This is a genomic window from Streptomyces sp. A3M-1-3, from assembly GCF_024213665.1.
GTDB lineage: Bacteria > Actinomycetota > Actinomycetes > Streptomycetales > Streptomycetaceae > Streptomyces.
In genome coordinates, this window is the sequence record NZ_JANAVP010000004.1 from 171,132 (window position 1) to 228,802 (window position 57,671).

Genomic DNA, 57,671 nt, shown 5'->3' on the forward strand with positions numbered 1-57,671 from the left:
CCGCCTCGGTGTAGAACTTCGGGAGGGCGTCGTTGACGGCCTCCTCCAGCACAGCACCACGGCCGAACCGCTGGTCGATGACTCGGGCCGGGATCTTGCCCTTACGGAAGCCCTTCACCGTGACCTGCTGGTTGATCTTCTTGTACGCCGCGTCGAGGCTGTCCTTGAGCTCCTCGAAGGGCACCTCGACAGTGAGCCGAACCCGAGTCGGGTTCAGGGTCTCCACGGCGCTCTTCACGGTTCGGTCTCCTTGGTGGCTGACTTCTTGGGCTTCTTGGGGTTCTGCTGATGCTGCGATTCAGCGGTTCAGCGGATCGGGCCCGGTACATCAGACACACGGGCACGCAGCTTGCATAGTAACCGCAAGCAGCAGGAGGCCCACAACGCGATCTTGCTGGTGGTCGGGGTGGCCGGATTCGAACCGACGACCTTCCGCTCCCAAAGCGGACGCGCTACCAAGCTGCGCCACACCCCGTCGGTGCGACACGTAGGGTACATGCCCGCACGCGGTGCGGCTCGCGCTTTGCTGCCGCGCGAGCCGACGAGAGGAAGCGGTGTGCGCCCGGCCACTCCGACCCGCTACGATGCTCTTCGTGCCGCAGTCACACCACCTGTGGCGCGACGTGTGCGGGCGTAGCTCAATGGTAGAGCCCCAGTCTTCCAAACTGGCTACGCGGGTTCGATTCCCGTCGCCCGCTCTGTACAGAAGATCCCCTGCCGGGAGTGACAGCAGGGGATCTTCTTTTTGGCTAGAAATTGATCTGGTTGATCGTGTCCGCTATCGAGTTCAGGAAGCGGTTGACCGACGGCGCCATGTCGGTGGACGCGAGGAAGAAGCCGAAGAGCACCGCCACCAGGGCGGGCCCGGCCTTCAGGGAGCCTCCGCGGATCAACACCACCAGGATGATCGCCAACAGCAGCACCACAGACAGTGAAATGGCCACAACTGATCACACCCTCGGTCGGTCCGCCTTGCCGGCCGGGGAGCATGCGGCCCCGCACACCCCCACATGCACCATCGTGCCACCAACAGGCCGGTGGTATCCGCCGCGTGACGAATCGTCGGCAATCAGTTCACGCCATCGGGGCGTCCGGCGCGCGGCCCTCGCGCGTTCCTGGGGTCGTCTCTGCTCGACGGAGTTGACGGCGGAGGCCGGCGTCGGGGGCCGGGTTTACCCGTCCGCGGAGCACCACTAGGGTGCCCTGGATGTTCCACAGCCCCACACTGTCACGGACCGTAGTTCCTCCACAACCGGCCGCCCCACCGGCCGAACTCACCGACAAACGGCGCGACCCGTACTTCGACAACGCCAAATACCTGGCCATCGTGCTGGTGGCCATGGGCCATGCCTGGGAGCCGCTGCTGGATGGCAGCCGGGCCGCCGAGGCGCTCTACATGGTCGTGTACGCGTTCCATATGCCCGCTTTCATCGTCATCTCCGGTTATTTCTCCCGCGGGTTCGAGATGCGGCCCGCCCAGCTCCGGCGGCTGGTCGGCACCGTGGTGGTGCCCTTCGTCGTGTTCGAGGTCGCCTACTCGCTGTTCTACCGCTGGGCCGGAGACGCGCCCAGCCAGCAGATCAGCCTGCTCGACCCCCAATATCTGACCTGGTTCCTGGCCGCGCTGTTCGTATGGCGGCTGACCACGCCGCTATGGCGGTCGGTACACCGGCCGCTGCTCATCGCAGTCGCCATCGCCGTTTTGGCGTCGGTGACGCACATCGGGAAGGACCTCGACCTGCAGCGCATCCTGCAGTTCCTGCCGTTCTTCGTGGCTGGGCTGTATCTGCGTCCCGAGCACTTCGAGGCGGTACGGCGGCGCGCGGTCAGGCTGCTGGCGCTGCCCGTCTTCGCTGGTGCGCTCGTGGCCGCGTACTGGGCCGCCCCCCGGTCCACCACCCGCTGGCTGTACCACACCAGCAGCGCCCAGGAGCTGGGACAGCCGTGGTGGACCGGGGCAGGGATGACGCTCGTCCTGCTGGCCGGCTCGGCGCTGCTGAGCGTCTGCTTCCTCGCCTGGGTGCCGCGCCGGAAGATGTGGTTCACCGCGCTGGGGGCGGGCACCCTGAGCGGCTACCTCCTGCACGGCTTCCTGGTGAAGGGCTCGGGTTTCCTCGGCTGGTACGAGACTCCCTGGCTCGGCCGACCGCTCGGCCTGGTCGCTCTCACCGCGGTCGCCGCGGTGCTGGTGACGGCGATGTGTACGCCGCCGGTGCGGCGGGCCCTGCGGTGCGTGCTGGAGCCGCGACTGGAGTGGGCGTTCAAGGGCGCCGGCCGCCAGGATTCGGGGAGGGAGCGGTCAGGGGTGCCGGTCGCCCGTCAGTCCTGATCCGTTGGTCGTGGTGTGTTAGTCCTGATCCGTTAGTCCTGATCCGTCAGGCCGAGCAGCCGGCGCATGTGCGCGTACTTTTCGGTCAGGCGGTTCCGGGTCGGCTCGTCGAGTCTGGCGAGCCGGTCCGGGTCGGCGTTGTGCGCGAGATCCGCCTCCTTCACCAGGAGCGCCCCAGGCGTCGCCAGGATGCGACCGGTGTACGCCTCCACGGACTCCCCCGGCCGCTTGGTGACAGCGAGGACCATGTCCTTGGTGGCCTGCGGGAGCGCGGCGCCGTCCAGCCAGTCCTGTGAGAGCGCGTCGTCCTCGATGGAGTCGTGCAGCCAGGCGGCGGCGATCTGCTCCGCCGATCCGCCGCGGGCCCGCACACCCTCGACGACCGCCTGCACATGCTCGGTGTACGGACGTCCGTCCTTGTCGGTCTGCGTGGCGTGGGCGGCGCGGGCGATCGCCTCGACCTCGGCCAGGCTCAGATCGGGCACAGGACTCCCTCGCTCTCTGTTCGCTTGTTGACCGCTATTGGACGCGCGGTCTGACGGAAACACTCCACCACTAACGGGCTCGTCAGGGACGGGTGACCGCGGTGAGTTCGTAGTGCAGGGTCCGCCAGTGCTTCCTGCGGTGCATGAACGGTACGAGAACGCCGTGCAGGAAGCGGTACTTGCGCGCCAGCGCCCGGGCGGCGCGCTCGGCCTCGGCACCGGTGAGGAGGGTGGCCCGGGCATGGAGGGCGGGCCCGGTGGGCTTGCCCGTGGAGGTGGACGGTGCGATCTCGACCTCGGGGTTGTTCCGCATCCGCTTGGCCTTCCACGCGGCGTCGTAGGTCCGTACGAAGGCGCGTCCGCCGTCGACCGCGATGCTCACGGCGGTGCCGACCGCGGTGCCGTCCCGCTTGTAGGTGGTGAGCAGGATCGTCTTCTGCCGGGCGTACGGGGCGAACGGTGAGGAGGTGGGGGTGGGGGTGGCCGGGGGCGTGGGGGTGGTGGACATGGTTGCCGGCTCCTGGTCTCGGTCTCGGTCTGGCTGTTGGCCTCTTACTGCTGAGACGTGGAGCGGGCTGCGGTTGTGACATCCCGGGGCGCTCCGGGCGGTGTGAGGATCACCAGATGGAGACCGTGCGCCGACTGGGCCTGATACTCGTGGCAGCCGCCGTCCTGACCAGCGCGTGCGACACCCAGCCGCCGCCGAAGTCGGCCCCCGGCCCGAGCAGGTCCTTCCCGCCCCTCCCCGGGGCCGCCCGACGTACATCCGCAGTAGCGGGACGCGGCTCGCTGTCAAGGGGGGAGCGAAGCGGAATCGCGCAGCGACGCGACCGGAGGGAGTGCCCTTTACAGGGAGACGGGGCCCGCCAGACTCCCAAACCGGGCGGCCCCGGGTTACCCCGAACCACGCACCCCCGGCCACCGCTCAGCACCCTCAGTCGCGGCGGATCAGTAGCAGTGCCCTGTCGTCGTTTACGTCCTTCGCCACCGCTTCGATCAGGTGCCATGCCGCGCCCTCGAAGCCGGGGGCCACGTAGCGTTCCGCCTCGCCCGTCAGTCGGTCGATGCCCTCGCTGAGGTCGCGGTCCGCCGTCTCCACCAGGCCGTCCGTGAACAGCATCAGCACGTCACCCGGGCGCAGCGAGCCCTTGACCGGGTCGAACTGCGCCCCGTCGTACACCCCTAGCAGCGGGCCCTCCGCGGCCTTCTCCTCCCAGCGGCCCGTTCCCGCCGACAGCTGGAGTGCCGGGAGGTGACCGGCCGACAGGAGTTCGTAGTCGCCCGAGTCCAGGTCCAGTACGAGGTGGATCGAGGTGGCGAAGCCCTCGTCCCAGTCCTGGCGGAGCAGATAGCCGTTGGCTGCGTGCAGGAAGCCGTGCGGCGGGAGCGAGCCGAGCAGGCCGCCGAAGGCGCCGGACAGCAGCAGCGCGCGCGAGCCCGCGTCCATGCCCTTGCCGGAGACGTCGGTGAGGACGACCTCCAGGGTGCGCCCGCCGTTCGTCCGGGCCGCCACCACGAAGTCGCCCGAGAAGGACTGGCCGCCCGCCGGCCTCAGGGCCATCTCGCGGTGCCAGCCCTTGGGCAGGGCAGGCAGTTTGCTCTGCACCCGGATGCGTTCGCGCAAGTCGAAGAGCATCGTCCCGCCGCGCCGCCACGGCACGCCGACCCGGCTGCGGAACTGTGCGATCAGCAGCCCGAAGAACCCGCAGGCCGCGACCACCAGGACCGTGCCGGGGGTGACCCGCGCCGCCCCCTCGGTGTACGGGCCGAGCTGCACGGACTCGACGATCAGCGCCAGGGCCGCCGCCGCGTACAGGCCCAGCAGGCTGGCCGGCCGCAGCAGCAGGCCGCCGGCCACGATGGGCAGCACCAGCGCGGCGGGGGCGCACCAGACCGGCATCGCGATGGTGCCCCACGCGATCGCCGGAATGGTGAGCAGCAGCCCGGCCAGGGCGATCCAGTCGGAGCCGTCGCCGCGGAAGTAGTCGACGCCGGATTTGCGCAGCGCGGTGCGGACCCGGTGCGCCGACTTGCGCATCCGGGCCGTGAACGAGTCCGCTCCCACGCCACCGGCCATTGCACCGGGACCCTATCCACCCGGCGCGACGTGGCGCAGGGGGACCCCCAGACATTGCGTTCGAAATCGGCTCGCCCGGACAGGAGCGCCCTGATAGGGATGGCATATGACGACAGAGCTGCGGGAGCTGCGCCCGGCCGAATGGGACTACTGGTACGGCAGGTTGGAGCTCGCCTTCGGCGGCGTCGCGGAGCCTCCCGAGGAGCGTGAGCTGTACCGCGACCTGACCGAGTACGCACGCTCGATCGGGGTCTGGGACGGCGAGGAGTGCGTCGGCACCACCGGGGCGTTCAGCTTCCGGCTCTCCGTGCCGGGGGGCGCGCTGGTGCCGACGGCCGGCGTGACGATGGTCAGTGTGGCGGCGACCCACCGCAGGCGCGGCGTCCTCAGCGCGATGATGCGGCACCAGCTCGACGACGTACGCGGGCGCGGCGAGCCGCTCGCCGCGCTCACGGCCTCGGAACCGGACATCTACGGTCGTTTCGGATACGGCATGGCCACCCAGCAGTTGTCCGCCGAGATCGACACCGCCCGCGTCCGGCTCGCGGTGCCGGAGGGGACGGACGCGGTACGCCTGCGTTTCGCCGAGCCGGCGGCCGTACGGGACGTCTGTGAGGCCGTGTACGCCCAGAAGGTCGCCGGGCGGCCCGGGATGCTCGCCCGCCGGACCGGTTGGGAGCGGCTGCCCGTGATGGACCCGGAGAGCGGGCGGGACGGCGGATCGCCGCTGCAGTGCGTGCTCGCCGAGCGGGACGGCGAGGTCGTCGGTTACGCGCGTTTCCACAACATGCCGGAGTGGGACGCGGCCGGCCCCAGGGGCACCATCGTGCTGCGGGACACCGAAGCCCTGGACCCGGCCGCCTCCGCGGCGCTTTGGCGCTTCCTCTTCGACATCGACCTGACGTCGACGCTCCGGGTGCGCAACCGGCCGGTGGACGACGGCTGGCAGCACCTGGTCTCCGACATACGCCGGTGCGGGCTGCGGTTGAAGGACTCGCTGTACCTGCGGCCGGTGGACGTGGGCCCCGCGCTCGAAGCCCGTACGTACGCCGCGCCCGTCGAGGTCGTGTTCGAGGTCGAGGACCCCTTCTGCCCCTGGAACGAGGGGCGCTGGCGGCTCACCGGCGACAGTACGGGCGCGTCCTGCAAGCGGACCGACGACGACGCCGATCTGGCGCTTTCCGTACGGGAGTTGGGCGCGGCCTACCTGGGCGGCGTCTCATTCGCCTCGCTGGGAGCGGCGGGCCGGGTGCGGGAGCTGCGGCAGGGCGCGCTGGCGGAGGTGTCCCTGGCGTTCTCCTCCGCGGTCGCGCCCTGGCTGCCGCACGGCTTCTAGCCCGCACGGCTTCCAGGCCGCACGGCTTCCGGGAGCGGCTCAGGTCTGCTGGCAGGCCGGGCACCAGAAGAGATTGCGGGCGGCGAGACCGGCGGTGCGGATCTCGCCGCCACAGATGTGGCAGGGCATGGCGGCCCTGCGGTACACGTACACCTCGCCGCCGTGGTCGTCCACGCGCGGCGGGCGCCCCATCGCCTCCGGGGTGTGCTCGGGGCGGACCGTGTCGATGCGGTTGTTCCGTACGCCCTCGCGCATCAGGGCGGCGAGGTCGGCCCAGACTGCGTGCCACTCGGCCTCGGTGAGGTCCTTGCCCGCGCGGTACGGGTCGATGCGGTGCCGGAAGAGCACCTCGGCGCGGTAGACGTTGCCGACGCCCGCGACGACCTTCTGGTCCATCAGGAGCGCGGCGATGGTGGTGCGGCTGCGGGAGATCCGGCGCCAGGCTCTGCCCGGGTCGTCGGCGCGGCGCAGCGGGTCGGGGCCGAGGCGGTCGTGTATCGCCCGCTTCTCGGCGCCGGTGATCAGGGCGCAGGTGGTGGGGCCGCGCAGATCGGCGTAGTGCTCGTCGTTCCGCACGCGCAGCCGGACGGTGTCGGAGGGCGGCGGGGCCTGTCCCTCGCCGAAGCCGAGCTTGCCGAAGAGGCCGAGATGGATGTGGACCCAGTCGGCGCCCTCGAAGCCGAGGAAGAGGTGCTTGCCGTGCGCGTCGACCCCGTCCAGGACCCGGCCGTCCAGGAGCGCCGCGCTCTCCGCGAACCTGCCCTGCGGGCTGCTGACCCGCACGGGCCACCCCGCGAAACGGGTGAGGTGGTCCTCGGCGAGGCGGTGGATCGTATGCCCCTCGGGCACGGCGGCTGCTCCTCGTTTCCGGTCCGGTCCGGTCTGGTCCTGTCCGGTTCGTCGCATGCCTGTGCCGCCGGGGGCGCCCGGCGGCACAGGGGTGGAACGGGGTGGGTCAGCCCTGCTGCGGGTGGTGGGCCGGGATCGGCGGGAGGGCACCGGTCGTCTCGTACGCCGACAGCATCTCGATGCGGCGGGTGTGGCGCTCCTCACCCGAGTACGGCGTGGTCAGGAAGATCTCGACGAACTTCGTCGCGTCGTCCTGGCTGTGCATCCGGCCGCCGATGGAGATCACGTTGGCGTTGTTGTGCTCGCGGCCGAGCGCCGCGGTCTCCCGGCTCCAGGCCAGCGCCGCCCGTACGCCCTTGACCTTGTTCGCGGCGATCTGCTCGCCGTTGCCGGAGCCGCCGATGACGATGCCCAGGCCCTCCGGGTCGGCGGCCGCCCTCTCGGCGGCACGCAGGCAGAACGGGGGGTAGTCGTCCTGGGCGTCGTAGATGTGGGGGCCGCAGTCGACGGCCTCGTGGCCGTTGGCCTTCAGCCACTCCACAAGGTGGTTCTTGAGTTCAAAACCGGCATGGTCGGATCCGAGGTACACGCGCATGTTCCGAGTGTGGCATGCGGGATGCCGGGTAGGCGCCGCCGGGTCACGATCCGGAGTCAGGGTCTTCCGTCCGGGCGAATGTCAGGTTTGAATGCACGGGCTCGTAACCCGAGAACCTAAGGATTACGCATGACCACGCAGTCGACCCTTACGAAGGCAGGCGAAAACCCCGGAAACACCGGGGAAACGCAGCCTTCCGATGGTCTGAAAGCCGGCCTCAAGAACCGTCATCTGTCCATGATCGCCATCGGCGGTGTGATCGGCGCGGGCCTCTTCGTGGGCTCCTCCGGCGGCATCGCCAAGGCCGGCCCCGCCATCCTGGTGTCCTACGCGCTGGTCGGCGCGCTGGTCGTGTTCGTGATGCGGATGCTGGGCGAGATGGCCGCCGCCAGCCCCAACTCGGGGTCCTTCTCCGCCTACGCCGACCGTGCGCTGGGCCGCTGGGCGGGCTTCTCGATCGGCTGGCTGTACTGGTTCTTCTGGGTGGTGGTACTCGCCGTCGAGGCGACCGCCGGCGCGGTGATCCTCGAGGGCTGGATCCCTGCCGTGCCGCAGTGGGCCTGGGCGTTGATCGTGATGGTCGTACTGACGGCCACCAACCTCGCCTCGGTCTCCTCCTACGGTGAGTTCGAGTTCTGGTTCGCGGGTATCAAGGTCGTCGCGATCGGCGCCTTCGTGGTGATCGGTCTGCTCGCCGTCTTCGGCGTGCTGCCGGGCTCCGACAACCCGGGCGCGGGCTTCGCCCACCTCACCGACGCGGGCGGGTTCCTGCCCAACGGGGCAGGCGCCATCCTCACCGGTGTGCTGATGGTCGTCTTCTCCTTCATGGGCAGCGAGATCGTCACGCTGGCCGCCGGTGAGTCCGAGGACCCGCGGCGCGCGGTCACCAAGGCCACCAACAGCGTCATCTGGCGGATCGGCGTCTTCTACCTGGGCTCGATCTTCGTGGTCCTGACCCTGCTGCCGTGGAACCACAAGTCGATCGTCGAGAAGGGCTCCTACGTCGCGGCCCTGGACTCGATCGGCATCGCGCACGCCGGCCAGATCATGAACGTGATCGTGCTGACCGCGGTGCTCTCCTGCCTGAACTCGGGCCTCTACACCGCCTCCCGCATGGCCTTCTCGCTGGGCGAGCGCGGCGACGCGCCGAAGGCGTTCGCCAAGGTCAACGCCAAGGGCGTGCCGACCGTCGCCATCCTGGCCTCCGTGGTCTTCGGCTTCGCCGCCGTCTACTTCAACTACGCCTTCAAGGACACGGTCTTCCTCTTCCTGCTGAACTCCTCGGGCGCGGTGGCCCTGTTCGTCTGGCTGGTGATCTGTTTCACCCAGCTGCGGATGCGCGGGATCCTGCTGCGTGAGGCTCCGGAGAAGCTGACCGTGCGGATGTGGCTCTTCCCGTATCTGACCTGGGCGACCGCCGCGATGATCACCTTCGTGCTGGTCTACATGCTCTTCGACGACGCCAACCGCGAGGTGGTGCTGCTGTCGCTGCTGGTGGCAGCGGCCGTGGTGGCCGTCGGTGTGGTCCGCCAGCGCCTGAACAAGGCCGTGGCGAGCAAGGCCTAGCCGTACGTACGAAGGGGCCCGCACACCGGTGACGGTGTGCGGGCCCCTTCGTACGCAGGCATACGGAGCGTACGTAGTCGTACGTACGGACGAACTCAGCCGCGGCGGCCGAGGAGCTTCCAGGCTGCGGGCAGCGCGCCCATGGCGAGCGCGGCCTTGACCGCGTCGCCGATCAGGAACGGCGTCAGGCCGGCCGCGACGGCGGCGCCGAAGGAGAGGTCCGCGGCGGCCATCAGGTACGGGACACCGACCGCGTAGATCACCGCGGAGCCGATCGCCATCGCACCGGCGGTACGGAGCACCGAGCGGTCCGCGCCGCGGCGGGCGAGCGCACCGACGACGGTCGCGGCGAGCACCATGCCCAGGACGTAGCCGAAGGAGGCACCGCCGGCGCCCGAGGTGCCGTTCGCGAACCACGGCATACCCGCCATGCCCACCAGCGCGTACAGCGCGAGGGCGAGGAAGCCTCGGCGGGCGCCGAGCGAGGTGCCGACGAGCAGGGCCGCGAAGGTCTGGCCGGTGACCGGGACCGGCGAGCCGGGAACCGGCACGGCGATCTGGGCGGCGATACCGGTGAGCGCGGCCCCGCCGAGCACGAGCGCGAGGTCCCTGACCCGGGCGCGCGAGGCGGTGGAGGCGGGCAGCAGGTCGGCGAGGACCGCTCCGGGACGCGAGGTGAGGGAAGCAGCGCTCATCGGAACTCCTGGGGTGAGGCAGTCGGGGACACCGTGACGCTAACCCGGGTGTCAGCGCTCGATCACCGTCAGCCAACGACAAAGCCCGCAGCGTGTCGTTGGTGGGGATCACACAAAGGTCATCCGCCATGCGCGAGTTGACGTGACACTCGTCACTGAAGGTGGGAGCGGAGGCGGTCCGTTTTGCACCAACGGGCCCCGCTCGGAGAGACTGTGGGATCCCACCAAACCGCTGAGCCCCTTGCGAGTACGAGCGCCATGCACGACGCACTGCCTGCCGAACCCCTCTCCCATGGGCTCAAGCAGCGCCACCTGACCATGCTCGGCCTCGGCGGGGTGATCGGTGCCGGACTGTTCGTCGGCTCCGGTGCCGGGATCGCGGTCGCCGGCCCCGGGATCGTCGTCTCGTATCTGATCGCGGGCACGCTCGCGATGCTGGTGATGCGGATGCTCGGCGAGATGTCCGCAGCGATGCCCGCTTCCGGCTCCTTCTCCGTGCACGCGGAGCGGGCGATGGGGCGCTGGGCCGGGTTCTCGGTGGGATGGCTGTACTGGTTCCTGCTGGTCGTCGTCCTCGCCGTGGAGGCGACGGGCGCGGCGCGGATCGCGAACGGGTGGGTGCCTGGGGTGCCGCAGTGGGCCTGGGTGCTGATCTTCATGGTGGTGTTCACCGCCGCGAACCTCGCCGCCGTGAAGAACTTCGGGGAGTTCGAGTTCTGGTTCGCGGGCCTGAAGGTCCTCGCGATCGTGCTGTTCCTCGGGCTGGGCCTGCTGGCGATCCTCGGCGTACTGCCGACGGCGTCCAATCCCTCTGGGGAGCCCGTGGGGATGACCAACCTGACCGGACAGGGCGGCTTCCTGCCGAACGGCTGGGAAGGCGTGGTCTCGGGTGTGCTGGCCGTCGTCTTCGCCTTCGGCGGCCTGGAGGTCGTCACCATCGCCGCCGCGGAGTCCGACGATCCGGCGCGCGCGGTCAGCCGGGCGGTGCGCAGCGCGGTGTGGCGGATCCTCTTCTTCTACGTCGGTTCGATGCTTGTCATCGTCACGCTGCTGCCGTGGACCGCGATGAACCCCGGGCAGAGCCCGTATGTCGCGGTGCTCGACTCGATCGGTGTGCGGTCCGCCGGCCAGATCATGAACATCGTGGTGTTCGTGGCCCTGCTGTCGGCGCTGAACGCCAATCTGTACGGGTCCTCCCGGATGGTGTTCTCGCTGGCCGAGCGCGGCGAAGCACCGAAGGGGCTGCTGAGGATCTCGGGCGGCGGGGTGCCGCGCCGGGCGGTGCTCGCCTCGGTCGCCTTCGGATTCGTCTCCGTACTGCTCAATCTGAAGTGGCCCGACTCCGTCTTTCAGTACATGCTCAACGCGGTCGGCGCGGTGCTGCTGTTCGTCTGGGCCCTGATCGCGGTCTCGCAGCTGCGGCTGCGCCGCCGGATCGAGCGGGAAGCCCCCGAGACGCTGACCCTGCGGATGTGGGGCTTCCCCTGGCTGACCTGGACGGTACTGGCCGCGATGGCCGCCGTACTGGTCCTGATGCTGACGGACGACGTGGCCCGGCCGCAGGTGCTGTGGTCGGCGGCGGCGGCCGCCGCGGTCCTGCTGGCGGCGGGGGTACGGGAGTTGATCGCGCGCCGCGGGTGATCTCGCGGTGGGCCGTCACCATCGTCGTTCCGGCCGTTCCGGCCTGATCGGCGGTCTGCGCACGGCCTACCTCGCGCCAACCGACGCCTCACGCACTTCCACCAGCTTCTGCTGTTAAAGTGCACTTGCAAGTCTTTTGCAATAAGAGTTGTCGAAGGGCGTTGTCGATCATGGCCATCTACACACTTCCGGAACTTCCGTACGACTACGCGGCGCTTGAGCCCGTCATCAGCCCGCAGATCATCGAGCTGCACCACGACAAGCACCACGCGGCATACGTGAAGGGCGCGAACGACACCCTCGAGCAGTTGGAGGAGGCGCGCGACAAGGAGGCGTGGGGGGCCATCAACGGCCTGGAGAAGAACCTCGCGTTTCATCTCTCCGGGCACATCCTGCACTCGATCTACTGGCACAACATGACCGGTGACGGCGGCGGCGAGCCGCTGGAGAAGGACGGGGTGGGCGAGCTGGCCGACGCCATCGCCGAATCCTTCGGCTCCTTCGCCAAGTTCAGGACCCAGCTCTCCAAGGCGTCCGCCACCACCCAGGGTTCGGGCTGGGGAGTCCTCGCGTACGAGCCGGTCAGCGGCCGCCTCATCGTCGAGCAGGTCTATGACCACCAGGGCAATGTCGGCCAGGGATCGGTACCGATCCTGGTCTTCGACGCCTGGGAGCACGCCTTCTATCTGCAGTACAAGAACCAGAAGGTGGACTTCATCGAGGCCATGTGGCAGGTCGTCAACTGGCAGGACGTGGCGAAGCGTTACACGTCCGCCAAGGAGCGTGCCCACAGCCTGCTGCTCGCCCCGTGATGATCTAGCCACCAGAGCGTCCTGCTCGTGATCGTCTTCTCAACCTTCACGTGCGGGCGGATGGAAACGGAAGGCTCCCGCGAGGACGTGACTCGCGGGGGCCTTTCGCATGCGGTGCAGCTCAGTCGAAGATCGGACCTTCGGTCCGGGTGCGCTTGATCTCGTAGAAGCCCGGCGTCGACGCCACCAGCAGCGTGCCGTCCCACAGCTTCGCCGCCGCCTCGCCCTTCGGCGCCGGGGTGACCACCGGGCCGAAGAAGGCGATCTGCTCGCCGTCCGCGCCCGGGACCGCGATCACCGGGGTGCCGACGTCCTGGCCGACCTTCTCGATGCCCTCCTGGTGGGAGGCCCGCAGCTCGGTGTCGTACGTGTTCGAACCGGCGTACTCGATCAGCTCGGCCGGCAGCCCGACCTCCTCCAGCGCGCCGGCAACGGCCTCGAGCGTCGGACCCTCGCCCCGGTTGTGGAAACGGGTACCGAGCGCCGTGTAGAGCGGGCCGGTGATCTGCTCGCCGAACTTCTGCTGGGCGGCGATGACGACGCGGACCGGGCCCCAGGCCTGGGTCGCGAGCATCTCGCGGTACTCCTCGGGCAGCTCGTCGACACGGTTCTCGTTGAGCACCGCGAGGCTCATGACGTGCCAGCGGACCTCGACGTCGCGGACCTTCTCGACCTCCAGCATCCAGCGGGACGTCATCCACGCCCACGGACAGAGCGGGTCGAACCAGAAGTCGACGGGGGTCTTGCCGGTCGGAGTGTCGGACATGTCTCTCCTCGAGAAGAACGTCGGTCGCGCGCGTCGTACGTGGAACGTCGTACCGCGCAACACCGCCGGTGACCGGTGTCATTCCCGGGTGCCCGGCCACGAGCGCCCGTGGGAGGATTCGAACGCTGTAATCGCTGTAGGTGAACACGCACGAACACGCACGAAGGAGTGCCTGTGCCCGGTGAGAATCTGACCCGCGACGAGGCCCATGAGCGGGCCGCACTACTGTCCGTCGACGGGTACGAAGTGTCGCTCGACCTGCGTTCCGCGGTCGGTGAGGACGAATCCGGGAACGACCCGCGCACCTTCCGTTCGGTGACCACCATCCGCTTCCGTGCCGCCGTGCCGGGGGCGGCGTCCTTCGCGGACCTGGTGGCGCCGTCGGTGAACACCGTGCGGCTCAACGGCCGCGAGCTGGACCCCGCCCTCGTGTTCGACGGAACCCGGATCGCGCTGGACGACCTGGCCGCGGAGAACGTACTGGTGGTCGACGCGCAGTGCGCGTACAGCCGCACCGGCGAGGGCATGCACCGCTTCGTCGACCCGGAGGACGGCGAGGTCTACCTCTACACGCAGTACGAGCCCGCCGACGCGCGCCGGGTCTTCGCGAACTTCGAACAGCCCGACCTTAAGGCCCCCTTCCTCTTCGAGGTCACCGCGCCCGAGGGCTGGACGGTGTGGAGCAACGGCGCGACCGGGTCGCAGCTGGGCGAGGTGTGGCGGTTCGCCGAGACGAAGCCGATCTCGACGTACATCACCGCGGTCGTCGCCGGTCCGTACCACTACGTCACCGACTCCTACAGCCGCAGCTTCGACGACGGCACGACGCTGGAGATTCCGCTCGGCGCGATGTGCCGCAAGGGGCTCGCCCGGTACTTCGACGCCGACGACGTCTTCCTGGTGACGAAGCAGGGCCTGGACTTCTTCCACGACCACTTCGACTACCCGTACCCCTTCGGCAAGTACGACCAGGCGTTCGTCCCCGAGTACAACCTCGGCGCGATGGAGAACCCGGGCATGGTGACCTTCCGCGAGGAGTACATCTTCCGCGGCAAGGTGACGCAGGCGTCGTACGAGCGCCGGGCGAACGTCATCCTGCACGAGATGGCGCACATGTGGTTCGGCGACCTGGTCACCATGCAGTGGTGGGACGACCTGTGGCTGAAGGAGTCCTTCGCCGACTTCATGGGCTCGTTCTCCATGGTGGAGGCGACCCGCTTCGACAACGGCTGGGTCACCTTCGCCAACAACCGCAAGGCGTGGGCGTACCGCGCCGACCAGCTGCCCTCCACGCACCCGGTCACGGCGGACATCCGTGACCTGGAGGACGCCAAGCTCAACTTCGACGGCATCACGTACGCCAAGGGCGCGTCGGTGCTGAAGCAGCTCGTCGCGTACGTGGGCCAGGACGCGTTCCTGGAAGGCGCCCGGCGCTACTTCAAGCGGCACGAGTACGGGAACACCCGCCTGGGCGATCTGCTGTCCGTACTGGAGGAGACCTCCGGGCGGGACATGGCCGGCTGGGCCAAGTCCTGGCTGCAGACGGCCGGGGTCAACTCGCTCACCCCGCAGGTCACTTATGACGCCTCCGACCGGATCACCGAGCTGGCGATCCTCCAGGAGGCCGCGGGGTCTCACGCGGTGGAGCCGCATAATCGAGCACAGTCGGAGCTGCGGCCGCACCGCGTCGCCGTGGGCCTCTACCGGCGGCGGGACGATGACGGCGCGCTCGTACGGTACGCCCGCGCCGAGGTGGATGTGGCCGGCCCGCGCACCGTCGTGGAGGGACTGGCCGGATCCGAGCGGCCCGCGCTGGTGCTGGTCAACGACGACGACCTCACGTACTGCAAGATCCGCTTCGACGAGGGCTCGCTGGCCACCCTGCGGGGGCACCTCGGTGAGATCACCGACCCGCTCGCGCGGGCGCTGTGCTGGTCCGCCATGTGGAACCTCACCCGGGACGCGCTGATGCCGGCCCGCGGCTTCGTGGCGCTCGTCCTGAGCTTCGCGGGGCGCGAGTCGGACGTGGGCGTGCTCCAGATGCTGCACACCTGGGCGCGTTCCGCGATCACGCACTACGCCGCGCCCGAGTGGCGCGAGCAGGGCGGCCGGGCGCTGGCCGAGGGCGCGCTGCGCGAGCTGCGGCTCGCCGGGCCCGGCAGCGAGAACCAGCTCACCTGGGCGCGGTTCTTCGCCGCGACCGCCACCACCGAGGCCGACCTCCAGCTGCTCCAGGGTCTGCTGGACGGCACGGCGAAGATCGACGGGCTCGACGTCGACCAGGAGCTGCGCTGGTCCTTCCTGGAGCCGCTGGCCTCGCACGGCGTTGCCGACGAGCAGGCCGTCGACGCGGAGCTGGCCCGCGACGACACGGCTTCCGGGAAGCGGCACCAGGTGCGCTGCCTGGCCGCCCGTCCCGCGGCCGAGGTCAAGGCGCAGGCGTGGGCGGCGGTCGTCGAGTCGGACGCGCTCTCCAACGCGCTGGTGGAAGCCACGATTTCGGGCTTCGCGCAGGCGGGTCAGCGGGAGCTGCTCGCCCCGTACACGCCGAAGTACTTCGAGGCGATCGAGCGGGTGTGGACCGAGCGTTCGATCCAGATCGGCATGGATGTGGTGCGGGGCCTGTTCCCCTCCCTCCAGGACGACCGGGCGACGCTGGACGCCACGGACGCGTGGCTGGACGGCCACCGGGACGCGGCCCCGGCTCTGCGCAGGCTGGTCCTGGAGGCGCGCGACGACCTGGCGCGCGCGCTGCGCGGACAGGTGTGCGACGCGGCGGCAGCTGACGCTGTGTGACCGTACGACGGCCGGTCTCTGACGCGGTGTGACGAAGTGCTGATCAGGCGCCTGGACGGAGGTACCTGATCGGCAGTCGAACGCCCGTACTTTAGGACGCCCTTGTCCGGATTTGTCGACGGGCGTGTAACAGCGGTTAGGGGGCGGATCCCGGGCGGGAAACCCCGGGTCATGAACCACAACACCCCGCTCTCCCCCCGCCCCCTCCGCCACCTCTGCGACGTACAGCGCCGCGTCGTCGGCGTCGCGCAGCTGCGCGAGCACGGCGTGACCGCGGCCGACGCCGCCGAGCGCTGCCGGGCCGGCGGGCCCTGGCAGCAGATCCTCCCCGGTGTCTTCCTGCTCCACCCCGGTCCGCCCACCAGCGAGGAGCGGCTGCACGCCACGCTGCTGTACGCCGGACGCCCGGTCGCGGCCGCCGCCACGCCCTCCCCCACGCCCTCCCCCACGCCCTCCGCCAGGCCCGCCGTCGCGCCCGCCGTCCTGCCCGAGCAGCCGGCCGCGCCCGACCAGGCCGCTGCCGCCCGGCCGCGCTACGGCGAGGCCGTGATCACCGGGCTGGCGGCCCTCGCCCTGCACCGGTTCGCCTCCGCTCCCCCGCTGATCTCGCTGGACCGGATCGATGTACTGGTCCCACGTACCCGGCGGCTGCGGTCCACCGGCTTCGTGCGGCTGGTCCGCACCCAGGCGATGCCCGACCCGGAAGAGCTGACCGGGGTGCCCGTCGCGCCGGTGGCCCGGGCGCTCGCGGATGCCGTCGGGCACCTCGCCGACGCGAACGCGGTACGGCGGCTGCTCACCGAGGCGGTACGCGGCGGCCACTGCGAAGCCACCTCCGTCGTACGGGAGCTGACGCGGGCCAGACTGCTCAACCAGCCGCACGTCGTGGACGCGGTCGACTCGCTGGTCGCGGAGGGCCGGGCGATCGCCGAGGACCGGCTGTACGAGATGGTCCGTGCATACGGCCTGCCCGACCCGCTGTGGAACGTGGACCTGCGCCTGCCGGGCGGGCCCCACCTGGGCGGGGTCGACGCGTACTGGCCCGACCAGGCAGTCGCGGTGGAGCTGGACACGCGGGCGTCCCGGCAGGGGCACCGGCAGGGCCACCGGCTGGAGGAGGACGCGCAGTGGTCCGAAGTCGCCCGTAAGCGCGAGCACTTGGAGCGGCTCGGCATCACGGTCGTGCACATCACACCGCGCAAGCTGCGCGATGCGGCCGACCAGCAGGCGGCGGTGGTCAGGACCGCGCTGATGGCCTCCGGAGACCGGGACCCGGCCGCGTACGTGGTGGTACTGCCGCGGTGACGTCGTACGCGGGGCGGGATCTTGCGGCCCCGCGTACGACGCGCCCGCGCCCCCGTTACTTGCGGCAGAACTCCGCCTCGACGACCGCCTGCGAGTCGCCCGCCCAGTCGCCGTTGAGGTTCATGGCGAGGGTGTGGCTCGCGTCCCGGGTCGCGAGAGCCTCGGACGAGGAGCCATGGATGCCGCCACCGTGGCCCCAGACCTCCTTCCCGCAGGAGAGCTTCTGCCGCATCAGCCCCAGGCCGTAGCGGAAGCCGGGCAGCTCGTCGCTCACCGCCACGGTCGTGGTCATCTCCTTCAGCTCCTGCTTCGGAAGCAGCTTGCCCCGCAGCAGCGCGCGGTAGAAGCGTTGCAGATCCGAGGAGTTGGAGATCATCTCGCCGGCCGCGCCCGCCGCGGACGGGTTCAGCTCGGTGACGTCGTGGATCTTCGTGGCTGCCGGGTCATCGGTCAGCTTGGAGTAGGCGCGGCCGCTGGGCTTCGGCATCCGGGCGTCGGTGCCGGGCACGGAGGTGGCACGCAGGCCGAGCGGGCGCAGAACTCGGCGCTCGATCTCGGATCCGTACGGGCGGCCGGTGACCTTCTCGATGACCATCCCGGCGACGGTGTAGTTGGTGTTGGAGTAGTTCCAGCTCGTACCGGGCTGGAAGTCGGGCTTGTGGGTCATGGCGAGGCCGACCAGCTGCTTCGGCGTCCAGGTGTCGTAGCGGTGCTTGAAGAAGCCCTCGCCGAAGACGTCCTGCACAAAGCCGGGGTCGTTCGTATAGCTGTAGATCCCGCTGGTGTGGTTGAGGAGCTGCCGGACGGTGATGTCGCGCCCGTCGTGGCCGTTGCCGCGCACGAGGCCGGGCAGCCACTGCTCGACCGTGTCGTCCAGGTCGATTCTGTCCTCGGCCTGGAGCTGGAGCAGCACGGTGGCGACGAACGTCTTGGTGATGGAGCCGACGCGGTAGCGGTCCGCGGCCTGGCGCTCGCGCCCGGTCCGGCGGTCCGCGACTCCGGCGGTACCGGTCCAGGTGCCGTGCCGGTCCTGGGCCTGCGCCACCACTCCGGGCACCCCTGCCCGCACTGCCGCCTCGATGGCCTGCCGGGTGCCGTCATGGCCGGTCCCGGCAGACGGTGCGTCCGCTGCCGCCGGCGTGACGAAGGCGGTGGTGGCGACGGCCGCTGCGACGACCGTTCCGGTCAGTGCGGTCAGTGCGGTCCGGATCGTACGTACTGGCATGCGATTCCCCTGTCTGCGACTGCGGTCGGCGGACAGGACTCCGTACCGGCGGGCGCAGTTGCGCCGGCCGGCAGGGGTTGAGCGTGTTTCAGCCGTTCGCCGGGCATACGGCCGCGCGCCCCGCCCTCGGTCGGCCCAATTCCCGGGATATGGCCAGTTGTCCGGCTGCAATGGAACGTCATTTCATCCCACCGATCGGAGAGAAATATGCCGTTCCGTACTGCAGTCCTGGCCGCCGGCCTGGCCGCCTGTGCCGGGGTCCTGGCCACTTCCGGAGTCGCTGTAGCCGACTCCGAGGCCAACGGCGTCGCGGCCCACTCGCCGGGCGTCCTGTCGGGCAATCTGATCCAGATCCCGGTACATGTGCCGATCAACGTGTGTGGCAACAGCATCAACGTGATCGGGCTGCTCAACCCGGCGTTTGGCAACTCCTGCATCAACGACTGAGCAGGACAGACCGCGGCCGCGCCGTCACCCCCTCGGGGGAGACGGCGCGGCCGTACCCTCACGGATTGGCGGGTGAGAACTCCGGAGCGGTCCAGCGCAGCGGGCTGGCGTGCGGGGTCTCCACCACCTCCTCGACCGTGAAACGGGTCGTACGGCCCTGCTCGCCGAACTCGGTCCGCGCGGTGCCGGTGAGCTGGAGCGTGGTCCCGGTGGACCAGTCGAGGAAGAGCAGCCCGGCGCGGGGATCGGTCTGAAGGTTCCCCAGGGTCAGGAACATCGAGTTGCCCTGATAGTCGAGCCAGGCGATCTCATGCGGCGAAGTGACCTCCACGAAGCCCGGGTTGCCGCCCCGGTGGCTGGCGTCGGCGCCGTCCGCAGCGGCGGTGGCGATGAAGAAGGTGTCGGCGGCGCGGATGAGCTTCTCCTGGTCGGGGAGGAGCGCCCCGCCGCGCCGCACGACACCGGTCCGGGCGGGGTCGGGTGCTTCGAGCTCCCGCCGTTGCAGATACTTCGGGCAGTTGGCGAAGACCTGCTCGGCCTCCACGGCAAAGCCGCGCGCCGTCGGCGTGGCCGTGCCGTTGAGGCGCATCCGGCGGCGGGTGCGCGGGTCGAGCGCGATGGTGCCGACCGCTGCCCCGCCGGCGGCGAGCACCGCGGCGAGCGGGTCACCCTCCGGCGGGCCGCCGGTCACCGAGACCCGGCGGGGCCCGGTGGCCCGTACGAATCCGGGCTCGCCGGTGAGCAGCGAACTCCACATACGGCCGGCCTCGTCCGCCGCGCCGATGACCAGCATCGGCTGCAGGCCCAGGAAGGCCGCCGCGACCTCGCGGATGTCCTGCCCGATGGAACGGCCGACATGGTCGGCCTGTTCGCGCACGCCGACGCGCGTCTGCACCGCGCGCGAGCCCTCGTGGTACGGGTCCACGGTGTTCACTCCCTCGTAGGAACCAGAAGCCGGATGTCTAGAAGAAGCCGCAGGTCGGCGCGGCCGCCACCGGGGCGGGTGCGCCCTCCACGCCGGTCGGCACGGAGATTTCCAGCCGGATGCCGTCCGGGTCATGGAAGAAGATCCCGCCGGAAGCCGCCCCTTCGCCGTGGGCGACCACGCCGTCGTACGCGAAGTCCACGCCGGCCTCCCGGAGGCGGCTCTCGTACGCCGTCACCTCGTCGAGCGATCCGGCGTCGAAGGCGAGGTGGTGCAGCCCGGACAGGCCCGGTGCGTACGCGCCGTCCGCCTGCTGCCACAGCGTGAGGGTGAGCTGCCCGTCGTGCCCGAGGAACGCGAAGCGCCGCCCTTCCTCCTTGCCTTCGCCGAGGAGGCCGAAGCCGAGCACGTCCCGGTAGAACGCGAGCGAGCGCTCCAGGTCGGTGACGTTGAGGCCGATGTGCCCGGTCGTGAGTGTGCTGATCGCCGTCATGGCGGGTTCCTCTCCCTCGGTCCTTCTAACCTCTTAATTAGACCTTAGAGGTTAGCCATGGCGGAGTCAACCGGTCACGTACTCTTGAGTGGTTAGCCCGGAGCAAAGGAGCCAGGGATGCCCGCGACCGACCCGCGCCCCCTCGTCGGAGAGCCCGTCTCCCTCGATCTGCTGAACACCCGCTGGATGCGGGACGGCGAGGTCCAGGACCTGCTCACCGGCGTCCACGGGCTGCGCATCTGGCTCGCGAGCAACGGACTCGACGGCCGCTTCCGCGCCGACGCCGCCTCCCTGGACCATCTGCTGACCGCCCGAGAGGCACTCACCAGGGTCGTCGACAGCCCCGGCGACCCGGCCGGCCCGGCACGCGTCGACGCCGTACTCGGCCACGGCCGGATCCGCGCCACCCTCACCACCGCGGGGCCGGGCGAGCAGCCGGAGTTCGAGGACGTCTCCTGGGGCGCGGCCTGGACCGCCGCCCGCGACTACCTGGACCTGCTGCGCACCGCACCCGACCGGATCCGGGCATGCGCCCATGAAGCGTGCATTCTGCACTTCTTCGACACCTCGCGGAACGGCACCCGCCGCTGGTGCTCGATGGCCGCGTGCGGCAACCGCGCGAAGGCCTCACGTCACTACGCGCGCACACGTGAGAACTGAGAGAGCATCAGACCGGACACTGGTCGAGCATTCAACGATCGGCTGATCCCGCTATCACCCGTTACGCCACCGCTGACGCATCCCGCGCGGTGGCGGATGTACGCCATGTCGGCGCTCCGCCCCTGACAACCCTCCCCAAACAGTTGTCACTTGCGCAAAGCTGACCGGTCATCCGGCACCGAATTCCGGACCCGTTCTTTCACATACAGGGATGCAGATGACCCTCGAATCCCCCAGCTCCATATCCGGGGCGAGACGCGCGGCCCGTATCGCGGCCGCTGCCGGCCTGGTGGCCGCTCTCGCCGCCACCGGACCCGTACCCGCTTTCGCCGCAGTCGCGGACGACCCCGCGACCGCACCGGTCAAGTCCTCCTCGGACAAGCTCGGAGACGCGGACGCCGCACTGCTCGCCGAGGCCGAGGCCGAGGGCGAGAAGAGCGTCACGCTGATGGTGGCCACCGCTCCCGGCGCCACCGAGCAGGTGGCTCAGCAGCTCGACGGCGTCCAGGGCGCCACGGTCGGCCAGACGTACGACAAGCTCGGATACGTCCGGGCCACGGTCCCCACCGCGAAGGCCGAAGCGGCCATCGCGTCGGCCGCGAAGCTCTCCAGCGTCCACGGCATCGACCTCAAGCACGAGATCGAGCTCGACGACCCGACGCCGGCCGCCGACCGCGCCAAGGGGGCGGACGCCGCGGCGCGGGGGACCTACCCGGCGCCCGGCAGGAAGACCCCGGCGGAGAACCCGTACAACCCGTCCTTCGAGACCGGTGCGGTCGAGTTCGTCGAGGACAACCCCAAGGCCGACGGCCGCGGGGTCACCATCGGCATCCTCGACTCGGGTGTCGACCTCGGGCACCCCGCGCTGCAGAAGACCACCACCGGTGAGCGCAAGATCGTCGACTGGGTGACGGCCACCGACCCGGTCGCGGACGGCGACGGCACCTGGCTGCGGATGAACGGCGCCGTGACCGGCCCGACGTTCACCTCGGGCACCCGTACGTACTCGGCCCCCGCGGGCTCGTTCATGTTCCGGAACTTCGCCGAAGCCGCCACCACGGGCGGCGACATGGCCGGAGACCTCAACCGGGACGGCGACACCACCGACGTCTGGGGCGTGCTCTACGACCCGGCCGCCGGGACCGCCCGCGTGGACCTGAACAACGACGCGGACTTCACCAACGACGCCGCCATGAAGCCGTACAAGGACGGCTTCCAGATCGGCTACTTCGGCACCGACAACCCGGCCACCGAGGTCGTCGAGCGCATCCCGTTCGTGGTCGAGATCCGCAAGGACGTCGTCCACAACGCGGCCGGCGCCAAGTCCGACTACGTCAGCGTCGGCGTCATCGAGGGCTCGCACGGCACGCACGTGGCCGGCATCACCGCCGCCAACAGCCTCTTCGGCGGCCGGATGAACGGCGCCGCCCCCGGCGCCAAGCTGGTCTCCTCGCGCGCCTGCACCTGGTCCGGCGGCTGCACCAACGTAGCGCTGACCGAGGGCATGATCGACCTCGTGGTGAACCGCGGCGTGGACATCGTCAACATGTCCATCGGCGGCCTGCCCGCGCTCAACGACGGCAACAACGCCCGAGCGGAGCTCTACACCCGCCTGATCGACACCTACGGTGTCCAGCTGGTCGTCTCGGCCGGCAACAGCGGCCCCGGCGTCAACACGATCGGCGACCCGGCCCTGGCCGACAAGGTCATCAGCGTCGGTGCGGCCATCTCCAAGGAGACCTGGGCTTCCAACTACGGCTCGGCCGTGGAGAAGAAGTACGCGATGCTGAACTTCTCCTCGCGCGGTCCGCGCGAGGACGGCGGCTTCACGCCGACCATCACCGCGCCCGGTGCCTCCATCAACACCACCCAGACGTGGGCGCCCGGTGGCCCGGTCGCCGAGGCGGGCTACCAGCTGCCGGCCGGCTACTCCATGCTGCAGGGCACCTCGATGTCCTCGCCGCAGACCGCGGGCGCGAGCGCGCTGCTGCTCTCGGCCGCCAAGCAGAAGAAGATCGACCTCACGCCGGCGAAGCTGCGTACCGCGCTGGTCAGCACGGCCGACCACATCCGCGGTGTCCAGGCACACGAGGAGGGCGCCGGCCGGATCAACATCGTCGACGCCTGGGAGGCCATCGAGGACGGCGCCGCCGCCCACGAGTACACCGTCAAGGCTCCGGTCGACACCGCGATCGACCAGTTCCTGAAGACCCCGGGCTTCGGCACCGGTCTGTACGACCGTGAGGGCGGCCTCGCGGTCGGCCAGAAGAAGACGTACGACATCACGGTCACCCGCACCACGGGCCCGGACCGTCCGGTGCGTCACGAGCTGCACTTCGAGAACAACGACGGCACCTTCCGGATCGTGGGCGACGACGAGATCTCGCTCCCGCTGAACCAGCCGGTCACCGTCAAGGTCGCGGCCAAGCCCGGCACCGCCGGCGTGCACAGCGCGATCCTCGAGGTGAGCGACACGCGCACCGAGGGCATCGACAAGCAGATCCTCACCACCGTGGTCGCCTCGAAGGCGCTGGCCAAGCCGTCGTACGCGTTCTCGGCGTCCGACTCGGTGCAGCGCAACAGCAACGAGTCGTACTTCGTGACGGTGCCGGAGGGCGCGCGGTCGCTGGAGGTCGCGCTCGGCGCTCTCGCGGCGGGCAGCCAGACCCGGTTCATCTCCATCCACCCGTACGGTGTGCCGTCGGACCCGACGTCGACGGTCAACTGCTACCCGAACTACACCAACCCGGCGAACACCTGCCGCCCCGACCTGCGGTCGTACGCGAACCCGCAGCCGGGCGTCTGGGAGATCGAGGTCGAGTCGCGCCGTACGTCGCCGCTGCTCGACAACCCGTTCAAGCTGGACGTCTCGGTGCTGGGTGCCTCCTTCGACCCGGCCGTCCAGGTCCTCCCGGAGGCCAAGGTCGGCACGCCGGCCCCGGTCCAGTGGACGGTCAGCAACGGCTTCGCCGCCATCGACGGCAAGCTGAAGGGCGGCTCGCTCGGCTCTGCGAAGGTCACCAAGCCGACCATCGCGCACCACGAGACGCAGACCAGCACCGTTGTCATCGGTGAGGGTGTCGAGCGCCTCGACATCGCCATCGGCAACGTCTCCGACAAGGCGGCCGACCTGGACCTCACGGTCAAGAAGGACGGCAAGACGGTCGGCTCGTCCGCCGACGGCGACTCCGAGGAGGCGGTCAGCCTCATCAAGCCCGCCGCCGGTACGTACACCATCGAGGTCGACGGCTACTCGGTCCCGGCCGGGTCCACCACGTACGACTACCGGGACGTGTTCTTCGCGTCCTCGCTCGGCATGGTCAAGGTCGACGAGTCGGCGACGGTGAAGATCGCCAACGGCGCGTCGGCGCAGGTCGCCGCCGAGGTCGTGGTGAACAGCGCGGCCCCCGAGGGCCGGCAGTTCTTCGGCGAGGTCCAGCTGCTGAACGGCCGCGGCACCGCCGCGGGCACCGGCAGCGTGCAGATCGAGAAGGTCACGCCGTAGCGACGGTGTGATCCGTACGACAAGGGGCGGGCGCCTTACGGGGCGCCCGCCCTCCGTCGTCCTGCCTGGAATGGTCCAGCCCTCTCGGACAATGGAATGGATTGGACAAGGCGGCCCGGGTCATACGCATCATGGAGACACCCGCAGCACCCGCCAGCCAGCAGATACGTACCAAGGAGTCAGCGTGAGGGTCGCAATCGTCGGAGCCACCGGTCAGGTCGGCGGAGTCATGCTCAAGATCCTCGCCGAGCGGAAGTTCCCGGTCGACGAGCTTCGGCTGTTCGCCTCGGCGCGCTCCGCGGGCTCCACGCTGGAGTGGCAGGGCCGGCAGATCACCATCGAGGACGCGTCCACCGCCGACTACTCCGGCCTGGACATCGTGCTCTTCTCGGCGGGCGGCGCCACCTCCAAGGCCCTCGCGGAGAAGGTCGCCTCCCAGGGCGCCGTAGTGATCGACAACTCCTCGGCCTGGCGCCGCGACCCCGAGGTGCCGCTGGTCGTCTCCGAGGTCAATCCGCACGCGATCAAGGACCGCCCCAAGGGCATCATCGCCAACCCGAACTGCACCACCATGGCCGCGATGCCCGTGCTCAAGCCGCTGCACGCAGAGGCCGGGCTGACCGCGCTGGTCGTCACCACCTACCAGGCCGTCTCCGGCTCGGGTCTGGCCGGTGTCGCCGAGCTGGACGGCCAGGTGAAGAAGGTCGTCGAGCACGCCGCCGAGCTGACCCACGACGGCGAGTCGGTCGCGTTCCCCGAGCCCGGCGTCTACAAGCGCCCCATCGCCTTCAATGTGCTGCCGCTCGCGGGCTCCATCGTCGACGACGGCTCGTTCGAGACCGACGAGGAGCAGAAGCTCCGTAACGAGTCCCGCAAGATCCTGGAGATCCCGGAGCTCAAGGTCTCCGGCACGTGCGTCCGGGTCCCGGTCTTCTCGGGCCACTCGCTCCAGGTCAACGCCCGCTTCGAGCGTCCGATCAGCGTGGAGCGCGCGTACGAGCTGCTGCGGTACGCCGCGGGCGTCGAGCTCTCGGAGATCCCGACCCCGCTGCAGGCGGCCGGAAAGGACGCCTCGTACGTGGGCCGTATCCGCAACGACGAGACCGTCGAGAACGGCCTCTCGCTCTTCCTCTCCAGCGACAACCTCCGCAAGGGCGCGGCACTGAACGCCGTGCAGATCGCGGAGCTGGTGGCGGCCGAGCTCAAGGGCTGACGCCGGTACCTGATGAGACGAGGGGGCGGGCGCCGCGACGGCGCCCGCCCCCTCGGACATGTCAGAGCGCCAGGTGCCGCCGGAGCGCCACGTCGATCTCGGCCATGCGCTGGCGCGGAACCGAGCCGACCCGGTGCAGGAAACGCTCCAGGGCCATCGCCCGCACCTGCTCGCACTGGACCTTGGAGTCCTTTGGGAGTCCGCATTCAGCGGCCGGGAGCAGCACTTGGAACGGGTAGACGCGCGACGTGTTCGACGTCAGCGGCACGGCGGTGATCACGCCGCGCCCGGTCCGCGTCACCACCGCGTTGGCGCCCTCGTTCGACACGATCACCGCCGGGCGCGCCTTGTTGGCCTCACTGCCCCGCACCGGCTCGTAGTCGACCAGATAGATGTCACCGCGCCTCATCAGTGATCCCGTCGCCCGAGAACCGGTCCCAGAACGCGGCATCCTCGCTCGCGTCCCATTCGGCGAAGGCTGCCTCGTAGTCGGCCTCCAGGCGCGAGGCACGAAGCAGCTCAATGGCGGCGTGTATGACCGCGGACCGCGACTCCGCGGAGGTCTCGTCCGCGTACTCGTCGACGAAGGCCACATCCTCTTGGGGCAGGCTCACACTGATCTTCATACCAAGATGCTACTGGGGTAAGCCATCATTTGCCACCCCGCCTGGGCGGACGCCCGTGGAAGGATGGCGGGCAACGTCACCATCGAAGGAGATGAACGCGTGCCTGGCACGAATTTGACCCGCGACGAGGCGCAGCAGCGGGCGCGCCTGCTCACCGTTGACTCGTACGAGATCGATCTCGATCTGAGCGGGGCGCAGGAGGGCGGCACCTACCGGTCCGTGACCACCGTGCGCTTCGCGTCCGCCGAGGCCGGCGCCGAGACCTTCATCGACCTGGTCGCGCCCGCGGTGCACGAGGTCGTGCTGAACGGGAAGTCGCTGGACGTCGCCGCGATTTTCCGGGACTCCCGGATCGCGCTGCGGCACCTGGCGGCAGGCCCGAACGAGCTGAAGGTCGTCGCCGACTGCGCGTACACCAACACCGGCGAGGGCCTGCACCGCTTTGTCGACCCGGTCGACCAGCAGGCGTACCTCTACACCCAGTTCGAGGTGCCGGACGCGCGCCGCGTGTTCGCCTCCTTCGAGCAGCCGGACCTCAAGGCCACGTTCCAGTTCACGGTGAAGGCCCCCGCGGGCTGGACCGTGATCTCCAACTCGCCACTGCAACATTCGGACGGGGCTGAACCGGGCGACAGCGTCTGGCGCTTCGAGCCGACGCCGCGGATCTCGTCGTACATCACGGCGCTGATCGTCGGCCCGTACCACTCGGTCCACAGCTCGTACGAGAAGGACGGGCAGTCCGTGCCGCTGGGCATCTACTGCCGGCCCTCGCTCGCCGAGTTCCTCGACGCGGACGCGATCTTCGAGGTCACGCGGCAGGGCTTCGACTGGTTCCAGGAGAAGTTCGACTACGCGTACCCCTTCGCCAAGTACGACCAGCTCTTCGTGCCGGAGTTCAACGCGGGCGCCATGGAGAACGCGGGCGCGGTGACCATCCGCGACCAGTACGTCTTCCGCTCGAAGGTGACGGACGCGGCGTACGAGCGGCGGGCCGAGACGATCCTGCACGAGCTGGCCCACATGTGGTTCGGCGACCTGGTCACCATGGAGTGGTGGAACGACCTGTGGCTGAACGAGTCGTTCGCCACCTACACCTCCGTCGCGTGCCAGGCGTACGCGGAGGGCTCGAAGTGGCCGAACGCGTGGACCACCTTCGCGAACTCGGAGAAGACCTGGGCGTACCGGCAGGACCAGCTGCCGTCCACGCACCCGATCATGGCCGACATCCGTGACCTCGACGACGTGCTCGTCAACTTCGACGGCATCACCTATGCCAAGGGCGCCTCGGTGCTGAAGCAGCTCGTCGCGTACGTCGGGCAGGACGAGTTCTTCCGCGGTGTGCAGGCGTACTTCAAGGCGCACGCCTTCGGCAACACCCGGCTGTCCGACCTGCTGGGCGCGCTGGAGGAGACCTCCGGCCGCGACCTCACCAGCTGGTCGAAGGCATGGCTGGAAACAGCCGGTATCAACGTCCTGCGTCCGGAGCTGGAGACCGCCGAGGACGGCACGCTCACCTCCTTCGCCGTCAAGCAGGAGGCCCCCGCGCTGCCCAAGGGGGCGAAGGGTGAGCCGACTCTGCGCCCGCACCGGATCGCGATCGGCCTGTACGACCTCGAAGACGGCAAGCTGGTGCGCACCGACCGTATCGAGCTGGACGTCGACGGTGAACTGACCGCCGTACCCGAGCTGGTGGGCCGCAGGCGCCCGGCCGTCGTGCTGCTCAACGACGACGACCTGTCGTACGCGAAGGTCCGCCTGGACGCCGAGTCGCTCGCCATGGTCACCGAGCACCTGGGCGACTTCACCGAGTCGCTGCCGCGCGCGCTGTGCTGGGCCTCCGCGTGGGACATGACCCGCGACGGCGAGCTCGCCACCCGCGACTACCTCTCGCTCGTCCTCTCCGGCATCGCCAAGGAGTCGGACATCGGCGTCGTCCAGTCGCTGCACCGCCAGGTGAAGTTGGCGATCGACCTGTACGCGGCGCCCGACTGGCGTGAGGCGGGCCTGGCGCAGTGGACCGAGGCGGCGCTGACGCACCTACGGGCCGCCGAGCCGGGCAGTGACCACCAGCTGGCCTGGGCGCGTGCGTTCGCCGCCGCCGCCCGTACGCCGCAGCAGCTCGACCTGCTGACGGGGCTGCTGGAGGGCAAGGAGACGATCGAGGGCCTGGCCGTGGACACCGAGCTGCGCTGGGCGTTCGTGGAGCGGCTGGCCGCCACCGGTGTCTTCGACGAGCAGGAGATCACCGCCGAGTACGAGCGGGACCGGACCGCGGCGGGCGAGCGGCACGCCGCCACCGCGCGGGCGGCCCGGCCGACCGCCGAGGCCAAGGCGGCGGCCTGGGCCTCGGTCGTCGCATCGGACAAACTGCCCAACGCCGTACAGGAAGCGGTCATCGGCGGGTTCGTCCAGACCGATCAGCGTGAGCTGCTCGCCCCGTACGTAGGGGAGTTCTTCGCGGCGGTAAAGGGCGTGTGGGAGTCCCGCAGCCACGAGATGGCCCAGCAGATCGCGGTTGGCCTGTATCCGTCGCTTCAGGTCTCGCAGGCGACGCTGGACGTGACGGACGCGTGGCTGGCCTCGGCCGAGCCGAACGCGGCGCTGCGCCGCCTGGTGTCGGAGTCCCGCGCCGGTGTCGAGCGGGCGCTGAAGGCCCAGGCGGCGGACGCCGCTGCCGGCTAGCTTCTCGCAGCAACCGGAACCTGTCCGCCCGCCCAGTGCGCCCCGCATTGGGCGGGCGGTCCGCGTTCTCACGTCACCCGGTTCGGTGAACTGGGTGACGTACGGTCAACTTCCTTTGCCGCAAGCCGTTATGCTCCCGCCCATCGTCATAAGATCTTCTCTTTCGATGGTTTGAGGGTGCTGATGGTCCGAGAGGAATCGCCGCCCGGAATCGCGCGGTCCGCGGCGTCGTTCATATGGCTGCTGCCTGCCGTTGCGACCGCGGCGGCTACCGCGCTCGTCGTGGCCCTGGTCTCCTCGTCGGCGCGTACCCCGGTGGCCTGGATCGGCGGGGCGGCTGTTGTCGCCGTCGCCGTCGCCGCCGGTGAGGCCGCCCGCCGAGGCCGGCTCGTGGCAGAACTCTGCGACAAGGTCGCGGCACAGGAGACAGCGCTGTCGCGGCAGGAGGACGAGACCATCCGGCTGGCCTCGGAGCTGCTGCCCGAGGCGATCAAGCGTCTGCGCAAGCACGAGTTCCCCGAGGACGTACTCGCCGCGCTCACCTCGGGGGACGCACGCGGCTTCAACGACCAGGGGCTGACCCCCGAATTCCGGGCGGCGCACCGGGCGGTGCTGAGCTCGGCGCTCGATGCCGTTGTCGCCGAGGAGGACCTCCGCGATTCAGCGCAGCGGGCCTTTGTGAACATCGCCCGCCGGGTGCAGGCGATCGTCCACCAGCAGGCGCAGGAAATGCGGGAGATGGAGGACCGGCACGGCCGGAATCCGGATGTCTTCGGCGATCTCCTGCGGCTCGACCACGGAACGGCACTGATCGGCCGGCTCGCCGACTCCATCTCCGTACTCGGCGGGGCGCGTCCCGGCCGCCAGTGGAGCAGGGCGGTTCCGTTGTACAGCGTGCTGCGCGGCGCGATGTCGCGGATCATCGACTACCAGCGGGTGGACCTCCACTCGGTCTCCGAGGTGGCCGTCGTCGGCCCCGCCGTCGAACCGCTCATCCACGCGCTGGCCGAGCTGCTGGACAACGCCACCCGCTACTCGCCGCCGCACACCAGGGTCCACCTCACCGCCGTCGAGGTGCAGTCGGGCATTGCCGTGGAGATCGAGGACGGCGGTGTGAACATGAGCGAGGAGGCCCGCAAGCGGGCCGAGCGCATGCTCTGGCAGGCCCAGCAGGGCATCGACCTGAACGACTTGGGTGAGACCCCGCGGCTCGGCCTCGCCGTGGTCGGCCGACTGGCACAGGCGTACAACTTCCAGGTCGCGCTGCGCTCTTCCGCGTACGGCGGTGTACGGGCTGTCCTCATTGTTCCGCAGGACCTGATCACCACCGCCTCGGCCGCGACCGGCGTGGCGCACGGAATCGGCACCTCCTCCGGGCCCCGGGCGGCCTCACCGCCACGGCAGCAGCCCCCTCGTCAGGCCACCGGACCGCTGCCGCCTGCGCAGGAAGACGACGCGCCGCTCGTCACCGAGCGGTCCCCGAACGGTCTGCCGCAGCGGCGCCGCAAGAACCGGATCACTGAGCCGGCCGCCCCCGTCCGGACGGCGCCCGAGCCGGAGCCGGAGCCGGAGCAGGGGCCGGAGCCCGCATCGCAGGTGGAGCCCGGTGTATGGCTGGCTGCCTTCCAGAGCGGCCTGTCCGGTGGCCCCACACAGGACAGCGACGGCTCTTCGACGTCGGCAAGCAAGGGGAAACAGCAGTGATTCAGCAGCGGGCCAATATGGACTGGATGCTCAAGGACCTGGCGGCAGGCGTTCCGCAGACCCGCCACGTGATCGTCCTGTCCGCGGACGGGCTGCGCATGGCCCAGCACGGCGCGGACACCGACACCGCCGACCGGCTGGCCGCCGCATGCGCGGGACTGCAGAGCCTCGCGGGCGCAGTCGGCGCCGAGCTCCCACACAGTGAGGGGAGGATGCGCCTGGTCGTCATCGAGATGGACGGCGGCTTCTTCTACCTGATGGCGGCGGGCGCCGGGGCCTTTCTCGCGGTGCTGGCCGACGAAGGCGTGGACGCGGGCCTGATGGGACAGCGGATGCGGGACCTGGTGATCCGGATCGGAGAGCACCTCAGCAGTCCGCCCCGGCACGACGGGCAGACCGCGTGAGCGACTCGGGCCAGGGTTGGGAAGACAACAGCCCCGAGCGGCTCTACGTCATCACGGGCGGCCGCAGTGGTTCGTCCGCTCCCATCCGCCTCGACCTGGTCACGCTGATCGTGGCCAGGTCCGGGCCCAAGCCCGGGATGCAACCCGAGCAGGCGGCGATCATCGGGATGTGTGAGGCGCCGCTCTCGGTTGCCGAGATCTCCGCGTACACCGGTCTGCCGGTGAGCGTCGTGACCGTGCTGCTCAGCGATCTGCTGGCCGAGAAACGGGTGCTGGCACGCGCGCCCGTCCCCCCCGCCCAACTTCCCGACCGCGCTTTGATTGAGGCAGTGATCGATGGACTTCAGAAACTCTGAACCACCTGCGGGGCCACGGCGCGAGGACATACTGCCGGATACGGCCACCGCCGCGGTCAAGGTGGTGATCGTGGGCGGCTTCGGAGTCGGCAAGACGACCCTGGTCGGCTCGGTCAGCGAGATCCGGCCGCTGACCACCGAGGAGACGATGACCCAGGCCGGAGTCGGGGTCGACGACACGGTGGGCGTCGAGCGCAAGACCGCCACCACGGTGGCGATGGACTTCGGCCGAATCAGCATCAACAAGGAGCTGGTGCTGTACGTCTTCGGCACCCCCGGCCAGGAGCGGTTCTGGTTCCTGTGGCGCGGCCTGTTCGAGGGCGCACTGGGCGCGGTTGTGCTGGTCGACACCCGCAGGCTGGAGGTCAGCTTCGAGGTGATCGGCCGGCTGGAGGAGCGCGGAGTGCCCTTCGTGGTCGCCGTCAACTCCTTCCCCGACGCGCCCGAACACTCTCTCGATGATCTGCGGAGCGCCCTCGATCTGCCGGCGTCCGTACCGCTACTCGTGTGTGACGCCCGACGACGTGAGTCCGCCCGTGACGTCCTGATGACCCTGATGCACTACCTGCACTCCCTAGCCGTAACCCCGGAGGCATCGTGAGCACTCCCCCTACCCCGCCGCCGGGCTGCCCGGCGCACGGTCTCGGTCCCGACGGTCTGCGTCGGTTGTACGGTCCCGAGGCCGAGACGGACCCGATGGGTCTGTACGAGAAGCTGCGCGCCGAGCACGGCACGGTGGCCCCGGTCCTGGTGCACGGCGACCTGCCGGCCTGGCTGGTCCTCGGTCACCGCGAGAACTTGGACGTCACTCGCACTCCGTCGCGTTTCACCCGTGACCCCCGCGGCTGGCGCGAGCGGCGGGAAGGCAGGGTCCCGGCGGACCATCCGCTGAACCCCATGACCACCTGGGTGCCGGTGTGCACTTTCGTCGACGGAACAGAGCACCAGCGCCTGCGCGGTGCGCTCACCGACTCCCTCGACCGCTTCGAGGGGCGCGGTGTCCGCCGCTATGTGAACCGTTTCGCGGGCCAGCTGATCGACGCCTTCGAGTCGGACGGGCACGTTGATCTGATCGCCGACTTCGCCGAGCCACTTCCGATGCTGGTGATGACCCAGCTGGTGGGCATGCCGGAGGAGTCCGGGCCGCGGCTCGTCGAGGCAACCCGCGATCTGCTCAAGGGCACCGAGACCGCCCTTGCCAGCAACGATTACGTCATGGGAGCGCTGGCGCAGCTGGTGGAGCGCAGGAAGAGCGTTCCCGGGCACGACCTCACCACCTGGTTCCTCCAGCACTCCGCCGGGCTCACTGACGAGGAGATCGTCACGCATCTGCGGGTCGTGCTGGTCGCGGCGTTCGAGACGACCGCCAACCTGATCGCCAGCACTCTCAGGCTGGTCCTCACCGACCGCCGGTTCCGCGCCAGTCTGTCGGGCGGCCATATGACGCTGCCGGACGCACTGGAGCAGGTCCTGTGGGACGAGCCGCCGCTCACGGCGGTTCTGGCGCGCTGGGCGACCGGCGACACCACGCTCGGCGGCCAGCAGATCAAGGACGGCGACATGCTGATCCTCGGACTGGCGGCCGGCAATGTGGACCCGGAGATCCGCCCCGATCTGTCGACACCGGTCCACGGAAACCGCTCGCATCTGGCGTTCAGCAGCGGTCCGCACGAGTGCCCCGGCCAGGACATCGGCCGGGCCATCGCGGACACCGGCATCGACGCGCTGCTGACCCGGCTGCCCGATCTGGAGCTGGCCGTACCGGAACCCGAACTGCAGTGGCGCGGGACGCTGATGTCCCAGCATCTGACCGCACTTCCGGTGACGTTCACTCCGTGTCCGAAGGGTGGCGCGGACCGGGCGGCGCAGCCCGCGCAGCCCGCGCCCGTAGCCCGGCCGCTGCCCGCGGCCGCGGCACCGGAGCCCGGGCAGCCGGTCACCGTACCCGCGCCCCGGAGCGGGCGGCGTGAGCGGCTGCGGTCCTGGTGGGGCAGTCTTTTCAGCCGTCGCTGACGGCTGAGGTGTGCGAGGGCCCCGCGGGGAGCCGCGGGGCCTTCGTCCTGCGGGGCTCGCTCAGTCCTCCAGTTGCTGCCACCACCACGCGAGTGCGGGCACCGGAAGGGGCTCGGTGCTCGCATCGCTCGGAGTGTCGCGCCAGGTGATGTGGTACGAGGCGCCTTCCACGGGCAGCTCGTGGCGGTTGCGCGGGCTGGCGTAACGGGGGGCCACGTTGTGGTACGCGATGTTGCCCGCGAGCCAGTGGCCGAGTGCCACGAGGTACCGGCCGAGTTCCTTGCCGGCCTTCCTCGCGAGCTGTTCGCGCAGCGTGATGAAGAGCGTCATCGCGCGGTCCCGTACGGCCACTGCCGCAGGCAGCGCCTGCGCGGGGGTGCAGCCGAGTTCCTGGGCCACGACGTTGATGAGGTTCTGCTCCCAGGGCTCCTGATGGTCCTCCTTGTTGTACGAGAAGACGTCGTTGTCGCAGCCGACGATGAAGCCTGCGGCGTCCGTGAGGGCGCGCACGGGAGCTGCGTACAGCTCGTCGGGCGGGACATGGATGCCATTGGCGGCCTCGCACCAGGCGACGGTGAATCCGGTGCCGTTGATCGACATACGGATCGCCGAGAAGTCGTTGAGGCTCGGCATGACCCCGCGCTCGCTGTTGGAGGTCTGCCAGCCCTCGCCGAACAGCCAGTCCCGGGTTCCCTCGGTGAATCTGCGCAGCTGGAAGGGCGAGAGCGCGGCACGGGTGCGGGCGGCGAGGTCTTCGAGGGCTGCGGTGTGCGGGCCCGCGGGGAGCACGCCGGGACGCGGGATCTCCAGGGTGCGGGCCAGCCGGACAGCGTGGTCGGCGATGTCCGCGCTCCGTGAGGTGGCCGATCCGGCGTTCTGCCAGTCATCCACGGCGAAGGCCCAGTAGTTCCACTCGACGAACAGGAGCATCATCTCCACTTCGCCGTACGGGATGATCCGGCTGGTGAAGTCGGCGCTGCGGGTGGCAAGTCCCCAGGCCCGCTCGATGGCGTCGGGGTAGAGACCGAACGAGTCGAGCCACTCCACGGCCCGCTGTTCGAGCTCATCCGACTTGGGGTGGATGAGCCTCTCGTCAAACGGGCAGTAGAACGGCGGAAGTTGCCAACCGATGCGGGAGGGATGACCGTGCTCGGAAGTCATGGTCAGTTGCCTCCCAGCCGGAAGAGCAGCAGCCGGGTCTCCAGGGCGTGGTCCCGCCAGATGCGGAACAGCTTGCCGTGCGTGATGGTGGATTCCTGAAGTCGCTCGCGCGTCCAGGCGGACCGGACTCCAGAGGCCTCGACACGGTCCAGCTCGGCGGTGTTCCAGGCCATGGACTGCACCCAGAACTCGGCGACCCGGTCGGTGACGTCCTCGTCCTGCTCCAGCTCGAAGCCGGCCGCCTCGGCGGCGGCGATGTACTCGGGGAGCGTGCCCAGCCGTGTCTTGTAGTAGCCGTCGATGAACTCGGTCCACTCGGGCCGGCAGATGAAGTGCTCCTGGATCCCGAACCAGCCACCCGGCCTCAGCGCCCTGGCCACGACCTTGAAGAGCCGCTCGCGGTCCATGTAGCCGGTGCTCTCGTTTGCGTACGCGGCGTCGTACTTCCGCTCCTCGTCGAGGTCGTGAATGTCGCCGAGGAGGGGGGTGACCCGGTCGGCCACACCGGCCTGTCGCGCGAAGTCCTGGATGACGGTGAGGTGTTCGACTGCGACGGTGAGGCCGGTGACTCTCGCGCCGTGCTCCTGCGCCCAGTAGAGCGAGCCGCCGCCCACACCGCATCCGATGTCGAGGAGATGGGCCGGCGGTGCACTGTGGGCCCCCCAGGCGCGGGCCGCGTGCTCGACTATCGCCTCCTGGGAGGCAACTATGCGGCGCTTGAGTATGCGCTGGGAGACGGTGGTGTTCGGCCTGGCGTCGTGGCCGAACATTCCCACATGGAAGTGGACACGCGGTCCTGGCCCGTACTTGTGGAGGATGTCTGCTGTCTTGCGGCTGTAGTACAGCGGGACTTGGCTCTCGTCGAAGGCCTGGCCATCAGTGGGGGGCTGGATGACGAGGTTACTGTTCATCGGTTCTCCGGATCCTGGGTTCACGTGGGGGGCGTGTTGCTAGCGGCCCCACTCTGCCCACAACTGATCGATAACACTCCTCACTAGCCTGTGTGTTGAGCATACTCACAGCCAAGGACCCTGTAACTTGGATCGATTGATGACCTATCGGTTCACCTTCTGGTCCGCCCGCACCGCGGCGACCTCCCGCAGCGCGCCGAGCACCCGCGCCACCGCGAGCCCTTCCTCGGCCCCCCGCCGTACCGCCGCGACAACATGGCGGCGCGGCTGGTCGGCGTGCAGCACCCGGACGGCGACCCCCGACGCGCGGCCGGCGACCGCCATCCGCGGTACCAGGGCGATGCCCATCCCGGCCTCGACCATGGCGAGGATCGCGGTCCAGCCGGCCGCCGAGTGGGCCTGCTCCGGGACGAATCCCGCCGCCTCGCAGGCCGTTGTGGTGATCTCCGACCAGGGCCCGCTGCCGCCGAAGATCCAAGGCTCGCCGGACAGATCGGCGAGCCGCAGCCCCGGCGCGTCCGCGAGCGGGTGCCCGGCCGGCAGGGCGACGTCCAGCGGATCCGCGAGCAGCGGAACCCGGGCGAACTTCGGGTCCCGGGCGGTGGGGGCGTGCGCCGCGAGGGAGAGGGCGAGGTCCACGGCCCCGGACGACAGCAGCTCGTACGCCTCGGCCGCCTCCGCCTCCCGGACCCGCACCTCCAGGCCCGGACGGCTCGCGCGGAGCCGTGCCACGGCCGGGACGACCAGGGCCGGTACGGCGGTCGAGAACGCACCCACCCGGACCTCGCCCGCGTCGCCCCGCAGATACCCGGCCAACGCGGCGTCAGCTCGCTCCAGTTGGGCGAAAACCCCATCCGCGTGCCGCAGCACGAGATGCGCGGCGTCGGTGAGCCGGACCCGCCGCCCGTGCGCCTCCAGCAGGGTGACGCCGAGCTGCCTGGCCAGGTTGGTCAGCTGCTGCGAGACGGCCGAGGGCGTCATCATCAGCACCTCGGCCGTCGCGGTCACCGTGCCGTACTCACTGAGAGTCCGCAGGATCCGCAGCTTCTTGATGTCCCATCTGTCCCACTCGGCCATACCCGCAGCGTACGGGCTTACTTCGGGCGCCCGGCGCCCCACATGACCCCGCCGAGGATCAGCGCCATGCACACGATCTGCATCGGGCCGGTCGCCTCGCCCAGGACGGCGAAGGAGAGCAGCGCGACGCAGACCGGCTGGAGGTAGTACACGACCCCGGCGCGGGTCGCGCCGATGAGCGCGACCGCCTTGTTCCAGGCGAAGAACGCGACCGCGGAGGAGAACACCCCGACGTACAGCAGCGGTCCGACCGTCCCGGCGGTGGGCTCGAAGCCGCCCTGCGCCGCGAGGCTGACCCCGTACGCGGGCAGCAGCATCAGCGCGCCGAGCACGAAGGTGGCGAAGAGGAAGGCCAGTCCCCCGAGTTCGGCGGGCTTGCGGCGGAGCAGCGCGCTGTACGAGGCGAAGCTGAGGGCCGCCGCGATCATCCACAGATCGCCCGGCGCGAAGTGCGGGGCCGCCGAGCCCTTGCTGACCAGGAGCAGCACCCCGGCGACGGCGATCAGCAGGCCGGTGGTGCGCCGGGCGCCGAGCCGTTCGCCGCCGATGCGGGCGAACAGGGCCATGAGGACCGGCGAAGCGGCCATGATCATGCCCATATTGCCGGCCGAGGTGGAGATTCCGGCCTGGTTGACCAGGGTGTTGTAGACGGTGACGCCGAGCAGCGAGGCCAGGACGACGAATCTCAGCCGGCGGCGGAGCAGCCGCCGTTGCCGCCACGCCTGCCCGGCGGCGAAGGGTGCGAGGGCGACGAGCGCGACGATCCAGCGCCAGAAGGCGGCCTGGACGGGCGGGACGCTGTCGTGCAGGGCCCTGGAGGTGACAAAGCTCCCGGACCACACGACCGTCGCCACACCCGCGAGGACGAGCCCGAGGCCGGCGGCCCCGTTCGCCCCCTTCACCTTCGTGAGCTGGTGCGAGCTGGTACGGACGGTGTCCAGGACTGCCACGGGTTATCCCTTGCCCCTCTGGGTGCTGATGCTGACGGGGCCTACCGTCGCACCCCAGAAATGCTCAGGTCTATCGAATCTTTTCGTACATTTCTTTCAGCAGAACTGAACGATTAATCTGCAAACGCACCGAGGGCGCCCTCGTCGTATGACGAAGGCGCCCTCGGGGAGAGAGTCCGGGCGGGGTCGGGGTCAGCCCTGCTTGCGGGACTTGTCCCCGGCCATCACGAGGCCCGCGATCACCAGGAAGAGCAGGATCGGCGCACCCACGTACAGGCCGAGTGTCTCGGCCACGCTCAGGCCGGGGCCCGGGTCGTCACCGTCGTCGGGGATCGCCGCGAACGCGGGGGACGACATGAGCAGCATCATCAGCGTCGTACCGGCCGTGACAGCGCCGGCGCGCAGGGCGTTCTTCTTGTCCACGGTGCAAACGTAGCGAACGCCTAAGTGCGCCGCGCGCCCGGGGGTGCCGTACGGGGTCGGAGCTCGGCCTTCAGGGCGTCCATCAGCACATGCAGCCGGGGCGAGGCGGCCAGTTCCTCCAGCGTGACGGGTCGCCCTTCGGCGTCGGCGACGGGCAGCCGCCAGTTCGGGTACTGGTCCCAGGTGCCGGGAAGATTCTGCGGGCGGCGGTCGCCGACCGCATCCGGCAGCCAGACGCCGACCATCCGGGCGGGGGTGGCGAGCAGGAAGCGGTAGACCGCGAGGACCGCGGCCTCCTCGTCGTGGCCGCCGTCCGGCAGCATGCCGAACCGGGTCAGCAGCGCCAGCCACTCGTTGACCTCGACCGCGTCCGCCGCGCGCTCCTCCGGCAGCGGCCGGGTGAGCAGGCCGAGCCGGTGGCGCAGCTCGACATGGTCACCGCTGAGCCGGGCGGCGGTCGACGGCAGATCGTGCGTGGTGGCCGTGGCCAGGCATGCCTCCCGCCAGCCCGCCGCCGGCAGCGGGCGGCCGGTGCCGTCCCAGTCCCGCTCGAACCACAGCACGGAGGTGCCGAGCACGCCCCGCGCGGCCAGGGCCTCGCGCACGCCCGGCTCGACCGTGCCCAGGTCCTCTCCCACGACCAGGGCTCCGGCCCGGTGTGCCTCCAGGGCGAGCACGGCGAGCATCGCCTCCGCGTCGTAGCCGACGTACGTCCCCTGCGTCGGCTCGCACCCCTGCGGAATCCACCAGAGCCGGAACAGTCCCATCACATGGTCGACGCGCAGCGCGCCCGCGTGCCGCAGGAGTCCGCGCAGCAGGCCCCGGTACGGGGCGTAGCCGGAGGCGGCGAGAGCGTCCGGGCGCCACGGCGGCAGACCCCAGTCCTGCCCGCGGGAGTTGAAGGCGTCCGGCGGGGCGCCGACCGACATCCCGGCGGCGAACGCGTCCCGCTGGGCCCAGGCGTCGGCGCCGTCCGGGTGCACGCCGACCGCCAGGTCGTGCACCAGCCCGATTCCCATGCCGGCGTCGAGCGCGGCGCGGTGCGCGGCGGCGAGCTGCGCGTCCGTCAGCCAGGCGAGCCAGCAGTGGTAGTCGATGCGGTCGAGCAGTTCACGGCGGGCCCGGTCGGTCTCGGGCGATCGCGGGTCGGCCAGCCCGGCCGGCCAGGAGCGCCGGTCCCAGCCGTACACCTCGGCGAAGGCGCACCAGGTCGCGTGGTCCTCCAGGGCCTGCCCCTGCTCGGCGAGGAAGTCGCAGTACGCGGCCCGCCGGCCGGGGCCGAGCGGGACTTTCCGTACCAGATCGAGCGCCTCCCTTTTGAGCGCCCACACCGCGTCCCGGTCGATCAGCGCGCCCTTGCTCAGGACGGACTCGCGCTGCAGAGCGGCCTGTTCGGTGATCCGCTCCAGCTCGGCCCGGTCCGCGTCCGCCACGTAGGCGTACTCCGGGACGTTCTCGACCCGTAGATGTACGGGGTCGGGGAAGCGGCGGGAGGACGGCCGGTACGGGGACGGGTCGGTGGGCGTCCCTGGCACGGCCGCATGCAGCGGATTGACCTGGACGAACCCGGCCCCCAGCGCCCGCCCCGACCAGGCGGCGAGTTCGGCGAGGTCTCCGAGGTCGCCCATGCCCCAGGAGCGCTGCGAGAGCAGCGAGTAGAGCTGGACGAGGAAGCCGTGACTGCGGCCGGGCGGCTGCGGCAGCCGGGCTGGAGCGACGACGAGGGCGGCCTGCCCGGTCCGTCCGTCGGGGGTACGGACATGCAACCGGTGGACGCCGAGGGGCAGTTGTCCCGCCTCCGCGCCGTCCGGGCCCGTGGCCGGGGCCCAGTCGACCGTCTGCCCCTGCTCCGTCTCGACCCGGAGAGCCGTGTCCGGCGGGAGGGCCGTCAGCGGGTCGGGGAGCGGTGCGTGCGGCCACACGACCACAGTGGGGGGCAGCAGTCGCTGCGCCACCGCCGACTCCTCGGCGGCGAGTGCCGTACGTACGGCCGCGGGGGTCGACGCGTCGACGCCCAGCGCGGCGAGCACCGTGGCGACCGTGCTGTCGGGCACCTGGACCGTGACGTCCGGGGACGGCGCGTAGGAGGTTGCGACACCGTGCAGTGCGGCGAGCCGGGCAAGGGCCATGGCGACAGTCCCCCGGAGAGGTGGGCCGGATGAGTGAGCCGTTACACGCCCATGTCCGAGGCCGTGCCCATGGCGGTCGGCTCACTCGTCAGCGGGGCGGCGTCGGCGAGCGGCGGCTCGCTGGTCAGCGGGGCGGCGTCGGCGAGCGGCGGCTCGCTGGTCAGTGGCGGCTCGGCGCAGCCGCAGGCGCAGGTCCCCTCGGGACCCGGTACCTGTTTGGAGAGGGCGGAGAGGAGCAGTTCGGCCGACGTGGCCATGGAAGCCTCCATGGTGTGGGGAGCGGGACACCGCAGGCCTACCCAGCGGGAGCGGCCACAGACGTATACAACGCGAGAACGTGTCCCGGGTCACAGCCAGTTCACCGCACGGGTGGACACCCGCCCGCAACACCCCGGGCAAATCAGGCACAACGGCCACACACATTGACACCTCTTCGCGCGGGTGGTGGGCTCGGGCTCGTCCGTACCGAACGCGCAGCCGAGCGCAGGCAGACGCGCAGTACGAGCGCAGTACGAGCACGAGCGACGACGAGGAGACGCAGTGCAGCTCCGGCGCAGGAATCGCGCGACAGCCGTCGCAGTGGCGGTCATCGGCGGACTTCTCGGCGGCGCGCCCGGCGCACACGCGGCACCGCCCGCCCCCGGAACGCCTGCCCCCGGTACGCCCGCCGTGACCGTGCCCGACCAGGACGGCGGCGCGCTGCCCTCCGTCTGGCCCCGGCCGCAGTCGGTACGCGCCACGGGCACGGCGGTGCCTCTCGGCGACGAGGTCTCACTCGTCACCCCGCCCGACGCCGATCCGTACGCCGTGGCCGCCCTGCGGACCCTGCTGCGCGAAGCCGGGGTGCGTACCGTCCGCACGCTCACCCCTCTTCAGCCGCTGCCCGCGCACGGTCCGGTGGTGCACGTGGGAGGCGCCGGCGCCGAGCAGGCGCTGCGCGCCCTGGGGGCGTCGGCCCGAGACGACCTGCCGGCGGGCGGCTACCGGATCGCGGCCGGCCGGGCCGCCGGCCGGGACACCGTCGCGCTTGCCGGGGAGGGCGCGGACGGGCTGTTCCACGCCGTACAGACACTGCGTCAGCTGGTGCGGAAGGGGACCGCCGCCGGCGTCGTCGTACGGGACTGGCCCGGCACGGCCGTACGCGGCATGACCGAAGGGTTCTACGGCCGGCCGTGGACGCTGGACCAGCGGCTCGCGCAGCTGGATTTCATGGGCCGTACGAAGCAGAACCGCTATCTGTACGCGCCCGGCGACGACCCGTACCGCCAGGCCCGCTGGCGTGACGCGTACCCGGCCGGGCAGCGGGCGGAGTTCCGGGCGATGGCCGAGCGCGCCCGCGCCAACCATGTGACGCTCGGCTGGGCGGTGGCACCCGCGCAGGCCATGTGTCTGGCGTCGGACCACGACGTCAAGGCGCTGAAGCGCAAGATCGACGCGATGTGGGCGCTGGGTGTGCGGGCGTTCCAGCTGCAGTTCCAGGACGTCAGCTACAGCGAGTGGCACTGCCGCGCCGACCGGAACCGCTTCGGTTCGGGCCCGGAGGCGGCCGCGAAGGCGCAGTCCCGGGTCGCGGGAGCGGTGGCGGAGCATCTGGCCGCCCGGTACCCGGACGCCGGGCCGCTGTCGCTGATGCCGACCGAGTTCTACCAGGACAGCAGTACGGAGTACCGGCAGGCGCTCGCCCGCGAGCTGGACGCGCGGGTCGAGGTGGCGTGGACGGGCGTCGGGGTCGTACCGAAGACGATCACGGGACGTGAACTGGTGGGCGCGCGGGAGGTGTTCCGCCACCCGATGGTCACCATGGACAACTACCCGGTCAACGACTACGCGCAGGACCGTATCTTCCTCGGCCCCTACACGGGCCGCGAGCCGGCCGTAGCGGGCGGCTCAGCCGCGTTGCTCGCCAACGCCATGGAGCAGGCCGCCGCCTCCCGTATCCCGCTGTTCACGGCCGCCGACTTCGCCTGGAACCCGAAGGGCTACCGGCCCGAGGAGTCCTGGCGGGCAGCCCTCGACGATCTGGCCGGCGGGGACCCGAAGGCCCGGGAGGCGCTCGGCGCGCTGGCCGGGAACGACGCCTCGTCCGTGCTGGGCGGCGACGAGTCCGCGTATCTCCGCCCGCTGATCGACGGCTTCTGGAAGGCCCGGCGTGGTACGGACCGGTCGGCGCTGGATACGGCGTCGGACCGGCTGCGCGCCGCGTTCACGGTGATGCGGGAGGCTCCGGAGCGGCTGGCGGGGGCGGCGGACGGCGCGCTGGACGACGAGGTGAAGCCCTGGATCGACCAGCTGGCCCGCTACGGCAGGGCCGGCGAGCTGGCGGTCGACACCCTGCGCGCCCAGTCGCGCGGGGACGGCGCGGCGGCGTGGCGGGCCTCGCTGGAACTGGCGGAGGCGCGCCGTGAGGTGTCGGAGAGCCGGGTCACGGTGGGCAAGGGTGTGCTCGGCCCGTTCCTGGCGAAGGCGGCCAAGGAGTCGGACGCCTGGACGGGTGCGGACCGCGGTGCGGGCACGGTGACGGAGTCCCCCGGCGCGTACACCGTACGGCTGGAGCGGCCGCGGCCCGTCGAGACGGTCACGGCCATGACGGCCCCGGGCGAGGGGGGCGGAGCGGCCGTGGAGGCGCACGTACCCGGTGAGGGCTGGCGGAAGGTCGGCGATCTGTCGGGGGACGGCTGGACGCAGACGGACGCCAAGGGCGTCCGCGCCGACGCGATACGGCTGGCCTGGCGCGGGGACGCGCCGGCCGTCCACCGGGTGGTGCCGTGGTTCGCGGACGAGCCGGACGCCCGGTTCGAGCTGGCGCGCGGCGAGACGGACGCGGAGATCGGCGGCCGCCCGCAGCGGGTGGCGGCGGAACTGGCGGCCCTGCGGGCGGGTGAGGTGCGCGGCAAGCTGGCTGCCAGGGCGCCCAAGGGCATCAAGGTGAAGGTGCCCGCACAGACCACGGTCCCGCGCGGCGCGCGGGTCGCGGTGCCGGTGGAGGTCACGGTCCCGGAGGGGACCCCGGCGGGCAGCTACGAGGTGCCGGTCTCCTTCGCGGGCGAGGAGCGCACGCTGACGGTACGGGCCTTCCCGCGCACGGGCGGCCCCGATCTGGTGCGCGGCGCCAGGGCCTCGTCGTCCGGCGACGAGACCGCCGACTTCCCGGCCTCGGCGGCGGCCGACGGCGACCCGCGGACCCGCTGGTCCTCGCCGGCCGAGGACGGCGCGTGGTGGCAGGCGGAGCTCGCGGGTCCGGTACGGCTGGGGCAGGTCGTCCTGCACTGGCAGGACGCGTACGCGGCGGCTTACCGCATCCAGGTCTCGGCGGACGGGCGCGTCTGGCGTACGGCGGCCACGGTGGCGGACGGCGAGGGCGGCCGCGAGCCGGTCCGGATGGACGCGAAGGACACCCGTTTCATCCGCATCCAGGGCGACCGCAGGGCGACCAGGTTCGGATACTCCCTGTGGTCGGTGGAGGCGTACGCGGTCGAGGAAACCGCCCGGGAAAAGGCCACCCCGGCCCCGTAGCGGCCACCGGCCGGCCGCGCCGGGGCTGGATGACAAAGGCCCGGATTCGTCAGGCAGAGATGCCGTCGATCCGGGCCATCGCGGCCTCCGCGCCGTACGGCTGCAGGTAGGGCAGCCAGCGCGGGTCCCTATGACCGGTGCCGATGATCCGCCAGGCGAGGCCGGACGGCGGGGCGGGCTGGTGGCGCAGCCGCCAGCCCAGTTCCAGCAGGTGGCGGTCGGCCTTGACGTGGTTGCAGCGGCGGCAGGCCGCCACGACGTTCTCCCAGGCGTGCTGCCCCCCGCGGCTGCGCGGGATGACGTGATCGACGCTGGTGGCGACGCCTCCGCAGTACATACAGCGGCCGCCGTCTCTCGCGAAGAGGGCGCGGCGGGTGAGTGGAACGGGCCCCCGGTAGGGGACCCGCACAAATCGCTTGAGCCGTACCACGCTGGGAGCGGGGACGACCCGGGTAGCGCTGTGCATGAAGGCGCCGGACTCCTCGAGGCATATGGCCTTGTTCTCAAGGACGAGGACGAGCGCGCGGCGGAGCGGTACGACGCCGAGCGGCTCGTACGACGCGTTGAGGACCAGGACATGCGGCACGGATGCCTCCTTGTACGCCGGCGGCGCGTGGCTCGCGCCGGGACGATCTGCTCTCAGTCTCTCCTCCTGGCTGGTCGAAGCGCCACCACGTCCAGGTAACGGGCTCAGAGGGTTCGCCCGGCCCGCCCTGGCCCATGCCCCTTCACGCCCCTTCCCACCTGTAGTTCCGGCCGGGGGTCCAGGGGTTGTCCGGCGCGGATGTGCGGTCGGCCACACTCCGTACATCCCCAGGTGACGCTTGTCTCTCCCTCGAACACTGCAGGGGGAACAGAGAATGCCCCGTTAGTGTGGTTGGTCTGCCCGCACACCCCTTCCGGCGGGCAGACCGCTACACCTGGAGGTTCCTGCCGTGTCGTTGTCCGCCCTGTGGGCCGGCCCCGTGCCACAAGCGCCCGCCACCCTCGGCGAAGCGCAGGAGACGGCCACCAACGCCGCGGGCTGGGTGGAGGAGAACTGGTCGGTCTGGCTGAGCATCGGCCTGCGCATCCTGCTGATCGTCGTCATCGCCACCATCCTGCGGAGCGTGATCCGCCGGGCCATCACCAAGCTGATAACGCGGATGAACCGCAGCGCCCAGGCCGTCGAGGGCACCGCCCTCGGCGGGCTGCTGGTCAACGCGGAACGCCGCCGGCAGCGGTCCGAGGCGATCGGCTCTGTGCTCCGCTCGGTCGCGTCCTTTGTGATTGTCGGCACAGCCGCCCTGATGGTCCTGGGCGCCCTGGACATCAATCTGGGCCCGCTGCTCGCGAGCGCCGGTGTCGCGGGTGTGGCGATCGGCTTCGGCGCCCGGAACCTCGTCACCGACTTCCTCTCCGGCGTGTTCATGATCCTGGAGGACCAGTACGGCGTGGGGGACTCCGTCGACGCGGGCGTCGCCTCCGGCGAGGTGATCGAGGTGGGACTGCGCGTCACCAAGCTCCGCGGTGACAACGGCGAGATCTGGTACGTACGCAACGGCGAGGTGAAGCGGATCGGCAACCTCAGCCAGGGCTGGGCCACCGCCGGGGTGGATGTCCAGGTCCGCCCGAGCGAGGACCTGGAGCGCGTGCGTGCGGTGATCACCGAGGTCGCGGAGGGGATGGCGAAGGACGAGCCGTGGAACGAGCGGCTGTGGGGCCCGATCGAGATCCTGGGCCTGGACGCGGTGCTGCTGGACTCCGTGACGATCCGCGTCTCCGCGAAGACCATGCCGGGCAAGGCCCTGGGTGTGGAGCGCGAGCTGCGCTGGCGCATCAAGCTGGCGTTCGACGCGGCCGGCATCCGGATCGTCGGCGGCTTGCCGGTGGCCACCGAGGCGGCCGCGCCGGACCCGGCGGCCACGGTGGCGGCTCCGTCGGCGCTCGCCAGCCCGACGTCTCCCCAGTCGCTGGCGGCCTCGCCGATCCCGCAGCCGAACCTGGCCAAGCCCTGACAAAGCCCTGCCCAAGCCCTGACCCCGTAGCGAAAACGCTCTCTGCGCCCCCGCAGGTAACACTCTGGTTGCCTCGGGGGCGCAGACCATTGACTGCTCCCCGACGTGCGCCTTACGTTCCTTCCATGAAATAGGAAACTTTCCTAACAGTGGAGGTGAGGTCATGGCCGGTACACGCGGAACACCGCGCGTACTGCGGGCCATGAACGACCGGGCCGCGCTGGATCTCCTGCTGGAGCACGGGCCGCTCTCCCGTACGAAGATCGGCAAGCTCACCGGTCTGTCCAAACCGACCGCCTCCCAGCTGCTGGCCCGCCTCGAAGCGGCGGGACTGGTCGTCGCCACCGGTACCACCGAGGGGCGGCCGGGCCCCAATGCCCAGCTGTACGCGGTCCACGCGCGGGCGGCCCACGTCGCCGCACTCGACGTGACGCCCGAGCGGACCCTGGCCGCCGTCGCGGACATCACCGGCGAGACCGTCGGCGAGTTCGAGCTGCCCACGCCCGGCCGCCGGGCGGACAGTGTCGTACGGCAGGTCTGCGAGGCCCTCGACGGCGCGGTCAGGGCCGCCGGCCTCACCCGCACCGAGGTGCACCGCCTCGTCATCGGTACCCCGGGCGCATTCGACCCGGGCACCGGACGGCTGCGGTACGCCAGCCACCTGCCCGGCTGGCAGTCCCCCACCCTGCTCGACGAGCTCGCGGCCGTCCTGCCGATGCCCGTCGAGTACGAGAACGACGTCAACCTCGCGGCGATCGCCGAGCAGCGCCTCGGCGCCGCCCGCGGCCACGAGGACTTCGTCCTGCTGTGGAACGAGGAGGGAATCGGTGCCGCCCTGGTCCTCGGAGGCCGGCTGCACCGGGGCTGGACGGGCGGTGCGGGAGAGGTCGGGTTCATGCCCGTACCGGGCACCCCGCTCGTCCGGCAGGTCACCAAGGCCAACAGCGGCGGCTACCAGGAACTGGCAGGCGCGCAGGCACTGCCCCGGCTGGCCCGCGAGCTCGGCATCGAGGGCGTCGGCCACGGCCCGCACACCGTGGTGGCCACGGCGCTGGTGACCCGGGCGGCGGCGGCCGCGGCCGACGGCCCGTACCGCCGACTGCTCGAAGCGTTCGCGACCGGTCTGGCCACCGGTCTCGCCTCGATGGTGGCCGTCCTCGACCCCGAGATCGTCGTGCTCTCCGGCGCGGTCATCGCCGCCGGCGGGGAGCCCCTGCGGGAGCTGGTCCAGGCAGAACTGGCCGAACTCGCCGCGTCCCGGCCCCGACTCGTCATCGGCGAAGTACAGGAACACCCCGTGCTGCGCGGCGCGTTGGAGAGCGCCCTCGCCACCACCCGCGACGAGGTCTTCGACACCTCCCGCTGACCCACCGCAGCACCCCTGCTCCGCCCGCCCCCCTCATCGGAACCGTCCGCCTCAGGGAGACACCGCCATGCCCAGACTCGCCCTGCGCGAAGGCCGCCGACTGACCGCTGCCGTCGCCGTCGCCGCGATATCCGTGCTCGCCTCCGCATGTACGGGCCGGACCGGCACCGCGGCGGACGACGACCCCAAGAAGGACGTCACGATCAGCTTCTGGCACGGCTGGAGCGCGCCGGGCGAGGTCAAGGCCATCCAGGACAACGTCGCCGCTGGTCCAAGCCCGCGCTCACCGCGCTCGCGCTCTGGGGCGTCGGCGACCTGATGGTGATCTTCATGGCCGCTGCTCGACGTACCGAAGGAGCAGTACGAGGCGGCGGACCTGGACGGGGCCGGCGCGTGGCAGCGGTTCCGCTTCGTGACCCTGCCGAACATCTCGCCCATCGTGATGTTCGCCGTGGTCACCGGAGTGATCCGGACCATGCAGTACTACACGCAGCCGCTCGTCGCGGGGAAGGTCGCCTCAGGGAATCTGACCATGGCGGCCACCATCCTGGTCATGGCACCCGTCATCGTCCTCTTCTTCTTCGCCCAGAAGGCATTCGTCGAGGGCGTCACGCTGACCGGAGTGAAGGGCTGACCCCAGATGAAGCTCGCAGTAGTGGGTGGCGGATCCACCTACACCCCTGAACTGATCGACGGGTTCGCCCGGTTGCGGGACACCCTCCCGGTCACCGAGCTGGTCCTCGTCGATCCCGCGACCGACCGGCTTGAGCTGGTGGGCGGGCTGGCCCGCCGTATCTTCGCCAAGCAGGGCCACCCGGGGCTCATCACCACGACGTCGGATCTGGACTCGGGCGTCGCAGGCGCCGATGCCGTGCTGCTGCAACTGCGCGTCGGCGGGCAGGCCGCCCGCGAACAGGACGAGACGTGGCCGCTGGAGTGCGGCTGCATCGGCCAGGAGACGACGGGCGCGGGCGGGCTGGCCAAGGCGCTGCGGACCGTCCCGGTGGTCCTCGACATCGCCGAGCGGGTCAGGCGGACCAACTCCGACGCCTGGATCATCGACTTCACCAACCCGGTCGGCATCGTGACCCGGGCCCTTCTCCAGGCCGGCCACAAGGCCGTCGGCCTGTGCAATGTGGCCGTCGGCTTCCAGCGCAAGTTCGCGAAGCTGCTGGATGTGGTGCCGGCCGATGTGCATCTGAACCATGTGGGCCTCAACCACCTCACCTGGGAGCTGGGTGTGCGTCTGGGCGGCCCGGACGGCGAGGACCTGATGCCGAGGCTGCTCGCCGAGCACGGCGACGCCATCGCCGACGACCTGCGGCTGCCGCGGGCCGTGCTGGACCGCCTGGGCGTCGTCCCCTCGTACTACCTGCGGTACTTCTACGGGCACGACGAGGCCGTACGGCAACTGAGGACCAAGCCCTCGCGGGCGGCCGAGGTCGCGGCCATGGAGAAGGAACTCCTCGCGATGTACGGCGACCCGGCGCTGGACGAGAAGCCCGCGCTGCTGGGCAAGCGCGGCGGCGCCTTCTACTCGGAGGCGGCGGTGGATCTGGCGGCCTCGCTGCTGGGCGACGGAGGTGGCGCGGTACAGGTGGTCAACACGTACAACAACGGGACTCTGCCCTTCCTCGCCGACGACGCGGTGATCGAGGTGCAGGCGCGGGTGGACCGTACCGGGGCCGTGCCGCTCGCCGTACCGGCACTCGACCCGCTGTACGCCGGGCTGATCGCCAACGTCACGGCGTACGAGGACCTGGCGCTGGAGACGGCTCTGCACGGCGGCCGGGACCGGGTCTTCAAGGCGCTGCTCGCGCATCCGCTGGTCGGCCAGTACGCGTACGCGGAGGCGCTCACCGACCGTCTGATCGCCCACAACCGGGAGCACCTGGCGTGGGCCTGACCGACAGCACCTCTCCCGCGGTACTCGCCATCGACGCAGGCAACAGCAAGACCGACGTGGTGGTGGTCGCCGCCGACGGCAGCGTGCTGGGGAAGGCCCGCGGGGGTGGGTTCCAGCCACCGGCGGTGGGGGTCGGGGCGGCCGTCGACGCCCTCGCGGAGACGGTCGGGGCGGCTGCCGCCGCGGCCGGCCTCGCGGACCTGTCCGGTGCGAATGGTGCGGGCGTTGGGGGCGGTCCCTTCGTCTCGCACGTCTCCGCCTGTCTCGCCAACGCCGACCTCCCGGTGGAGGAGCGCGAGTTGGCGGCGGCCCTGCAGGCGCGCGGCTGGGGCCGTACCAGCGAGGTGCGCAACGACACCTTCGCGATCCTGCGCGCAGGACTCCCGGGGGACGCCGAACCGCGCGGCGTGGCCGTCGTGTGCGGGGCCGGCATCAACTGCGTCGGGATGCTCCCCGACGGCCGGACCGCCCGCTTCCCGGCGATCGGCCGGATCTCGGGCGACTGGGGCGGTGGCGCCGGCCTGGCGGAGGAGGCCCTGTGGTTCGCCGCCCGCGCGGAGGACGGGCGCGGCGAACCGACCGCTCTGATGCGGACGCTCCCGGCGCATTTCGGCCTCGACAGCATGTACGCCCTCATCGAGGCGCTGCACCTGGGCCGCCTCCCGTACGCCCGCAGGCACGAACTGACCCCGGTGCTCTTCGCCACGAGCGCGGCGGGCGACCCGATCGCCCGGTCGCTCGTGCGCCGGCTGGCCGAGGAGGTCGTCGCCCTGTCGACGGTCGCGCTGTGCCGCCTCGGCCTGCTGGACGAGGAGGTGCCGGTGCTGCTGGGCGGCAGCGTGCTGGCCGCCCGCCATCCGGAACTCGACGAGCAGATCGCGAAACTCCTGGCCGCTCGCGCCCCGAGGGCGGTCATCCGCGTGGTGACGGCTCCGCCGGTGCTGGGTGCGGCCCTGCTGGGCCTGGACCATCTGGACGCGCCGGCGGAGGCGATGGTCCGGCTGCGGGCGCACTTGGGGGTGACGAACGGGACGGAACGGGAACCGAACTGATCTCTCCGGCGTATTCATGGTGGGGAGTTCGGATTGGGTTGGATTGGATCGGATCGGTTCGAATCGATTCGATCAAGATCCAGGCATCAGTGGTGTGCATGAAGGACCCTCCCGCCATACTGCTGGGCGGGAGACGGGCCACCGTCAAGTGACCAAGGGGGAGGTCAAGTGACACAGCCATCGAGTACGGGCACGGCACCGCAGCCGCCCGTGCCGCCCTCGGCACCGCCACCACTGCCCGCGCCACCGCCCGCGCGCCGCAGCGCCTGGGCCGAGGGCGTGGACCGGCTGCGTGCGGCGGCCACGACCGAGCCGGGCCGGCTGCGCATCATCGGGGCCGTGATCGCCGCGCTGGTCGTGGCGTTCGGCGCCACGACGGCGTGGCAGATCTCCGACCGCGCAGCCGCCGCCGACGACGTGGTGAGCCGCAGCCAGCCGCTCAGCGCCGACGCCGCGAGCATCTACCGCTCCCTCGCCGACGCCGACACGGCGGCGGCGAGCGGTTTCCTGGCCGGCGGGCAGGAACCGCACGAACTGCGCGAGCGGTACCGGAAGGACATCGCGAACGCGTCACGGCTGCTGGTGAAAGCCGCTGCCAGCACGGACAGTTCGGGCGACTCCGGGAAGCAGATCGCCCAGCTCAACGAACAACTCCCGGCCTACACCAGCCTGATCGAGCAGGCGCGGGCGAACAACCGGCAGGGCTTCCCGGTGGGCGGCGCCTATCTGCGCCGGGCGAACGAGAAGATGAGCACCGAACTGCTGCCCGCGGCCAAGGATTTGTACGAGTCGGAGACCGAGCGGCTCTACCAGGACTACGACGACGCCAACTCCTGGCCGTTCATCGCGCTGGGTTCGGGCGTACTGTCGCTCGGTGGCCTCGCATGGGCGCAGCGCCGCAACTACCACCGTACGAACCGGGTGTTCAACCACGGGCTGGTGGCCGCGACGGCCGCCTCCGCCGTCGTCCTGCTCTGGCTGGCGGTCGGGCACACTCTGGCCAGGTCCGGGCTGAACGAGTCACAGGCACACGGCCAGGAGTCCCTCAAAGTCCTCAACAACGCCCGGATCAGCTCGCTGCAGGCCCGTGCCAATGAGAACCTCACCCTGGTCGCGCGCGGAGCCGTGCTCGCCGAGGACGGGAAGTCCGACAAGTACGAAGCAGAGCACAACAGCGCCATGAAGACCCTCACCAGCGGGCTCGCCCGGGCACAACGCATCGCCGACGACAGCGAGGGACGCGAGCCGGTGGCGGGAGCCCAGGCGGGCATGACTGAATGGAAGAAGCGGCACACGGCCGCCAGGGACACCGACAACAAGGGTGACTACGACGGCGCCCTGGCGCAGATCATCGGCGCCAAGAACAGCACCGGCGAGTGCTTCGACGAGGTGGACGCCTCGCTGGAGAAGGCGCTCGCCCATGAGCAGCGTGAGTTCAAGCAGGCTGCGCAGGACGGCCGAGGCGCAATGACCGGGCTCGCGCTGGGTGCGGCCGTGCTGGCCGTACTGGGCGCGATGGCCGCCGTCCTCGGCATCGGCCGCAGGCTTTCGGAGTACAGGTGAGAGGGGGAGCGGTGACCAGGACCAGCAGATTTCGCGGCTGGGGCGGCGTGACGGGGATGGCCGCCGCCTGTGCGCTGACGGCCGCCGCCGTACTGCTGCCGCTGACCGTGGCCGGAGGGAACCCGGACGCGGGGGCCGCCGGGGCCGCCGCCGCGCACGGCTCGGCGGGTGCGCAGCCGGCCAAGGCCGACACGTGCCAGAACCCGGAGGCGAGCCTGACTCCGTCCGCCGCGGACGGCGCCACCATCGACCGGATCAAGAAGGCGGGCAAGCTCGTCGCCGGCGTCGACCAGAACAGCTTCCGCTGGGGTTACCGCAATCCGGCCACCGGGCAGCTCGAAGGCTTCGACATCGATCTGGTCAGGGCCGTAGCGCAGGAAATCCTCGGTGACCCGGAAGCGGTCATCTACCGGGCCATTCCCACCAGTCAGCGCATACCGGCGCTGAAGGACGGCCGGGTTGATATCGTCGTCAGGACGATGACGATCAACTGCAAGCGCCTGGCGGACGTCGCGTTCTCCACCGCCTACTTCGAGGCGGGCCAGCAGGTGCTCGTCCCGGCCGGGTCGTCGATCAAGGGGTACGACGCCACCCTCAAGGGCAAGAAGATCTGCTCCGCCAGCGGCTCCACGGCGGAGACGGCGCTCAAGGCCAAGTCGTTCGGCGCCGATATCTCCGTCACCGTGCCCAACCAGCTGGACTGCCTGGTCAGGCTGCAGCTGGGCGAGGTCGACGGGGTCGTCACGGACAACGCCCTGGCGGCGGGCCAGGCCGCGCAGGACCCCTCGGTGAAGCTGGTGGGCACACCGTTCACCAAGGAGTTCTACGGCGTGGCGATGAACAAGGAAGCCACCGACCTGGTACGCCGGGTGAACAAGGTTCTGGACGGCTACCGCCAAGGCGGCGCGAACAGCCCCTGGATGGCGGCCTACCGTAAATGGCTGGCCGCCGACATGCCGGACCTCACCGGACCACCGGCCCCGAAGTACCGGACGGGCTGAGCGTATTGGGCGGATCCGGCCGGACAGGGACACAGCTCGACGGCAACTACGACGGCAGCAACGTGGTCAGAGACTCGGAGGGGTGATCGATGGGCGGCGCGGGACCCTCCCCCCACTTCGCGGGGGGACCACCGGGCCCGGTGATGGACCGGGACGAGGTGGACCGTGCGCTGGCTCGGCTCGGCGCGGAGCACGAGGCGATCGAGACCTCGCTCCTCGCCCTCCAGGACCACGCGGGCCGCAGGCTCCTCGAAGGCGCCGAGCTGACCGGCACCACCAAGGACCGCTGGGCCGGGACCGAGCAGGCCGTCTCGCTGCTCTGGTCCTACTTCGACGCGTACACCGCCGCTCTCACCGATGCCCGCGAGAAGCGCGGCAGGCGGCGCTGGCCCACCCGTGAGGACCTGACCGAGCTGACCGAGCTGCTGCGCGGCCGCTGCGTCACCATCGCCGGCGGCACCTCCGGGCATGCCGCCCCCTCGATCACCGGACCCGCCAAGCTCACCGAGGAGTTCACGCTCGAGGAGCTGGTCGGCCGGATGAACGAGCTGTACGCGCAGTCGCTGGACATGGTGGTGGCGGCGGACGCGGTGTGGTCCGCCCTGCCCGCCCGGATCGACCTGCTCTCGGCCGAGCTGCACCGCACCCGTTCGCTGGCGCACTCCGTCGGCGTACGGCCGGGCGAGCACCCCTCGGGCGACGACCTGGAGTCGATCACGCATGAACTGACCACGCTGCGCGCGCAGGTGGTGTCCGACCCGCTGGCGTTCTGGGTGCCGGCGCCCCGCAGTTCCGCCCCCGGTGGCGGACGCCCCGACACCGGACGGTACGACCGGGCGGCCCGGGCGCTGGAGGATGTCCGGCGCGAGATCGAGGCGGTCCTGGACGTCCGTCAGGACGCCGAGCAGCGGCTGCTGAGCCTGCGCGATGTGCTCTCGCGTGCCGACCTCACGCTCTCCGAGGCGCGGGCCGCACGCGGCGAGGTGCTGGCCAAGATCGCCGCCTCCGAGGTGCCGGCGGTCAGCGGCCCGTCGACCGCCCTGCAGGAGCAGCTGGCGACGGCGGCCGAGTACCGCAGGCACGCGCAGTGGCACCGGCTCTCCCCGCTCCTGGAGTCCCTGGAGCGCCGCGCTGAGGACGAACTGATGCGGGCCCGCGAGTCGTTGACCGCGGTCACCGCGCCGCTCGCGGTCCGGGCGGAGCTGCGCGGCCGCCTCGACGCGTACAAGGCTAAGGTCGCCCGGCACGGCATGGCCGAGGACCCGCTGCTGATCGAGCGGTACGACGCGGCCCGGCGGATGCTGTGGAGCGCGCCCTGCGATCTGCGCGCCGCCGAGCAGGCGGTCCTGCGCTTCCAGCAGGCCGCGGCAGAAGTCCTGGTCCCGCGACAGTCCGGGCCCACCGACCGCAGGGGGGAATCATGAGTGAGGCGGCGAAGTGCCAGCGCCCCGGGTGCGAGGGCTCGTACGAGGACATGGGCGGCGGGGAGCTGTACTGCGGCACGTGCGGGCTCGCCCCCGTCGTCGCGCCGAACGGCGGCCTGACCTCCCCGCCGACCGGCATCACCGGTGGCCGGGGCCGCGGCAGCAACAGCAGTTCGGCGCGGAGCGGTTCGCAGGGGTCCGCGCGCTCGTCCCACTCCTCCCGCTCCTCCCGTTCCTCCCGTTCCTCCACCTCCCGGCGGTCGGTGTCCGGGCGGCTGTCCCGCTCGCTCTCCGGTGTCGGCAGCGCGCGGTCCGTCTCGGTGCGCAGTTCCGGATCCACCACGTCGTCGTCCGGGCGCAACCGGCTCGGTGCCGGGCTGGTCGCCGTGCCGGAGGTGCCGCGCCCCGATCCGGCGGCGGCGGTGCTGGAGAACCCGGAAGTTCCCGAGCGGAAGCGGTTCTGCTCGCGTTCGGACTGCGGGGCGCAGGTGGGGCGCTCCCGCGGTGAGCGGCCCGGCCGCACGGAGGGCTTCTGCACCAAGTGCGGGCACCCGTACTCCTTCGTGCCGAAGCTGCGCACCGGCGACATCGTGCACGGCCAGTACGAGGTGGCGGGCTGCCTGGCGCACGGCGGCCTGGGCTGGGTCTACCTCGCCTACGACCGGGCGGTCTCGGACCGCTGGGTGGTGCTGAAGGGTCTGCTCGACACGGGCGACCAGGACGCCATGGCCGCGGCGATCTCGGAGCGACGCTTCCTCGCCGAGATCGAGCACTCCAACATCGTCCGCATCTACAACTTCGTCGAGCACCTGGACCAGCGGACCGGCTCCATGGACGGCTACATCGTCATGGAGTACGTCGGCGGCAAGTCGCTCAAGGAGATCGCCAATGACCGGCGCGGGCCGGCCGGCCGGCGTGATCCGCTGCCGGTCGAACAGGCGTGTGCGTACGGCATCGAGGCGCTGGAGGCGCTCGGCCATCTGCACAGCCGGAACCTGCTGTACTGCGACTTCAAGGTCGACAACGCGATTCAGCAGCAGGACCAGCTCAAGCTCATCGACATGGGCGCGGTCCGCAGGATGGACGACGACGAGAGCGCGATCTACGGCACGGTCGGGTACCAGGCGCCGGAGGTTGCGGAGGTGGGCCCGTCCGTCGCCTCCGACCTGTACACGGTGGCGCGCACGCTGGCCGTGCTGACCTTCGACTTCCAGGGGTACACGAACGTCTTCGTGGACAGCCTGCCGGACCCCGACAACATCGAGGTCTTCCGGACGTACGAGTCCTTCTACCGGCTTCTGGTCCGGGCGACCGACCCTGATCCGGCGCGGCGGTTCGCCTCCGCGCAGGAGATGGCCGAGCAGCTGACGGGCGTGCTGCGCGAGGTGGTGGCGCTCCAGACAGGCCGTCCGAGACCTCAGCTGTCGACGCTGTTCGGCCCGGAACTCAAGGTCACGGACTCAGAGTTGTTCGCCGAACTGGCGGACGACGTCACCCAGCTCGGTGCGCGTACGCCTCCGGCGCGGCGAGGAGTACGCGGTCGCGGTCGCGGAGCGGCCCGTACCGCCCTGCCGCCGGGCGCGATCCCGGCCCAGCCGGTGGGCGGCGGAGCCGCGGTGGGCGGCGCAGCCGCGGTGGGCGGCGGAGCCGCCGGCGGCGCGGGAACCGCTGTCGGCGCCGGGACGACGGGCGCGCCCGCCCTCGGCACAACGGCCCCGCACCTCCCGCCCGCCGGCCCGGCCGCCGGATCCCCGTCCGGGAGCAGCGGGGGCGCCCCGTACGGTGCGGGCATCGTCGGCGCCGCCGCAACGCACGCCGCAGGCAGGGCGGTCGGCACTTCTGGTGCCGGGCAGCACCCCGGCGCCGCAGGCGGGAGCGCACCCCATGGCGGCGCAGCCGCCGGAGTCGGCACCGCCGGCGGCGGGGCGCATGTCCTGGGTGCCGCGCCCTCGGGCGCGGGACAGGGCCCCGCCGGTGGGGGCCCCTCCTACGGCGGCGCGACCCCGCCCGGCGTCGCCGCAGGCGCCTCCGGCGTGGGCGGAATCGCGCCGTACGGCAGCGGGGCGGCTGGCGCCTCCGGCACTCACACGTACGGCAGCCCGGGGACTCCCGGTGCCGAAGGCACCCCCGGGTACGGCGGCTCGTCGGGCGGCGGGGTGGCCGGCGGCAGCGGGCACGCCTATGCGGCGCCCGGCCACCCGGTATCCGGCACCGCGTACGCGCCCACGCACGCCGCGCTCCCGGTACCCGGCGCCGCAGGCGCCCCCGGCACCGTGGGGGGCCCGTACGCGCACGCGTACCTCGCTTCGCTCGACGCTCGGGCGACCTCGCTCGCGCTGCCCGTGCCCCGCGTCGATCCGAACGACCCCAACGCGGGGTTCCTCGCCGGGCTCATGGCCTCCGCGCCGGCCGAGCTGATAGCCGCCCTGCACTCCGCGCCCGCCAACTCCGTGGAGCGGCGGCTGCGTGAGCTGCGGGCCCGGCTGGAGATGGGCGAGCCGGCCTCCGCCGCCAGAGCGCTGGAGTCCCTGGAGGCCGACCACCCGGACGACTGGCGGGTGGTCTGGTACCGCGGTGTCGCCTCGCTCGTGACGGGCGACAACGAGATCGCGGCGCTGTCCTTCGACGCGATCTACGACGCGTTCCCGGGCGAACCCGCGCCGAAGCTCGCACTCGGCGTGTGCGCCGAGGTCCTCGGCCAGCTGGACAACGCGGCCGAGTACTACCGCCTCGTCTGGGCGACCGACCCGAGCTACGTGAGCGCCGCGTTCGGCCTCGCGCGGGTACAGCTGGCCGCCGGGGACCGGGCGAGCGCCGTACGGTCCCTGGAGTCCGTACCGGAGGCGTCGATCCACTACACGGCGGCGCGGGTCGCCGCCGTACGGGCGCGGCTGCGCCAACGCGCCGCGCACGACCCGCTGCTGGACGATCTGACCGCGGCCGCGGGGCAGGTCGAGGCCCTGCAGCAGTTCGGGCTGGATGCCGTACGCCGCGAGCGGTTGTCGACCGAGGTTCTGGGTACGGCGCTCGACTGGGTACTCTCCGGTAGCCGAGGGGCGCGTCCCGTACAGACGGCGCTGCTCGGCAGTCAACTGGACGAGCGGGGCCTGCGCTTCGGTCTGGAGCGCTCGTACCGCGTCCTCGCCCGGCTTGCACAGCGTGGCGAGGAAAGGATCGAACTGGTGGAGCGGGCCAACCGTCTCCGACCCCGGACGTGGGTGTGATTGATGTCGCGGATGCACCAACTGTCTGCCTGCCCCAGCTGTGAGGAACCGCTGGAGGAGGGTGACAAGTTCTGCGGTGTCTGCGGGTACGACCTGTCGGCCGTCCCGCAGCCGCCCGGCGACCACCCCACTGTGGCCCTCAACGGGTCGGGACCGCATGCCCCGTTGGAGTGGCCGGACGCGCCGGAGTTGGGCAGTTCCGACTCGCCCGCGCCGGTGCACCGGCCCGCCGACCTGCCCGGTACCGACTCGGGCGGGAGGGAACTCCCGTCGGCGGTGAGGTTCGACGGGCCGCCCGCCCCGGACGAGTACCCACTCGCAGCCCCCGCTCCGGCCCCGGCGTCCGCCCCGGCCCCGGCGCCCCCGGCCGCCCCCGCACCGGTCCCGGACCCCGCCGCGGACCCACGGACCGCCGCGCCCGGGACACCGCCGGCCGGCCAGGCCGCGGGGCCGGTCTGTGTGGCCTGCC

Annotated in this window: 49 protein-coding genes, 2 tRNA genes and 2 pseudogenes (2 of these 53 cut by a window edge); 30 read left to right on the plus strand and 23 right to left on the minus strand. The window is 71.0% G+C overall.

Features of this window, described 5'->3' with window-relative positions; translation table 11 throughout:
* Both tig and NLX86_RS06135 read right to left on the minus strand, forming a co-directional pair.
* Positions 1-238: the beginning of a trigger factor gene (tig, locus tag NLX86_RS06130; RefSeq protein ID WP_254370553.1), read on the minus strand. Its footprint begins 1,166 nt before the window's first position; only the first 238 of its 1,404 coding nucleotides appear in the window; its start codon is at positions 236-238; its stop codon lies beyond the left edge, outside the window.
* A 160-nt stretch (positions 239-398) separates the two neighbouring features.
* Positions 399-475, minus strand: a tRNA-Pro gene (locus NLX86_RS06135).
* A 152-nt stretch (positions 476-627) separates the two neighbouring features.
* Here NLX86_RS06135 and NLX86_RS06140 point away from each other — a divergent pair.
* Positions 628-698 (plus strand) — tRNA-Gly (locus NLX86_RS06140).
* Positions 699-749: 51 nt separating this feature from the next.
* Here NLX86_RS06140 and NLX86_RS06145 read toward each other — a convergent pair.
* Positions 750-944 carry a hypothetical protein gene (locus NLX86_RS06145; protein WP_254370554.1) on the minus strand — a complete coding sequence of 65 codons (195 nt, stop codon included), beginning with the start codon at positions 942-944 and terminating at the stop codon, positions 750-752.
* Positions 945-1,207: 263 nt separating this feature from the next.
* On the opposite strand from NLX86_RS06145, the gene NLX86_RS06150 reads away from it, so the two are divergent.
* Positions 1,208-2,329, plus strand: coding sequence for an acyltransferase family protein (locus NLX86_RS06150; RefSeq protein WP_254370555.1), 1,122 nt, complete (start codon positions 1,208-1,210; stop codon positions 2,327-2,329).
* Positions 2,330-2,361: 32 nt separating this feature from the next.
* On the opposite strand, the gene NLX86_RS06155 is transcribed toward NLX86_RS06150, so the two are convergent.
* The 3 genes from NLX86_RS06155 to NLX86_RS06165 form a co-directional block, all read right to left on the minus strand.
* Positions 2,362-2,814 (minus strand): HD domain-containing protein, encoded by a 453-nt coding sequence (locus NLX86_RS06155; protein WP_254370556.1) that lies wholly within the window; start codon positions 2,812-2,814, stop codon positions 2,362-2,364.
* Positions 2,815-2,896: 82 nt separating this feature from the next.
* Positions 2,897-3,322, minus strand: coding sequence for a PPOX class F420-dependent oxidoreductase (locus NLX86_RS06160; RefSeq protein ID WP_254370557.1), 426 nt, complete (start codon positions 3,320-3,322; stop codon positions 2,897-2,899).
* A 426-nt stretch (positions 3,323-3,748) separates the two neighbouring features.
* Positions 3,749-4,891: a PP2C family protein-serine/threonine phosphatase gene (locus NLX86_RS06165; RefSeq protein WP_254370558.1), complete on the minus strand. Its 1,143-nt coding sequence runs from the start codon at positions 4,889-4,891 to the stop codon at positions 3,749-3,751.
* A 106-nt stretch (positions 4,892-4,997) separates the two neighbouring features.
* Here NLX86_RS06165 and NLX86_RS06170 point away from each other — a divergent pair, with 106 nt between their 5' ends.
* Complete coding sequence (locus tag NLX86_RS06170) at positions 4,998-6,227, plus strand: GNAT family N-acetyltransferase (RefSeq protein WP_254370559.1); 1,230 nt, start codon at positions 4,998-5,000, stop codon at positions 6,225-6,227.
* Between the two features lie 39 nt (positions 6,228-6,266).
* On the opposite strand, the gene NLX86_RS06175 is transcribed toward NLX86_RS06170, so the two are convergent.
* Positions 6,267-7,076 carry a DNA-formamidopyrimidine glycosylase family protein gene (locus tag NLX86_RS06175; RefSeq protein ID WP_254370560.1) on the minus strand — a complete coding sequence of 270 codons (810 nt, stop codon included), beginning with the start codon at positions 7,074-7,076 and terminating at the stop codon, positions 6,267-6,269.
* Positions 7,077-7,182: 106 nt separating this feature from the next.
* The gene (locus NLX86_RS06180) at positions 7,183-7,671 is read right to left on the minus strand and encodes a ribose-5-phosphate isomerase (RefSeq protein WP_254370561.1); all 489 of its coding nucleotides are present in this window, start codon (positions 7,669-7,671) and stop codon (positions 7,183-7,185) included.
* Positions 7,672-7,800: 129 nt separating this feature from the next.
* Here NLX86_RS06180 and NLX86_RS06185 point away from each other — a divergent pair, with 129 nt between their 5' ends.
* Entirely contained in the window at positions 7,801-9,237 is a 1,437-nt protein-coding gene (locus NLX86_RS06185) for an amino acid permease (protein ID WP_254370562.1), read from the plus strand.
* A gap of 95 nt (positions 9,238-9,332) precedes the next feature.
* Here the strand turns inward: NLX86_RS06185 and NLX86_RS06190 are convergent, their stop codons facing one another.
* Positions 9,333-9,932: a biotin transporter BioY gene (locus tag NLX86_RS06190; RefSeq protein ID WP_254370563.1), complete on the minus strand. Its 600-nt coding sequence runs from the start codon at positions 9,930-9,932 to the stop codon at positions 9,333-9,335.
* A 258-nt stretch (positions 9,933-10,190) separates the two neighbouring features.
* On the opposite strand from NLX86_RS06190, the gene NLX86_RS06195 reads away from it, so the two are divergent.
* Together NLX86_RS06195 and NLX86_RS06200 are read left to right on the plus strand one after the other, a co-directional pair.
* A complete protein-coding gene (locus NLX86_RS06195) occupies positions 10,191-11,573 on the plus strand; it encodes an amino acid permease (protein ID WP_254370564.1) in 1,383 nt (460 codons plus the stop codon).
* Positions 11,574-11,743: 170 nt separating this feature from the next.
* On the plus strand, positions 11,744-12,385 hold the full coding sequence (locus NLX86_RS06200) for a superoxide dismutase (RefSeq protein WP_254370565.1): 642 nt from the start codon (positions 11,744-11,746) through the stop codon (positions 12,383-12,385).
* 121 nt (positions 12,386-12,506) lie between these two features.
* Here the strand turns inward: NLX86_RS06200 and NLX86_RS06205 are convergent, their stop codons facing one another.
* Positions 12,507-13,151 carry a DsbA family protein gene (locus NLX86_RS06205; protein WP_254370566.1) on the minus strand — a complete coding sequence of 215 codons (645 nt, stop codon included), beginning with the start codon at positions 13,149-13,151 and terminating at the stop codon, positions 12,507-12,509.
* Between the two features lie 174 nt (positions 13,152-13,325).
* Between NLX86_RS06205 and pepN (NLX86_RS06210) the strand changes: the two genes are divergently transcribed.
* The gene (gene pepN, locus NLX86_RS06210) at positions 13,326-15,947 is read left to right on the plus strand and encodes an aminopeptidase N (protein WP_254370567.1); all 2,622 of its coding nucleotides are present in this window, start codon (positions 13,326-13,328) and stop codon (positions 15,945-15,947) included.
* Positions 15,948-16,118: 171 nt separating this feature from the next.
* Entirely contained in the window at positions 16,119-17,252 is a 1,134-nt protein-coding gene (locus NLX86_RS06215) for a hypothetical protein (RefSeq protein ID WP_254370568.1), read from the plus strand.
* A 55-nt stretch (positions 17,253-17,307) separates the two neighbouring features.
* On the opposite strand, the gene NLX86_RS06220 is transcribed toward NLX86_RS06215, so the two are convergent.
* The gene (locus NLX86_RS06220) at positions 17,308-18,477 is read right to left on the minus strand and encodes a serine hydrolase (RefSeq protein ID WP_254370569.1); all 1,170 of its coding nucleotides are present in this window, start codon (positions 18,475-18,477) and stop codon (positions 17,308-17,310) included.
* A 207-nt stretch (positions 18,478-18,684) separates the two neighbouring features.
* On the opposite strand from NLX86_RS06220, the gene NLX86_RS06225 reads away from it, so the two are divergent.
* Positions 18,685-18,924 (plus strand): chaplin, encoded by a 240-nt coding sequence (locus NLX86_RS06225; protein ID WP_254370570.1) that lies wholly within the window; start codon positions 18,685-18,687, stop codon positions 18,922-18,924.
* 58 nt (positions 18,925-18,982) lie between these two features.
* Here the strand turns inward: NLX86_RS06225 and NLX86_RS06230 are convergent, their stop codons facing one another.
* Positions 18,983-19,849, minus strand: a complete 867-nt coding sequence (locus tag NLX86_RS06230; RefSeq protein ID WP_254370571.1) for a pyridoxamine 5'-phosphate oxidase family protein — start codon at positions 19,847-19,849, stop codon at positions 18,983-18,985.
* A gap of 37 nt (positions 19,850-19,886) precedes the next feature.
* A complete protein-coding gene (locus NLX86_RS06235; RefSeq protein ID WP_254370572.1) occupies positions 19,887-20,342 on the minus strand; it encodes a VOC family protein in 456 nt (151 codons plus the stop codon).
* A gap of 117 nt (positions 20,343-20,459) precedes the next feature.
* Between NLX86_RS06235 and NLX86_RS06240 the strand changes: the two genes are divergently transcribed.
* The 3 genes from NLX86_RS06240 to NLX86_RS06250 all read left to right on the plus strand — a co-directional run bounded on the left by NLX86_RS06240 (position 20,460) and on the right by NLX86_RS06250 (position 25,720).
* Positions 20,460-21,002 (plus strand): CGNR zinc finger domain-containing protein, encoded by a 543-nt coding sequence (locus NLX86_RS06240; protein WP_254370573.1) that lies wholly within the window; start codon positions 20,460-20,462, stop codon positions 21,000-21,002.
* 211 nt (positions 21,003-21,213) lie between these two features.
* On the plus strand, positions 21,214-24,507 hold the full coding sequence (locus NLX86_RS06245) for a S8 family serine peptidase (protein WP_374213838.1): 3,294 nt from the start codon (positions 21,214-21,216) through the stop codon (positions 24,505-24,507).
* A gap of 184 nt (positions 24,508-24,691) precedes the next feature.
* On the plus strand, positions 24,692-25,720 hold the full coding sequence (locus NLX86_RS06250; RefSeq protein ID WP_254370575.1) for an aspartate-semialdehyde dehydrogenase: 1,029 nt from the start codon (positions 24,692-24,694) through the stop codon (positions 25,718-25,720).
* Between the two features lie 61 nt (positions 25,721-25,781).
* Here NLX86_RS06250 and NLX86_RS06255 read toward each other — a convergent pair whose 3' ends face one another.
* Positions 25,782-26,129, minus strand: coding sequence for a type II toxin-antitoxin system PemK/MazF family toxin (locus NLX86_RS06255; protein WP_302060994.1), 348 nt, complete (start codon positions 26,127-26,129; stop codon positions 25,782-25,784).
* The gene (locus NLX86_RS06260) at positions 26,116-26,346 is read right to left on the minus strand and encodes a ribbon-helix-helix domain-containing protein (protein ID WP_254370576.1); all 231 of its coding nucleotides are present in this window, start codon (positions 26,344-26,346) and stop codon (positions 26,116-26,118) included. The genes NLX86_RS06255 and NLX86_RS06260 overlap by 14 nt, the downstream gene beginning before the upstream one ends.
* A 99-nt stretch (positions 26,347-26,445) precedes the next feature.
* On the opposite strand from NLX86_RS06260, the gene pepN (NLX86_RS06265) reads away from it, so the two are divergent.
* The 6 genes from pepN (NLX86_RS06265) to NLX86_RS06290 all read left to right on the plus strand — a co-directional run bounded on the left by pepN (NLX86_RS06265) (position 26,446) and on the right by NLX86_RS06290 (position 33,505).
* Entirely contained in the window at positions 26,446-29,028 is a 2,583-nt protein-coding gene (gene pepN, locus NLX86_RS06265) for an aminopeptidase N (RefSeq protein ID WP_254370577.1), read from the plus strand.
* A gap of 183 nt (positions 29,029-29,211) precedes the next feature.
* Positions 29,212-30,732 carry a sensor histidine kinase KdpD gene (locus NLX86_RS06270; protein ID WP_254370700.1) on the plus strand — a complete coding sequence of 507 codons (1,521 nt, stop codon included), beginning with the start codon at positions 29,212-29,214 and terminating at the stop codon, positions 30,730-30,732.
* Positions 30,733-30,749: 17 nt separating this feature from the next.
* On the plus strand, positions 30,750-31,136 hold the full coding sequence (locus NLX86_RS06275; protein ID WP_302061034.1) for a roadblock/LC7 domain-containing protein: 387 nt from the start codon (positions 30,750-30,752) through the stop codon (positions 31,134-31,136).
* Complete coding sequence (locus NLX86_RS06280) at positions 31,133-31,492, plus strand: DUF742 domain-containing protein (protein WP_254370579.1); 360 nt, start codon at positions 31,133-31,135, stop codon at positions 31,490-31,492. The genes NLX86_RS06275 and NLX86_RS06280 overlap by 4 nt, the downstream gene beginning before the upstream one ends.
* Positions 31,473-32,093 (plus strand): ATP/GTP-binding protein, encoded by a 621-nt coding sequence (locus NLX86_RS06285; protein ID WP_254370580.1) that lies wholly within the window; start codon positions 31,473-31,475, stop codon positions 32,091-32,093. The genes NLX86_RS06280 and NLX86_RS06285 overlap by 20 nt, the downstream gene beginning before the upstream one ends.
* A complete protein-coding gene (locus NLX86_RS06290) occupies positions 32,090-33,505 on the plus strand; it encodes a cytochrome P450 (RefSeq protein WP_254370581.1) in 1,416 nt (471 codons plus the stop codon). Before NLX86_RS06285 ends, NLX86_RS06290 begins: the two co-directional genes overlap by 4 nt.
* A gap of 60 nt (positions 33,506-33,565) precedes the next feature.
* On the opposite strand, the gene NLX86_RS06295 is transcribed toward NLX86_RS06290, so the two are convergent.
* The 7 genes from NLX86_RS06295 to NLX86_RS06325 form a co-directional block, all read right to left on the minus strand.
* Positions 33,566-34,666 (minus strand): hypothetical protein, encoded by a 1,101-nt coding sequence (locus NLX86_RS06295; RefSeq protein WP_254370582.1) that lies wholly within the window; start codon positions 34,664-34,666, stop codon positions 33,566-33,568.
* 2 nt (positions 34,667-34,668) lie between these two features.
* A complete protein-coding gene (locus NLX86_RS06300; protein WP_254370583.1) occupies positions 34,669-35,577 on the minus strand; it encodes a cyclopropane-fatty-acyl-phospholipid synthase family protein in 909 nt (302 codons plus the stop codon).
* 144 nt (positions 35,578-35,721) lie between these two features.
* Positions 35,722-36,654 (minus strand): LysR family transcriptional regulator, encoded by a 933-nt coding sequence (locus NLX86_RS06305; protein ID WP_254370584.1) that lies wholly within the window; start codon positions 36,652-36,654, stop codon positions 35,722-35,724.
* 17 nt (positions 36,655-36,671) lie between these two features.
* On the minus strand, positions 36,672-37,556 hold the full coding sequence (locus NLX86_RS06310; protein WP_254370701.1) for a DMT family transporter: 885 nt from the start codon (positions 37,554-37,556) through the stop codon (positions 36,672-36,674).
* Positions 37,557-37,796: 240 nt separating this feature from the next.
* Complete coding sequence (locus tag NLX86_RS06315) at positions 37,797-38,027, minus strand: hypothetical protein (RefSeq protein ID WP_254370585.1); 231 nt, start codon at positions 38,025-38,027, stop codon at positions 37,797-37,799.
* A gap of 20 nt (positions 38,028-38,047) precedes the next feature.
* On the minus strand, positions 38,048-40,156 hold the full coding sequence (malQ, locus tag NLX86_RS06320) for a 4-alpha-glucanotransferase (protein ID WP_254370586.1): 2,109 nt from the start codon (positions 40,154-40,156) through the stop codon (positions 38,048-38,050).
* 41 nt (positions 40,157-40,197) lie between these two features.
* A complete protein-coding gene (locus NLX86_RS06325) occupies positions 40,198-40,413 on the minus strand; it encodes a hypothetical protein (protein ID WP_254370587.1) in 216 nt (71 codons plus the stop codon).
* 283 nt (positions 40,414-40,696) lie between these two features.
* Between NLX86_RS06325 and NLX86_RS06330 the strand changes: the two genes are divergently transcribed.
* Positions 40,697-43,669 carry a beta-N-acetylglucosaminidase domain-containing protein gene (locus NLX86_RS06330; RefSeq protein ID WP_254370588.1) on the plus strand — a complete coding sequence of 991 codons (2,973 nt, stop codon included), beginning with the start codon at positions 40,697-40,699 and terminating at the stop codon, positions 43,667-43,669.
* Between the two features lie 49 nt (positions 43,670-43,718).
* Here NLX86_RS06330 and NLX86_RS06335 read toward each other — a convergent pair whose 3' ends face one another.
* Entirely contained in the window at positions 43,719-44,255 is a 537-nt protein-coding gene (locus NLX86_RS06335; RefSeq protein ID WP_254370589.1) for an HNH endonuclease, read from the minus strand.
* Positions 44,256-44,604: 349 nt separating this feature from the next.
* Here NLX86_RS06335 and NLX86_RS06340 point away from each other — a divergent pair, with 349 nt between their 5' ends.
* From NLX86_RS06340 to NLX86_RS06390, 11 genes and pseudogenes are all read left to right on the plus strand, one after another.
* Positions 44,605-45,666, plus strand: coding sequence for a mechanosensitive ion channel family protein (locus tag NLX86_RS06340; RefSeq protein ID WP_254370590.1), 1,062 nt, complete (start codon positions 44,605-44,607; stop codon positions 45,664-45,666).
* A gap of 163 nt (positions 45,667-45,829) precedes the next feature.
* Entirely contained in the window at positions 45,830-47,032 is a 1,203-nt protein-coding gene (locus tag NLX86_RS06345; protein WP_254370591.1) for an ROK family transcriptional regulator, read from the plus strand.
* Between the two features lie 82 nt (positions 47,033-47,114).
* Positions 47,115-47,294 (plus strand): annotated as a pseudogene (locus tag NLX86_RS06350) (ABC transporter substrate-binding protein); the annotation flags it as partial.
* Between the two features lie 5 nt (positions 47,295-47,299).
* Positions 47,300-47,555 (plus strand): annotated as a pseudogene (locus NLX86_RS06355) (carbohydrate ABC transporter permease); the annotation flags it as partial.
* A 117-nt stretch (positions 47,556-47,672) separates the two neighbouring features.
* Positions 47,673-48,938: a 6-phospho-beta-glucosidase gene (locus NLX86_RS06360; RefSeq protein WP_254370592.1), complete on the plus strand. Its 1,266-nt coding sequence runs from the start codon at positions 47,673-47,675 to the stop codon at positions 48,936-48,938.
* Positions 48,929-49,990, plus strand: a complete 1,062-nt coding sequence (locus NLX86_RS06365; protein ID WP_254370593.1) for a BadF/BadG/BcrA/BcrD ATPase family protein — start codon at positions 48,929-48,931, stop codon at positions 49,988-49,990. Before NLX86_RS06360 ends, NLX86_RS06365 begins: the two co-directional genes overlap by 10 nt.
* A 168-nt stretch (positions 49,991-50,158) precedes the next feature.
* Positions 50,159-51,553 carry a hypothetical protein gene (locus NLX86_RS06370; RefSeq protein ID WP_374213839.1) on the plus strand — a complete coding sequence of 465 codons (1,395 nt, stop codon included), beginning with the start codon at positions 50,159-50,161 and terminating at the stop codon, positions 51,551-51,553.
* 56 nt (positions 51,554-51,609) lie between these two features.
* Positions 51,610-52,554, plus strand: a complete 945-nt coding sequence (locus tag NLX86_RS06375) for a glutamate ABC transporter substrate-binding protein (RefSeq protein WP_254370703.1) — start codon at positions 51,610-51,612, stop codon at positions 52,552-52,554.
* Between the two features lie 89 nt (positions 52,555-52,643).
* Positions 52,644-53,978, plus strand: coding sequence for a hypothetical protein (locus NLX86_RS06380; protein WP_254370594.1), 1,335 nt, complete (start codon positions 52,644-52,646; stop codon positions 53,976-53,978).
* A complete protein-coding gene (locus tag NLX86_RS06385) occupies positions 53,975-57,202 on the plus strand; it encodes a serine/threonine-protein kinase (RefSeq protein WP_254370595.1) in 3,228 nt (1,075 codons plus the stop codon). The genes NLX86_RS06380 and NLX86_RS06385 overlap by 4 nt, the downstream gene beginning before the upstream one ends.
* Positions 57,203-57,205: 3 nt before the next feature.
* Positions 57,206-57,671, plus strand: partial view of a protein phosphatase 2C domain-containing protein gene (locus NLX86_RS06390; RefSeq protein ID WP_254370596.1) — the 5' end (the start) only. 899 nt of this gene lie beyond the right edge of the window; only the first 466 of its 1,365 coding nucleotides appear in the window; it begins with the start codon at positions 57,206-57,208; the stop codon falls past the right edge of the window.

Coding starts and splice junctions, on each gene's coding strand:
- NLX86_RS06195 (WP_254370564.1), top strand. CDS start 10,191: ATGCACGACGCACTGCCTGCCGAACCCCTCTCCCATGGGCTCAAGCAG.
- NLX86_RS06185 (WP_254370562.1), top strand. CDS start 7,801: ATGACCACGCAGTCGACCCTTACGAAGGCAGGCGAAAACCCCGGAAAC.
- NLX86_RS06205 (WP_254370566.1), bottom strand. CDS start 13,151: ATGTCCGACACTCCGACCGGCAAGACCCCCGTCGACTTCTGGTTCGAC.
- NLX86_RS06245 (WP_374213838.1), top strand. CDS start 21,214: ATGCAGATGACCCTCGAATCCCCCAGCTCCATATCCGGGGCGAGACGC.
- NLX86_RS06300 (WP_254370583.1), bottom strand. CDS start 35,577: ATGAACAGTAACCTCGTCATCCAGCCCCCCACTGATGGCCAGGCCTTC.
- NLX86_RS06345 (WP_254370591.1), top strand. CDS start 45,830: ATGGCCGGTACACGCGGAACACCGCGCGTACTGCGGGCCATGAACGAC.
- NLX86_RS06255 (WP_302060994.1), bottom strand. CDS start 26,129: ATGAGGCGCGGTGACATCTATCTGGTCGACTACGAGCCGGTGCGGGGC.
- NLX86_RS06180 (WP_254370561.1), bottom strand. CDS start 7,671: ATGCGCGTGTACCTCGGATCCGACCATGCCGGTTTTGAACTCAAGAAC.
- NLX86_RS06305 (WP_254370584.1), bottom strand. CDS start 36,654: ATGGCCGAGTGGGACAGATGGGACATCAAGAAGCTGCGGATCCTGCGG.
- NLX86_RS06160 (WP_254370557.1), bottom strand. CDS start 3,322: ATGTCCACCACCCCCACGCCCCCGGCCACCCCCACCCCCACCTCCTCA.
- NLX86_RS06270 (WP_254370700.1), top strand. CDS start 29,212: ATGGTCCGAGAGGAATCGCCGCCCGGAATCGCGCGGTCCGCGGCGTCG.
- NLX86_RS06220 (WP_254370569.1), bottom strand. CDS start 18,477: ATGCCAGTACGTACGATCCGGACCGCACTGACCGCACTGACCGGAACG.
- NLX86_RS06260 (WP_254370576.1), bottom strand. CDS start 26,346: ATGAAGATCAGTGTGAGCCTGCCCCAAGAGGATGTGGCCTTCGTCGAC.
- malQ (WP_254370586.1), bottom strand. CDS start 40,156: ATGGCCCTTGCCCGGCTCGCCGCACTGCACGGTGTCGCAACCTCCTAC.
- NLX86_RS06295 (WP_254370582.1), bottom strand. CDS start 34,666: ATGACTTCCGAGCACGGTCATCCCTCCCGCATCGGTTGGCAACTTCCG.
- NLX86_RS06380 (WP_254370594.1), top strand. CDS start 52,644: ATGGGCGGCGCGGGACCCTCCCCCCACTTCGCGGGGGGACCACCGGGC.
- NLX86_RS06325 (WP_254370587.1), bottom strand. CDS start 40,413: ATGGCCACGTCGGCCGAACTGCTCCTCTCCGCCCTCTCCAAACAGGTA.
- NLX86_RS06360 (WP_254370592.1), top strand. CDS start 47,673: ATGAAGCTCGCAGTAGTGGGTGGCGGATCCACCTACACCCCTGAACTG.
- NLX86_RS06170 (WP_254370559.1), top strand. CDS start 4,998: ATGACGACAGAGCTGCGGGAGCTGCGCCCGGCCGAATGGGACTACTGG.
- NLX86_RS06385 (WP_254370595.1), top strand. CDS start 53,975: ATGAGTGAGGCGGCGAAGTGCCAGCGCCCCGGGTGCGAGGGCTCGTAC.
- NLX86_RS06225 (WP_254370570.1), top strand. CDS start 18,685: ATGCCGTTCCGTACTGCAGTCCTGGCCGCCGGCCTGGCCGCCTGTGCC.
- NLX86_RS06235 (WP_254370572.1), bottom strand. CDS start 20,342: ATGACGGCGATCAGCACACTCACGACCGGGCACATCGGCCTCAACGTC.
- NLX86_RS06200 (WP_254370565.1), top strand. CDS start 11,744: ATGGCCATCTACACACTTCCGGAACTTCCGTACGACTACGCGGCGCTT.
- NLX86_RS06375 (WP_254370703.1), top strand. CDS start 51,610: ATGGCCGCCGCCTGTGCGCTGACGGCCGCCGCCGTACTGCTGCCGCTG.
- NLX86_RS06150 (WP_254370555.1), top strand. CDS start 1,208: ATGTTCCACAGCCCCACACTGTCACGGACCGTAGTTCCTCCACAACCG.
- NLX86_RS06215 (WP_254370568.1), top strand. CDS start 16,119: ATGAACCACAACACCCCGCTCTCCCCCCGCCCCCTCCGCCACCTCTGC.
- NLX86_RS06275 (WP_302061034.1), top strand. CDS start 30,750: ATGGACTGGATGCTCAAGGACCTGGCGGCAGGCGTTCCGCAGACCCGC.
- NLX86_RS06285 (WP_254370580.1), top strand. CDS start 31,473: ATGGACTTCAGAAACTCTGAACCACCTGCGGGGCCACGGCGCGAGGAC.
- NLX86_RS06240 (WP_254370573.1), top strand. CDS start 20,460: ATGCCCGCGACCGACCCGCGCCCCCTCGTCGGAGAGCCCGTCTCCCTC.
- NLX86_RS06165 (WP_254370558.1), bottom strand. CDS start 4,891: ATGGCCGGTGGCGTGGGAGCGGACTCGTTCACGGCCCGGATGCGCAAG.
- NLX86_RS06190 (WP_254370563.1), bottom strand. CDS start 9,932: ATGAGCGCTGCTTCCCTCACCTCGCGTCCCGGAGCGGTCCTCGCCGAC.